Origin of the sequence: Stutzerimonas chloritidismutans AW-1 (genome assembly GCF_000495915.1) — a bacterium.
GTDB lineage: Bacteria > Pseudomonadota > Gammaproteobacteria > Pseudomonadales > Pseudomonadaceae > Stutzerimonas > Stutzerimonas chloritidismutans.
On record NZ_AOFQ01000050.1, the window covers coordinates 1 to 56,763 of the forward strand.

The following is a 56,763-nucleotide window of genomic DNA, read 5'->3' on the forward strand; positions in this document are numbered from 1 at the left end:
ACCCACTCGAACGTCGGATTACGCCTTCGGCTAATCCAACCTACCTCGACTGAACATCGCGGTACGGCGGATCGGCATCCGTATGATGGAATCGCCAAAGGCGCTTCCGTCGGTTACCGCGAACCGACTGTATCCACCGCCCCAACACCGCAACCGCACCCACCCACTCGAACGTCGGATTACGCCTTCGGCTAATCCAACCTACGTTGCCTGGACATCGCGGGGCGGCGAACCGCTTTCCGTAAGATGGAATCGCCGTAGGCGCTTCCTTCGTTTACCGCGACTGGGCCACACCTCCGACGGCTGATCCAACTTACACTTTTGGCTCATTAATACGTCGAGGGGGCAAGGATGCCTAACTATCGTCGCGCCCTGGCCCCAGGGGCGAGCTGGTTTTTTACGGTGAATCTTCTTGAGCGGCGCGGCAATGATTTACTGGTGCAACACATCGATGTTCTGCGTACTGCCGTCCGGCGCGTGCATCGACTCCATCCCTTTACTATCAATGCCTGGGTAGTTTTACCCGAGCATATGCATTGCGTCTGGACACTACCGCCGGGCGATGCGGACTATTCGCTGCGTTGGCGCTTGATCAAAACGTTCTTCAGCCGCGCCTTGCCCCTGGACGAATACCGTTCGGCTGTACGCCTGCATCGCGGCGAGCGGGGTATCTGGCAGCGCCGTTATTGGGAACACCTCATCCGTAACGAAGCCGATTTCCGGCGACATATGGATTATGTGTATGTAAACCCGCTCAAGCATGGCCTGGTTCAGCGCGTTGAGGACTGGCCCTATTCGAGCTTTCACCGCGACGTTCGTGCCGGGCTGTACCCTGCCGACTGGGCGGGCGATCCGGAGCTTGTATTGCCAAGAGCCAAGCGTGCTGCTTGCGGCCTGTTGCATCCCTTTCCGTAAGATGGAATCGCCGAAGGCGCTTCCGTCGTTTACACCGAACCGGCTGCATCCATCGCCCAACGTCGAAACCGCACCCACCCTCACGAACGTCGGATTACGCCTTCGGCTAATTCAACCTACGTAAGGCATTGACGGGCTATCGCTGGCCCTCACGCAGGTGCTGGGCTAGCATCGGTCCCTCTTTGCCTGCGAGGCATATCGCAAGCAGCAAGATATTTAGGAGGAACCATGCCATTTACCGTTTACCTGTCCGGCGAGATCCATACCGATTGGCGCGATGAAATCGAGCGCGGCGCTAAGGCCGCCGGACTCGATGTAGTCTTCACTTCCGCCGTAACGGATCACGAAGCCAGCGATGCCGCCGGCGATTGCCTGGGCGCCGAGCCTAATGGGTTCTGGCGCGACCATAAGTCGTCCAAGGTAAACGCGATCCGCACCAAGACGCTGATCCAACAAGCAGATCTGGTGGTGGTGCGCTTCGGCGACAAGTACAAGCAATGGAACGCCGCCTTCGACGCTGGTTACTGCGCAGCCCTGGGCAAGCCTTATGTGACGCTCCATGGCGACGACCTCGTGCATCCCCTGAAGGAAGTCGACGCAGCCGCCATGGCTTGGGCTACCACCACAGAGCAGGTGGTGGAGATTATTAAGTACGTGGTTCGCGACTGATAGCTGGCGATATCGGCAGGCTGATAGCCTGCGTTCGCCGCGAGGGCGCGCCTCCTACGCAAGCAAAGCAACCGCTATAAACAAAAACGCCCTGCATCTGCAGGGCGTTTTTGTTACCGCGACTGCTTAGATCGCACCACGCTGACGCAACAGATCAATAACCTGCTTGGCACCCTCTTCCACCGTCAGCGACTCGGTGTCGATCACCAGATCGGCATTGCCCGGCACATCGTAGGGGAAGGATTCGCCGGGAATGTTGTCGCCGCCCGCCGCATACAGACCTTGCGGGTCACGTTGCTGGCAGGTTTGCGGTGAGGCCTGGACATAGACGGTAATGGCCCGATCAGCACCAATCAGCGCCTTGGCCTGTTCGCGTCCTTCGGCATCCGGCGCGACGAATGCTGCCAGGGTCAAAAGACCCGCCTCGTTGAACTGGCGCGCCACATGGGCGGCACGGCGCCAGTTTTCGGTGCGGCCGGCGCGATCCTGCGGTAGGCCCTTGTTGAGATCGTGGCGCAGGTTCTGGCCATCGAGCACGTAAACTGCGCGGCCCATATCGAACAGCTTGCGCTCCACCGCATAAGCCAGCGTGCTCTTGCCGGCGCCGGAAAGGCCGGTAAACAGCACGGTCGCCGGTTGTTGGCCGAAGCGAGTGGCGCGCTCTTCGGTAGACACATGAGCCAGCGCGCCGTGATGGCCGCCCGATCCATGGGCAACCGGGTCGGCGATGATCATGCCGGCGCCGACGGTGCCATTGGTAAGGCGATCGATGACGATGAAGGCGCCGGTGGTGCGGTTCTGCGCGTAGCCATCAAGGGCGATCGGCGCGTCCAGGCTGACCTTGACCTTACCGATCTCGTTGAGCTGCAGACTGCTCGCAGCCCCCTCTTCCAGGGTGTTCACATCGACCTTATGGGCGATGCTGGCAATGGAGCCCGGCACGTAGCTGGTGGCACGCTTGATGTCGTATTTCTTGCCCGGCAGCATCGGCTCTTCGCCCATCCAGACGAGCATCGCATCGAAGCTGTCGGCGATACGCGGACGACTGTCCGCATGTACCAGCATGTCGCCGCGCGAAACATCGATCTCGTCTTCCAGCGTCAGGGTGACGGCTTCACCCGGCGTCGCCTGCTCCAGCTCGCCATCGAAGGTGACGATGGATTTGACACGGCTGGTCTTGCCGGACGGCAGCACGGCGATCTCGTCGCCCTTGCGCACGATACCGCTGGCCAGGGTGCCGGCGAAGCCACGGAAGTTCAGATTCGGGCGGTTGACGTACTGCACCGGGAAGCGCAGGTCGTCGAAGTTACGGTCGCCGGCGATCTCGACACTCTCGAGAATCTCCATCAGCGACTGCCCCTCGTACCAAGGCGCGCGCTCGCTGCGATTGACCACGTTGTCGCCCTTCAGCGCCGACATCGGCACGAAGTGTAGAGACGACGGCTTGAGCTCGATGCGATCGGCAAATGCCAGGTAGTCGGCCTTGATCTTCTCGAACACGTCCTGATCGAAGTTCATCAGGTCCATTTTGTTGATGGCGACGACGATATGCTTGATGCCCAACAACGAGGTAATGAAGCTGTGACGCTTGGTCTGGGTCTGCACGCCGTAACGGGCATCGACCAGAATGATCGCCAGGTCGCAGGTCGACGCGCCGGTCGCCATGTTGCGCGTGTACTGCTCATGGCCAGGAGTATCGGCAATGATGAACTTGCGCTTGGCGGTGGAGAAATAGCGGTAGGCCACATCGATGGTGATGCCTTGCTCGCGCTCGGCCTGCAGCCCATCGACCAGCAGCGCCAGATCGACGTCTTCGCCAGTGGTGCCAACCTTCTTGGAGTCGCGAGTGATCGCTTCGAGATGGTCCTCGTAGATCATCTTCGAATCGTGCAGCAGACGGCCGATCAGCGTGCTCTTGCCGTCATCGACGTTGCCGCAGGTCAGGAAGCGCAGGAGTTCCTTGCGCTCGTGTTGCGCCAGGTAGGCGAGGATGTCCTCGCTGATCAATTCGGATTGGTGGCTCATGGTGCGCTTCCTTAGAAATAACCCTGGCGTTTCTTTTCTTCCATCGAGCCGGTGGCGTCATGGTCGATGACGCGCCCCTGACGTTCGGAAGTACGGGTCAGGAGCATCTCCTGGATGATTTCCGGCAGGCTGGTCGCGGTCGACTCGACCGCACCGGTGAGCGGATAGCAACCGAGGGTGCGGAAGCGGACCATGCGTTTTTCGATGCGCCCTTTTTCCTCATCGGTGAGGTGCTCGAGAATGCGCTCATCGTCGATCATGATCAACGTGCCGTTCTTCTCGATGACTTCCCGCTCGGCAGCGAAGTACAGCGGCACGATCGGGATCTGCTCGAGGTAGATGTACTGCCAGATATCCAGCTCGGTCCAGTTGGAGAGCGGGAACACGCGGATCGACTCGCCCTTCTTGACCTTGCCGTTGTAGAGATTCCACAGCTCGGGGCGCTGGTTCTTCGGGTCCCAGCGGTGCTTGCTGTCACGGAAGGAGTAGACACGCTCCTTGGCGCGAGACTTCTCTTCGTCGCGACGGGCACCACCGAAGGCGGCATCGAAACCGTACTTGTCCAGCGCCTGCTTGAGCCCTTCGGTCTTCATCACATCGGTGTGCTTGGCACTTCCGTAGGTGAAGGGGTTCATGTCCTGCGCCACACCGTCGGGGTTGATGTGGGTGATCAGCTCAAGGCCCATCTCCTCGACCATCTTGGTGCGGAAGCTGTACATCTCCTGAAATTTCCAGCGCGTGTCGACATGCAGCACTGGGAACGGCAGCTTGCCAGGGAAGAAGGCCTTGCGCGCCAGGTGCAGCATTACGGCCGAATCTTTGCCGATGGAATACAGCATCACCGGGTTGCCGAACTCTGCAGCGACCTCACGAATGATATGGATGCTTTCCGCTTCCAGCTGTTTCAGATGCGTCAGTTTGTCGACCATGGCTACTCACGATTTGGCAGATGGACGGCCGGCCGGCCGTGGAATGGGCGCAACTCTAACACGACCTTCAATTCTAATCAGGCCGCCTTTTAGACCTAAAAGCTATAGATTTATATCGACTCTCCGCCATGCCACGGAACCGTGAAATGGGGGGGCTGCACGACTCACTGCGCTTGTAGAGCAAGCTTTACGCGGGGTTTGGGCAATCGATGAATTGGTGCTCGATGCCGAAGCGACTTGCCAGGTACTCACCCAACGCACGGATCCCATAGCGCTCTGTCGCATGATGGCCGGCAGCGAAGAAGCTCAGGCCATTTTCACGCGCGATATGTGCCGTGGGCTCGGAGATTTCGCCGGTGATATAGGCGTCCACTCCGGCCGCCACAGCCTGATCGATATAGCCCTGTGCACCACCTGTGCACCAGGCAACGCGCCGAATCGAGCCGTTGCCGGCAACCATCAGTGGCTCCCGTCCGAGCACCTCATGGATTCGATGCATGAAATCGGCAGGCGTCAGCGGCTTCTCGAGCGAACCAACCAACCCCACCGAACGCGGATTGCCCGGCTCCAGCGGACCTTCGATGCTAAGACCGAGCAGGGCGCCCAGTCGGGCGTTGTTGCCGACCTCGGGGTGGACATCGAGTGGCAGGTGGTACGCCAGCAGGCTGATATCGTTGCTTAGCAGTGTTTTCAGGCGGCGCTGCTTCATGCCGACGACGCGGGCATCTTCGTTTTTCCAGAAATACCCATGGTGGACCAGGACCACATCGGCGCCCGCCTCGACTGCCGCATCCAGTAATGCCTGGCTGGCCGTCACACCGCTGACGATCCGCGCCACCTGAGGACGCCCTTCGACCTGCAGACCATTGGGGCAGTAATCGGCAATCCTCGCGGCATCCAGATACCGGTCTGCTTCCTGAACCAGGGCAGTGAGCGCAACAGTCATGGCAACCTCTTGGTAGGTGAGACACGGCTCGATAGATTTCTCGTCGAACCGCCACGGCAAATCATGCACACATGAAGCTGCATTTCAGTTGGAGCTTCGTATAATGCCGCCACCTTAAGGGGCGCTCCCCGCGCCCGCAACTCTGTCCGGACCCCTGCGCGATGTTCAATGCCCTACGTTTTCTCGGCTGGCCGTTGCTGGTCGGCTTGCTCGTAGCACTGCTGATCATCCAGCGTTACCCGCAGCTGGTGGGTGTCAAGGAGCACGACATCGGTCTACAGCAGGCACCGCTGGTCGCCAGCGCACCGCAGCAGGGCCCTTATTCGTACGCCAACGCGGTGGCGGCCGCTGCGCCAGCAGTCGCCAACCTCTACACCACCAAGGTCATCGAGAAGACCGAGCAGCAACCGCTGTCCAAGGACCCGCTGTTTCAACGCTTCTTCAGTGACAACCTGCCGAGGCAACGGCGCATGGAGTCGAGCCTCGGTTCTGCGGTAATCATGAGTTCCGAAGGATACTTGCTGACCAACAACCATGTGACCGCCAACGCCGAGCAGATCGTCGTGGCCCTCAAGGATGGCCGGGAAACGCTGGCCCGGGTGATTGGCAGCGATCCCGAGACCGACCTTGCTGTGCTGAAGATCGACCTGGCCGACCTGCCGGCCATCACGCTCGGCCATTCCGATCGCATACGCGTCGGCGACGTCACCCTGGCGATCGGCAACCCCTTCGGTGTTGGCCAGACGGTCACCATGGGCATCATCAGCGCCACTGGTCGCAACCAGCTGGGCCTGAATACCTATGAGGATTTCATCCAGACAGACGCTGCAATCAACCGCGGCAACTCGGGCGGCGCGCTGGTGGATGCCGGCGGCAACCTGATCGGCATCAATACCGCCATCATTTCCGAGTCTGGCGGTTCCCAGGGCATCGGTTTCGCGATTCCGGTAAAGCTGGCTCTGGAAGTGATGAAGTCGATCATCGAGCACGGCCAGGTGATCCGTGGCTGGCTGGGCGTGGAGGTGCAGTCGCTGACCCAGGAGCTTGCCGAGTCCTTTGGTCAGGAGGGACGACCGGGAATCGTGGTGGCCGGTGTCTACCGCGACGGCCCGGCGGCACGCGCCGGACTTCAGCCAGGCGACCTGATCCTGAGCATCGACGGGGTGCAGTCGGCCGACGGACGCAGCTCGATGAATCAGGTCGCACGCGCGCGCCCAGGCGAGAATATCGACATCGACATCCTGCGCAATGGCAAGCCGCTGACCCTTACCGCCGAAGTTGGCATGCGACCACCGGTGAACGCGGCGCCGAAATAGCGATGACGCTCCTGCCAAAAGAGTGAAATGCAGCAACATGCTGCGCCCCCTCCACCACTTGATCGGCAAGGGCAGGCAGTAAGCCTGCCCGAACCAGACTCAGCGTCAGCCGAGCGCAGCCAACAGCGCCTGATTCTGCTCCGGCGTACCGATGGTGATACGCAGAAACTGCTCGATACGTGGCTGCTTGAAGTGCCGCACGATCACGCCCTGCTCGCGCAGGCTCGCGGCTATCGCGGCCGCATCGCGCTGCGGATGACGTGCGAAAATGAAGTTCGCCGCCGATGGCAGAACCTCGAACCCCAGCCCCTGCATAGCCGTGACTACCGCCTCGCGACTGTCGATGACCTGCTGACAGGTCTGCTGGAAATGGGCGCGATCCTCGAACGCCGCCGCCGCGCCGGCGATGGCGATACGGTCCAGCGGGTAGGAATTGAAGCTGTTCTTGATCCGCTCCAGCGCCTCGATCAGATCCGGATGGCCGACTGCCAGACCCACACGAAGGCCGGCCAGCGAACGCGACTTGGACAGCGTCTGCGTCACCAGCAGATTCGGATAACGGTCCACCAATGCGATGGCAGACTCACCGCCGAAATCCACATAGGCCTCATCGACCAGCACCACGGATTCAGTGTTCGCCTGCAATAGCTGCTCGATCGCCTGAAGTGGAAGCAGGCAGCCAGTCGGCGCATTCGGGTTGGGGAAGATGATGCCGCCGTTCGGCCGGTTGTAATCGGCCACATCGATCTGGAACTGTTCATCGAGCGCGACGGTTTCGTAGGCGATGCCATACAGCCCACAATACACCGGGTAGAAGCTGTAGCTGATATCAGGGAACAGCAGCGGCTGGCCATGCTGGAACAGGCCATGGAACGCATGGGCGAGTACTTCGTCCGAGCCGTTACCAACGAATACCTGTGCCGGCTGCACGCCGTAGTAGGTGGCCACCGCCTGCTTCAGCCGCTCGCCGTTCGGGTCGGGATAAAGCCGCAGATTGTCGTTGAGCTCGGCCTGCATCGCGGCAATCGCGCGCGGCGACGGACCATAGGGGTTCTCGTTGGTGTTGAGCTTGACCAGCTTACTCAGCTTGGGCTGCTCACCCGGCACATAGGGCACCAGGTCCTTGACGAAAGGGCTCCAGAATTTGCTCATCTGCCCTTCTCTCCTCGAAAGTGATCGGTTGGTCGTGAGGCGATAGTTCAAAACGCCTTGCCGAGTGGCGACGGCGAACGGGCATGAGCCAGTCCGTGCCGGCCGCCCAGCGTCAGCTCTTGATGCGGTACTCGGCGCTGCGCGCATGCGCGGTCAGCGATTCGCCGCGCGCCAGCACCGATGCCACCTTGCCCAACGTCGAGGCACCCTCGGCCGAGCAATTGATGATCGACGAGCGCTTCTGGAAGTCATACACACCCAGCGGCGAGGAGAAGCGCGCCGTGCCCGAGGTCGGCAGCACGTGGTTCGGGCCAGCGCAGTAATCGCCCAGCGCCTCGGCGGTGTAACGCCCCATGAAGATCGCGCCGGCATGCCGAATCTGCGGCAGCCATTGCTCCGGCTCGGCGACCGAAAGCTCCAGGTGCTCAGGCGCGATGCGGTTGGCGACATCGATCGCCTGCTGCATGTCGGCCACCTGAATCAGCGCACCACGGCCTTCGATGGAGGTACGGGCGATATCGGCACGCTCCAGCGTCGGCAGCAGGCGGGCGATGCTTTCGGCGACGCGATCAAGGAAGGCGGCATCCGGGCTGACCAGAATCGACTGGGCATCCTCGTCATGCTCGGCCTGGGAGAACAGGTCCATGGCGATCCAATCCGGGTCGGTCTGGCCGTCGCAGACCACCAGGATTTCCGACGGGCCGGCGATCATGTCGATGCCGACCTTGCCGAACACATGGCGTTTGGCGGTAGCCACATAGATGTTTCCGGGGCCGACGATCTTGTCCACTGGAGGCACGCTCTCCGTGCCGTAGGCCAGCGCCGCGACCGCCTGAGCGCCACCGATGGTGAAGACCCGATCGACGCCGGCAATGCAGGCCGCCGCGAGCACCAACTCATTGAGCTCGCCACGCGGGGTAGGCACGACCATGACCACTTCCGGCACACCAGCAACCTTGGCCGGAATGGCGTTCATCAGCACCGACGATGGATAGGATGCCTTGCCGCCCGGCACGTAGAGACCGGCGCGGTCCAGCGGGGTGACTTTCTGCCCCAGCACCGTGCCGTCGGCTTCGGTATAGGTCCAGGAGTCCTGTTTCTGCCGCTCGTGATAGCTGCGCACCCGCTCGGCAGCAATTTCGAGGGCCTCGCGCTGTTCCGGGGTAATCCGCTCGAGGGCCTGCTCCAGACGTGCGCGTGGCAGGATCAGATCAGCCATGGAGGCGACCTGTAGTCCATCGAAGCGCTGGGTCAGCTCGACCAGCGCCGCATCGCCGCGCTCGCGCACAGCCTTGATGATCTCCAGCACTCGCTCGTTTACGCCATCGTCGGAAACGCTTTCCCAGCTCAACAGATGATCCAGATGACGTGCGAAGTCGGCATCGGCAGCGTTGAGTCGACGAATGGCGGAGGGAGCGGTCATAGCGGGCCTCATGGTTGGCTAGGCATCGGAAGCGGCCGGCTTCGTTGCAATGGCACGAAGCACCGGCCGGATTCTCAGGCGCCGCTAGAATATCAAGCCCACCGTGCGGGCACCTGAGAATTTCAGCTATGGCACGGATAGGCAGGCGCGGTGGGGACCGCGAAACGCATCAATGCTGATGCTGCTGAACCGCCGTATGCAGGGTATCGATCAGCGCTTGGATGCGCGCATGCTGCATCTTCATCGAAGCCTTGTTCACCACGAGCCGCGAACTGATGTGTGCGATCAGTTCCTGGGGCTCTAGGCCATTGGCACGCAGGGTGTTGCCGGTGTCGACGACGTCGATGATCTTATCCGCCAGCCCCACCAGCGGCGCCAGCTCCATCGAGCCGTACAGCTTGATGATGTCGACCTGGCGGCCCTGCTCGGCGTAGTAGCGCTTGGCGACATTGACGAACTTGGTCGCCACGCGCAGGCGGCCCTTGGGCTCCGGCGCACCGACCTTGCCGGCGGTCATCAACTTGCAGTTGGCGATGCGCAGATCGAGTGGCTCGTACAGCCCCTGGCCGCCGTACTCCATCAGCACATCCTTGCCGGCGACGCCGAGATCGGCCGCACCATGCTCGACATAGGTGGGCACGTCGGTAGCGCGGACGATCAGCAGACGCACATCATCCTGAGTGGTCGGGATGATCAGCTTGCGGCTCTTGTCCGGGTTCTCGGTGGGCACGATGCCGGCTGCGGCGAGCAGCGGCAGGGTATCGTCGAGGATGCGGCCTTTGGACAGGGCGATGGTAAGCATGGAGCACATTTCCTTTGGAACCTCGGGTGGGCCCTTGATAGTCCAGGGCCCGCTAGCCATCCGTCTCGCGAAAACCTAGCCAGGCACGCGGCGAATCTTCGCGCCCAGCAGCTGCAGCTTCTCTTCGATGCACTCGTAGCCACGATCAATGTGGTAGATGCGATCGATCAGCGTATCGCCCTCGGCAACCAGGCCGGCGATGACCAGGCTTGCCGACGCGCGCAGATCGGTCGCCATGACCGGCGCACCTTTGAGACGCTCGACGCCGGTGACAATGGCGGTATTGCCTTCGACCAGTATCTGCGAGCCCATGCGGTTCATCTCGTAGACGTGCATGAAGCGATTCTCGAAAACGGTCTCGATCACCGTGCCGGTGCCTTCGGCAATGGCGTTCAGCGCAATGAACTGCGCCTGCATGTCGGTCGGAAACGCGGGGTATGGCGCAGTCCGCACGTTGACTGCCTTTGGCCGCTTGCCCTTCATGTCCAACTCGATCCAGTCGCTACCGGTGTCGATATGCGCGCCAGCCTCAACCAGCTTATGCAGCACAGCTTCGAGCAGCGTTGCGTCGGTATCCTTCAAGCGAACACGGCCACCAGTGGCAGCCGCCGCGACCAGATAGGTCCCGGTTTCTATACGGTCGGGCATCACGCTGTAACGACCACCGCCAAGACGTTTAACCCCATCGATGGTGATGGTGTCGGTGCCAGCACCGGAAACCTTAGCACCCATGGAGTTGAGGAAGTTGGCCAGGTCAACCACCTCGGGCTCACGCGCGGCGTTTTCCAGCACGCTGCGGCCGTTGGCCAGCGCGGCGGCCATCATGATGTTTTCGGTACCGGTCACACTTACCGTATCGAAGAAGAAATGCGCACCACGCAATCCACCGGCAGGCGCCTTGGCCTTGATGTAGCCACCTTCGACGTCAATGTGCGCGCCCATGGCTTCGAGACCACGGATGTGCAGATCGACCGGCCGCGAGCCAATGGCGCAACCGCCGGGCAAGGCAACTTCGGCTTCGCCAAAACGCGCGACCATCGGGCCGAGCACCAGGATCGAGGCGCGCATGGTCTTCACCAGCTCATAGGGCGCAACCAGCGTCTTGATGCTGCTGGCGTCCACTTCGACACTGAGCTTTTCGTCGATGACCGGCTGCACGCCCATGCGACCGAACAGCTCGATCATCGTGGTGATGTCGTGCAGGTGCGGCAGGTTGCATACCGTGACAGGGGTGTCGGCCAACAAAGTGGCGGCCAGAATCGGCAGGGCTGAGTTCTTCGCACCGGAAATGCGAATCTCGCCATCGAGGCGAATACCGCCGGTAATGATCAGTTTGTCCATGAGTATTCCCGTAAGCCGCAGGCTGTAAGCACTGCCGAAGGGGGCGGCGCAGTCAATTCGACGCGCTCTGCCTGGAATGAGTGGAGGTGCTGGCCGCCAGCGATCAGGCGCGCCCGGCCCAGTCGACGCGACTGAAGAACTTCATGGTGACGGCGTGAATGCTGCCGTCGGCGATCCAGGGGTTGAGGTGGGCGTAGATCTGCTGCTGGCGTTTGACCGGGCTCAGACCGGCCAGCTCGTCACTGATCACGTTGAGCTGGAAGTTGCAGCCTTCGCCTTCCACTTCTACCTGGGCACCTGGAATCTTCTCTTCCAGGAAATTCTTCACTTCTTGGGCCTGCATGTTCAACCTCGATCGGCGCAGGACGCGCACGGGCCGATCATCATACAAAAAAGCCCGAAGGCTGCGAACCCCGAACCTCGCCGAACCAACGCAGATGTCTCAATCGAGCGTCTCGGCGCCCTGGTCACGGCTACGCGAATGGCGTGGCCGACCGCTATCGCTTTGCACGGCGGGAAAGCGTGAGGAGGCGAAGCGCACCACCAGAATCGCCAACGCCAGAAGCAGGATCGCACCGGATACGTAGACCACGCCCATGTCAGGACGATGGTGGTGGGAAACATCGGAGATCAACAGGCGGGTCAGCGCGGTAATCGCCACGTAGATCAGGAATCGCACCGGCATGTGGTTGGTCTTGAAATAGATCCCGACCATCGCACCCAGCTCCAGGTAGATGAACAGCAGCAGGATGTCATCGACCGTGATATGGCCCTTCTCGACCATGCCGAGAAAGGCCATGACCGCCGCCCAGGCCGTCACCGCGCCGATCGCAAACAGCGCCAGGTAGTGGAACGTCTCGACCAGCAGATTGCCCAGCGATTCGGCCAGCTCATGCACGCTATCGCGCAGCTCTTCCGCCCAGCGCAGTTTCATACGGCTATTCCTTTCAGACCCGGGATGCTTCCAGCGGCAGGATATCCAGCAAGCCGGACACCTTGGCAATCTTTTCCATATCGTCAGGTAACGCAGTGACGCGCAGTTCGACGCCGGCGGCCTTGGCATCGCGAATGAACGCCAGCAGGAGAGAAAGCCCGACACTGCTGGACCGCTCGACCGCCGAGCAATCCAGCATAAGTGCCGAGCGGCTGTCCGCGATCAGCGCTCGCCCGGCCTCGCGCAGCGCGGGTCCGCTGCTGTAGTCGAGCACGCCGATCAGGCGCAGTTCGCCTTCGGCACCACGCTCGATACGCGCCTCACTCATCGCCAGCAGCCTGCTGCCCGGCTTCGGTGTCCTTCGCGCGCGCCACCACCTCGGCCCAACCATCGATGGTCTTATCCAGATCGCCGCCGTTACGCTGCATGGAATCGGCGAACTGATCGCGGAACAGCTTGCCAATGTTAATGCCATTGATGATCACATTGCGCACTCGCCACTCGCCGGCGTTGACCATGGTGTAGGACACCGGATAGATCTCGCCCTGGCGCCCTACCACCTCCATGCCGACGCTGGTGCGCTTGTCATCAGCCTTGCCGCTCGACGGCAGCACGCGGATCTGCTGGTTGTTGTATTCCAGCAGGGCGTTGCCATAGAACTGCATCAGGCTGCGCTTGAAATTCTCCTGGAAGCGCGTCATCTGCTCAGGCGAGGCGTTGCGCGAATATTTGACGGTCATGATGCTGCGCGAGATGCCTTCGGCATCGACGACCGGGCCGAGAATCTCGTTCAGCGAGTCATAGAAAGCCGCCGGATCGTTGCGGTACTGCTCCTTGTTGGCCTTCAGATCGGCCAGCAACTCATCGGTGGTCTGCTGAATGACCTGGTGGGCTGTCAGCGCAGCGTGGGAGAACATGGGCAGAACGGCCAACAGAATCAGCAGGCCGCGGCGCAAGGCAGTCATCATGTGCATCTCCTTCAATCTTTGTTAACCGAGTTGAGCAGGAATTTGCCGATCAGATCCTCGAGCACCAGCGAGGACTGGGTGTCCTGAATGGTGTCGCCATCCGCGAGCAACTCCTCCTCACCGCCGACGCTGATGCCGATGTACTTCTCACCCAGCAGCCCTGCGGTAAGGATCGAAGCCGTCGAGTCGGCCGGCAGGATGTCGACATCCTGCTGGATTTCCAGCGTGACTCGTCCGGTGTAGCTGTCACGATCCAGGTCGATCGCGGTGACCTTGCCGATGGTCACGCCAGCCATGGTCACCTTGGATCGGACAGTCAATCCGGCAATATTGTCGAAATAGGCATACAGCTTGTAAGTGTCGGCATCAGTGACGCTCAGCCCGCTGACACGCAGTGACAGCAGCAGCAAGGCCAGCAGCCCGGCAAGCAGGAACAGCCCGACACCCATTTCCAGTGTGCGGATACGCATCAGAAATCTCCAAACATCAACGCGGTCAAAATGAAATCGAGGCCGAGCACCGCCAGCGAGGCGTAAACCACAGTCCGGGTGGTGGCACGGCTGATACCTTCGGAGGTCGGGTCGCAATCGTAGCCCTGGAACACGGCGATCCAGGTCACTACCAGCGCAAAGACGACGCTCTTGATAACGCCGTTGAGCACATCGGAACTGAAGTCGACACTGTTCTGCATGTTGGCCCAAAACGAGCCTTCGTAGACACCGAGCCACTCCACCGCCACCATCGCTCCGCCCCAGATACCGACCACGTTGAAGATCAGCGTCAGCAGCGGCAGCGAGATGAAACCGGCCCAGAGGCGCGGAGCGATGATGTACTTGAGCGGATCGACTCCGATCATTTCCAGGCTCGAGAGCTGCTCGGTCGACTTCATGTTGCCAATCTCGGCCGCCAGAGCCGAGCCGGCACGCCCGGCGAACAGCAGCGCAGTAACCACCGGACCGAGCTCGCGCAACAGCGTCAGTGCGACCATCTGCCCAACCGCCTGCTCGGAGCCGTAGCTGCTGAGAATGTTGTAGCCCTGCAGCGCCAGCACCATGCCGATGAAGATGCCGGAGACAACTACAATGGCCAGTGACAGCACACCAACCGAATAGAGCTGCTTGACCAGCAGCGAAAAACCGTTACGCAGCCCGCTTCGCCCGAACAGCGCATGCACGAGAAATATCGTCGAGCGCCCCAGGGCTGCCAGCACATCCAGTCCGGCGCGACCGAGCAGGGCAATCCGATCCAACAACGAACGCTTACGCATCGGTGCCTCTCAGTAGATCGTCGGCATAGGCCGGTGCAGGAAAATGGAATGGCACCGGCCCGTCGGCTGCGCCCGTCATGAATTGCCTGATGCGCGGATTGTTCGACTCCATCAGCTCCGCCGGCGTGCCCTTGCCAAGCACCTGGGCATCGCCAACCACGTAGATGTAGTCAGCAATGGACGCGGTTTCGGCCAGATCGTGCGAGACCACGATACTGGTGATGCCCAGCGCGTCGTTGAGCAGGCGAATCAGCCGCACGAGAACGCCCATCGCAATCGGATCCTGCCCGGCGAAGGGTTCGTCATACATCAGAATCTGCGGATCCAGAGCAATCGCCCGCGCCAGCGCGACACGCCGCTTCATACCACCGGACAGCTCGTCGGGCATCAGTTCGATGGCGCCACGTAGCCCTACCGCTTCGAGCTTCATCAGCACGATGTCGCGGATCATCTCGTCTGGGAGCTTGGTATGCACCCGCAGCGGAAACGCAACGTTCTCGAACACGTCGAGATCGGTGAACAGTGCCCCGCTCTGGAACAGCACACCCATCTGCTTGCGCATGTCGAACAGCTCGCTGCGCGAGAGGCTCGGCAGATTATTTCCCGCCACCCAGACTTCACCACGCGACGGCATCAGCTGCGCAGCGATCAGGCGCAGCAGCGTCGTCTTGCCACAACCGGACGGCCCCATGATGGCCGTAACCTTCCCTCGCGGTATGGCGATATCGACATCGTTGAAAATACTGCGCTCGCCTCGCTTGAAGGTCACTCCCTTCAGCTCGACGGCGAAGTCATTGCAGGCGCTCATCTGGTCTCCTTGCATGCAGTCTGCGAAACAGACGGCTCCCGATGACGCTGGGATACTTTCTGCCCTGACCGTTTTCGGCGGCGCACTATAGCATCGCGCCAGAGGCCGCCCAACCGATGAGCGTTTCGGCAGATGACGAGCGACGCCCCGTTCAGCTTCGGTTCAGCTCAGGCTGATCAAATTGATTGTGCCGACCCACAGTGATGTGCCGACATTTTCCATGAGCCCGCAACGGATTCTCGCTATAATCCCCGCCTTTTAATCGGACGACCTCGCCAGCCATGAGCCAGAGCAGCCAATTGATCGAAACCGCGCAACGCACCATCCGCCTGGAAATAGAAGCGGTTGAGCAGTTGAACGCACGTATCGATGCCGATTTCGTGCAGGCTTGCGAGCTGATCCTTGGCTGCAAGGGCCGAGTGGTCGTGGTTGGCATGGGCAAATCCGGGCACGTCGGCCGCAAGATCGCCGCCACATTGGCCAGCACCGGCACCGCTGCCTTCTTCGTGCACCCCGCCGAGGCCAGCCATGGCGACATGGGCATGATCACTCAGGACGACGTGGTCCTCGCCCTTTCCAACTCCGGCACCACCAGCGAGATCGTCACCCTGTTACCGCTGATCAAGCGGCTCGGCATCACCCTGATCAGCATGACCGGCAACCCCAACTCGGTACTGGCCAAGGCCGCTGCGGTGAATCTGGACGCTAGCGTCGCCATCGAAGCCTGCCCGCTGAACCTCGCGCCGACCTCCTCCACCACTGCCAGCCTGGTGCTCGGCGATGCCCTGGCTATCGCGCTGCTCGAGGCTCGTGGGTTCACTGCTGAAGATTTCGCCTTCTCTCACCCGGGCGGCGCGCTGGGCCGCCGCCTGCTGTTGAAAGTCGAGCACGTCATGCATACCGGCGAGCGCTTGCCGAGGGTTCCGCGCGGCACATCGCTGCGCGACGCCCTGCTGGAAATGACGCAGAAGGGCCTGGGCATGACCGTCATCGTCGAAGCGGACGGACGACTCGCCGGCATCTTCACCGACGGCGATCTGCGCCGTGCGCTGGACAAGGGAGTCGACGTGCGCCAGACGCGCATCGACGAGATCATGACCGTACACGGCAAGACCGCCCATGCCGAGATGCTCGCCGCCGAGGCTCTGAAGATCATGGAAGACCACAAGATCAGTTCGCTGGTAGTCGTCGATGACCAGGAGTTGCCGATTGGTGCGCTGAACATGCACGACCTCCTGCGCGCGGGGGTGATGTAATGCACGAACACCTGCTGCAACGCGCCCGCGACATTCGCCTAGCGATCTTCGACGTCGATGGTGTGCTCACCGATGGCCGCCTTTATTTCCTGACCGACGGCAGCGAGTTCAAGACGTTCAACACACTGGACGGCCACGGCATCAAGATGCTGATCAACTCCGGCGTGCGCACCGCGATCATCAGCGGGCGCAAGACGCCCGTGGTAGAGCGTCGAGCGCAGAACCTCGGTATCCAGCACCTTTATCAGGGGCGCGAGGACAAGCTGGTCGTGCTCGACGAACTGCTGACCGAACTTGGCCTGAGCTACTCTGAAGTAGCCTATCTCGGTGACGACCTGCCTGATCTGCCGGTGATACGCCGCGTAGGCCTCGGCATGGCCGTGGCCAGCGCCGACACCTTCGTTCGTGAACATGCCCACGGCGTTACCCTGGCCCGCGGTGGCAAGGGTGCGGCACGCGAGTTCTGCGAACTGATCATGCGCGCGCAGGGCACCCTGGCCGCCGCGCAAAACGCATATCTGTAGGGGTCTGCATGCTTCGCAAAATGCGCTTCGCTGTCCTGCTGACGCTGATCGCCGCCCTGCTGGTGGCGGTCGGCTACTGGAACATCCGGCCGGAAAGCTTCATGCAGGAGCCGTCCGTCGCCAGTGGCGCAACGCCTGATGTCGACTTCTATGTGATCAAATCCCGCACGGTGCAATATCAGCCCGACGGCAAGCGCAACTACGAACTGACCGCAGACAAACTCGAGCACATCAAGGCGAGCGACATCAGCCTGCTGACCAAACCGGATCTGCTGTCCTATCGCGGCACCGAACTGCCGTGGCACGTGCGTAGTGAGCGCGGCGAAGTATCGGCCGAAGGCGACGAGGTGCTGCTGATCGATCAGGTCAAGGTCGAGCGCACCGACGCCAAGGGGCGCCCGACGATCCTGACCACCAGCCGCCTGACGGTGTGGCCGGAGAAGGATTATGCCGAGACAAACCAAGCCGTTAGAATCGAGGCCGCCAATGGCGTGACCACGGCAACCGGCATGAAAGCGTACATGGATGACGGCAGGATGCTCCTGCTGTCCAACGTAAGAGGCCAGCATGAGCTGCGTTAAGACTCTCCCCCTCCTGCTCGGTTTGAGCGCATTCTGGCTTGGCGCCAGCGCCTGGGCGCTTCCCGAGGATCGTGAACAACCAATCCGCGTTCAAGCCGACACCGCCGAACTGGACGACCGACAGGGCGTGGCGGTCTACCGCGGCGACGTGGTCATCACCCAGGGCACGATGAAGATCACCGGCGACACGGTGACCATTACCCAGGATGACAACGGCGACGTCGAAGTCTTCACCTCCATCGGCAAGCCGGCCTACTACGAGCAGAAGCCTGCGGTGGACAAGGAGATCGTCAAAGCCTACGGCCTGACCATCCAGTATTTCGCCGCCAACGAGCGGATCGTGCTCATCGATCAGGCCAAGGTCGTTCAGGAAGGCAACACCTTCGAAGGCGAGAAGATCGTCTATGACACCCGTCGGCAGATCGTCAACGCCGGTCGCGCCACCAATGCCGATGTCACCACGCCGCGCCCGCGCGTGGACATGGTGATCCAGCCGCGTAAAAACGGTCAGGCTGCGGAGCAGCCCGAGTAATGGCCGTTCTCAAAGCCCAGCATCTGGCCAAGAGCTACAAGAGCCGGCAGGTCGTGCGCGATGTCAGCCTGTCCATTGAAAGCGGGCAGATCGTCGGCCTGCTCGGCCCCAACGGCGCCGGCAAGACCACCTGCTTTTACATGATCGTCGGCCTGGTGAATGCCGACCAGGGCCGCGTGCTGATCGATCAGGACGACGTCACCCACCTGCCGATGCACGGGCGCGCACGGGCCGGCATTGGCTACCTGCCACAGGAGGCCTCGATCTTTCGCAAGCTCTCGGTCGCCGACAACATCATGGCCATTCTCGAGACCCGCAAGGATCTGGACCGCAACGGCCGTCAGCAGGCGTTGGAAGGCCTACTGCAGGAATTCCATATAAACCATATCCGCGACAGCCTCGGCATGAGCCTCTCTGGAGGTGAAAGACGCCGCGTGGAGATTGCCCGCGCACTGGCCACCGCACCGAAGTTCATCCTGCTAGATGAACCCTTTGCCGGTGTGGACCCGATTTCAGTGGGCGATATCAAGCAGATCATCCATCACCTCAAGGCCAAGGGCATCGGCGTGCTGATCACCGATCACAACGTCCGCGAGACCCTGGATATCTGCGAGACGGCCTACATCGTCAACGACGGGCAACTGATTGCCGAGGGCGATGCGCAGACCATCCTGAGCAATCAGCTGGTCAAGGAAGTCTATCTGGGCCACGAATTCCGCCTGTAAGGCGGATTTTTTGCTCGGCTCGGCAAATCGGCTCTAGGCAAAGGCTTCATCGGCAGGCATATAATTTGCTTTCTGCCGGCGCCCCGCGCACGGCATGTCGGAATGGGCGCGGTTGCGCCGGCATAAAAGGTTCGAAGTCCTCTGCCATGAAACCATCGCTAGTCCTGAAGATGGGCCAGCAGCTGACGATGACACCGCAGCTGCAACAGGCCATACGGCTCCTCCAGCTATCCACCCTCGATCTGCAACAGGAGATCCAGGAGGCGCTGGACTCCAATCCCATGCTCGAGCGCGAAGAAGACGGAGACGACTTCGACAGCTCCGACCCTATGGCCGAGGCCGCTGAACGGCCAGGCGACACCGTCACCGAGAAGAGCAGCAGCCAGGAAAGCACCTACGAGGAGCCCTCTCATAGCAGTGACAGCCTGGACGACAGCGACGGCGACTGGGGCGAGCGGATTCCCAGCGAGCTTCCGGTCGACACCGCCTGGGAAGACATCTACCAGACCAGCGCCAGCAGCCTGCCCAGCAACGATGACGACGAGTGGGATTTCACCAGCCGGACATCGAGCGGCATAAGCCTGCAGAGCCATCTGCTGTGGCAGCTCAACCTCGCGCCAATGAGCGACACCGACCGGCTGATCGCGACCACCCTCATCGACTGCATCAATGAACAGGGTTATCTCGAAGAGACGCTGCAGGAAATCGTCGACTCGTTCGATCCCGAGCTGGAAATCGAACTCGACGAGGTCGAGGTCGTTCTGCGTCGTATCCAGCAATTCGAACCGGCCGGCATCGGCGCACGTGACCTGCGTGAGTGTCTGCTTTTGCAGCTGCGCCAACTGCCCGACCGCACACCATGGCTGAGCGAAGCGAAGCGTCTGGTCAGCGACTATCTGGACATCCTCGGCAGCCGGGATTACAGCCTGCTGATGCGGCGAATGAAGATCAAGGAAGACGACCTGCGCCAGGTCATCGAACTGATCCAGAGCCTGAACCCGCGCCCGGGGTCGCAGATCGAGGCGAGCGAACCGGAATACGTGGTGCCCGACGTGATCGTGCGCAAGCACAATGATCGCTGGCTGGTCGAGCTGAATCAGGAAGCCATGCCGCGCCTTCGCGTCAACGCGCAATACGCCGGCTTCGTCAAACGCGCCGACTCCAGCGCGGACAACACCTTCATGCGCAACCAGCTGCAGGAAGCGCGCTGGTTCATCAAGAGCCTGCTCAGCCGCAACGAGACCCTGATGAAGGTGGCGACTCAGATCATCGAACACCAGCGCGCCTTCCTCGAGCATGGTGACGAGGCGATGAAGCCTCTGGTACTGCACGACATCGCCGAGGCGGTGGGCATGCATGAGTCGACCATCTCCCGCGTGACCACGCAGAAATACATGCACACGCCACGCGGCATCTACGAACTCAAATACTTCTTCTCCAGCCACGTCAGCACGGCTGAAGGCGGCGAATGTTCGTCCACCGCGATCCGCGCGATCATCAAGAAACTGGTCGCCGCGGAAAACCAGAAAAAGCCGTTGAGCGACAGCAAGATCGCTGGTTTACTGGAAGCGCAGGGCATCCAGGTGGCCCGCCGCACAGTTGCGAAGTACCGCGAGTCGCTTGGTATCGCACCATCCAGCGAGCGCAAGCGTCTACTGTGATCGGCCCCTGGTCGAACTGTCCCGGCGGCAGGCCTACCAACCTGCTCTTCGTACAAGGCAAAGGAGATAGCAGTATGCAAGTCAACATCAGCGGTGTTCATCTGGAAGTAACCGATGCCCTGCGTGACTACATCGAGGAAAAATTCGATCGGCTTGCTCGCCACTTCGACCGCATCATCAGCGTTCAGGTGATCCTCCAGGTCGAGAAACTCAAGCAGAAAGCCGAAGCAACCTTGCACGTCGCAGGCCGCGAAGTCGTGGCCATCGCCGATCACGAAGACATGTACGCTGCCGTCGACCTGTTGGTCGACAAGCTCGATCGCCAGTTGATCAAGCACAAGGAGAAGCAGCTCGACCACACACAGGGCGCTGTCACCCGCTGACTCCAATATGATCCGACTCGAAAACATCCTCACCCCCGGGCGTTCCTTGGTGAACGTCCCGGGCGGTAGCAAGAAGCGCGTCCTGGAACAGATCGCCAAGGTGATCGCCCAGGACCTTATCGATCTCGACTCCCAGACCATCTTCGAAAGCCTGATCGCGCGCGAGAAGCTCGGCTCGACCGGCTTCGGCAACGGCATCGCCATCCCGCACTGCCGCATGGTTGGCTGCAATGCGCCGCTGAGCGCCGTTCTGCGCCTGCAGACGCCAGTGGATTTCGACGCCATCGACGGCGCGCCGGTGGACCTGCTGTTCGTCCTGCTGGTACCGGAGGCCGCCACCGACGAGCATCTCGAACTGCTGCGCCAGATCGCCAGCATGCTCGACCGCGAAGACGTACGCCAACGACTGCGCCAGGCGCCGAGCAACGAAAGCCTCTACCAGGTAGTGGTCGACGTGCAGAACGGGGCATAGATGCGGCTAATCATCGTCAGTGGACGCTCGGGTTCGGGCAAGAGCACTGCACTGAACGTGCTCGAGGACAACGGTTTCTATTGCATCGACAACCTGCCTGCCGGACTGTTGCCTGAGCTTGCCGAGCGCGCCCTGCTGCACACTGAGCTGCTGCATCCGCAGGTCGCTGTGTCGATCGACGCGCGCAACCTGCCCAGCCAGCTCAAGCGCTTCCCCGAGCTACTCGAAGAAGTCCGCGCCAGGCACATCCAGTGCGATGTGCTCTATCTGGATGCCGACGATGAGACCCTGCTCAAGCGCTTCTCTGAAACCCGCCGCCGCCATCCGTTGACCAACGAGAACCGCTCTCTGGCCGAAGCGATCCATGATGAGGAGTTGCTGCTCGCAGCGATCATCGATCACGCCGACCTGAAGATTGACACCACCCATCTCAATCTCTATCAGCTGCGCGACGTGCTCAAGTTGCGCTTGCTCAACAAGCCTGAGCCGGGCACCGCTTTTCTGGTCGAGTCATTCGGTTTCAAGCGCGGGATGCCGGTCGATGCCGATCTCGTGTTCGACGTACGTTGCCTGCCCAACCCTTACTGGAAAGCCGAGCTTCGCGACTTTTCCGGGCTAGACCAGCCGGTGATCGACTACCTCAGCGCCCAGGCCGACGTGGAAGAAATGTTCCAGGATATCCACGGCTATCTGAGCAAATGGCTACCGCGCTTTGCAGCCAGCAACCGCGCATATGTCACCATCGCCATCGGCTGCACCGGCGGCCATCATCGCTCGGTCTACCTGGCCGAGCGGCTAGGCCAGGCGTTGAGAGAACCGCTGAAGAACCTGCAGGTCCGTCATCGGGACCTCGCCTAGGAATACCTGCACCATGCCCGCCCGCGAAGTCACCATCATCAACAAACTCGGCCTGCACGCGCGCGCTGCCGCCAAGTTCGTCGCCGTTGCCAATCGCTACCCCTGCAAGATTCGCGTTGGCCGCTGTCCGGCCACGCTGGTCGACGGAAAGAGCATCATGGCGGTCATGATGCTCGCCGCCAGCAAAGGCACCACCGTGCACCTGGACACCGAAGGTGAACAGGAAGAGGACGCACTGAACGCGCTGACCGCGCTGATCGACGACTATTTCGAAGAAGGCGAGTAGACCACCTTGCCACAGCGGCGCGAATCGTTGCCGACCGCGCCGCGCCTACCTTACTTGCCAGCGACCATCATTCGCTCGACCAGCACCGAGCCGGTCCGCACGTTGCCGCGCGTTTCCACATCGCAACCGACCGCCACGATCTGGCGGAACATGTCGCGCAGATTTCCGGCAATCGTTACTTCCTGTACCGGGAACTGGATCTCGCCATTCTCGACCCAGTAGCCGCCGGCGCCACGAGAATAGTCGCCGGTCACCAGATTCAGGCCCTGTCCCATCAGCTCCGTTACCAGCAGGCCTCGGCCCATGCGCCGGATCAACGCCGCCTGATCCTCTTCCCCATGGCTGACGAACAGGTTGTGCACACCCCCGGCGTTGGCCGTACTGGGCATACCGAGCTTGCGTCCGGAATAGGTCGAAAGCACATAGGAGAGCAAGCGACCGTTTTCCACGAACGGCTTGGCATAGGTTGCCAGGCCATCGCCATCGTAGCTGGCACTACCGAGGGCACGGGGAATGTGCGGACGCTCATCGAGGCTCAGCCACTCGGGAAACAGCGTCTGCCCCAGGGCATCCTCGAGATAGGACGCCTTGCGGTAGAGATTTCCGCCGGAAATCGCTGCAATGAAGTGGCCAAACAGACCGGTCGCCAGCTCGGGGGCGAAAAGTACCGGCACTTCGCAGGTAGGAACCGGGCGCGCGCCCAGACGTCGCACGGCACGCTCGGCTGCACGCCGGCCGATGGTCTGCGGGTCGAGCAGCGCCTCGCCGATGCGATTGACGTCGTAGAAATAGTCACGCTGCATCTGCCCTTCGCTCTCGGCGATCATCACGCAACTCAGGCTGTGACGGCTGCTGCAATAGCCCCCGATGAAGCCGTTGCTGTTGCCATAGGCGCGGCAGCCCTGATGGGTATTTAGCGTAGTGCCGTCTGCGTTGCGGATACGCTGATCGAAGGCGAACGCGGCGTCTTCACAGCTGAGCGCCTGCTCGATGGCCTGTTCGGGGGTGACCGCCCACGGATGGTAAAGATCGAGATCGGGAAGCTCGCGAGCCATCAGCGTAGCGTCAGCGAGGCCAGCAAATTCGTCCTCCGAGGCATGCCTGGCGATGGCCAGCGCGGCGGCTACGGTTTCACGGATGGCGTCGTCACCACTGCCGGTGGTGCTCGCAGTGCCTTTGCTCTGGCCGACATAGAGCGTGATGCCGAAGCCCTGGTCGCGATTGAACTCGACCGTCTCCACCTCGCGCTGACGCACTGTGGTCGACAGCCCCTGCTCCATGGAGACCGAAACCTCGCTGGCGCTGGCGCCCTGCCGGCGCGCTTCCTCGATGATGCGCTCGACCTTCTCGCGCAAACCGGGCAGCGCGTGCGGGCCGATGCCCTCTACTTCACTCATAAGCACTCCCAAACCACTGCAATCGAATCAAGTTGCAACCTGGCGCCGCTCCTCTGAAGCCTGCTGCCAGGGCTGCTGTTATCATGGCGGCATTTCCTAGTGGACCATCCCCATGTCTGAACACTCCGACGCCGACGATTTCGACGAAAAAAGCAAGTCCCAGGTCAAACGCGAGCTGCTTGCCCTGCAGGAGCTAGGCGAGCGGCTAACTACCCTCAAGCCTGACCTCATCGCTCGCCTGCCGCTGAGCGACGCGTTGCAGAAGGCGCTGGTCGACGCGCCGAAACACAAGGCGCATATCGCGCGCAAACGGCACATCCAGTACATCGGTAAGCTGATGCGCGACCAGGATGTCGATGCCATTCTCGCGCTGGTCGATCAACTGGACGCCTCGACGCGCCAATACAACGAGCGCTTCCATGCGCTGGAGCGCTGGCGCGACCGTCTGATCGGCGGTGACGACGCCACCCTGGAAGCGTTCGTAACCGAATACCCCGAGACCGACCGCCAGCATCTGCGCGGGCTGATCCGCCACGCCCAGCACGAGGCGGCGCGCGACAAGCCGCCGGCCGCCAGCCGCAAGATATTCAAGTACATCCGCGAACTGGACGAAGCCAAACGCGGCTTGCGTTGACGGCAATCTCAACCCGTACCTCAACCCCTAGCCTTGAAGCTCGCGGCTGGCACTCGCCGCGGCTTCACGCACCCGTTCCGCCTACGGTTATCTCGTCGATCTTCAGGGTCGGCTGGCCGACGCCCACCGGCACCGACTGCCCATCCTTGCCACAGGTGCCGACACCGCTGTCGAGCGCCAGGTCGTTACCGACCATCGACACCCGGTTCATCACCTCGGGGCCATTGCCTATCAGCGTCGCGCCCTTCACCGGCGCGGTGATCCTGCCGTCCTCGATCAGATAGGCCTCACTGGTGGAGAAGACGAACTTGCCGCTGGTGATGTCGACCTGACCGCCGCCGAGGCTGGCGCAGTAGATGCCCTTCTTCACCGAGCGAATGATTTCCTGCGGATCGCTTTCGCCGGCCAGCATGTAGGTGTTGGTCATGCGCGGCATCGGTAGATGCGCGTAAGACTCGCGGCGGCCGTTACCGGTCGGCGCCACGCCCATAAGGCGGGCGTTTAACTTGTCCTGGATATAACCCTTGAGAATGCCGTTCTCGATCAGCGTGGTGCATTGGGTCGGCGTACCTTCGTCATCGACGCTGAGCGAACCTCGGCGATCCGCCAGGGTACCGTCATCGACGATGGTGCACAGGCTGGACGCCACCTTCTGCCCGATCCGGCCACTGTAGGCCGAGCTGCCCTTGCGATTGAAATCACCCTCCAGGCCATGGCCGACGGCCTCGTGCAACAGCACGCCGGACCAGCCAGGCCCAAGAACGACCGGCAAGGAACCGGCCGGTGCCGACACCGCTTCGAGGTTGACCAGCGCCTGACGCAATGCCTCGCGGGCGTAGCCCATGGCGCGATCCTCGGTGAGGAAGTACTGGTAGCCGGTACGCCCGCCGCCACCCTGGCCACCGCGCTCGCGGCGGCCGTTCTGCTCGACGATCACGCTGACGTTGAAACGCACCAGAGGGCGGATATCGGCTGCCATACCACCGTCCATTCCGGCCACCAGGATATGCTCCCAGACGCCCGCCAGGCTTACGGTCACCTGCTTGATGCGAGGGTCCAGCGCCCTTGTCGCGACGTCGATGCGCTTGAGCAGCTCGACCTTCTCGGCACGGCCGAGCCCGTCGAGCGGATTGTCCTGCGCGTACAACGGCGCGAATGCCGCCCTGGTCAGAACCTTGACCTGGCCTTGCTGGCCGCTGCGCGCGATGGAGCGTGCAGCCTGAGCCGCCTGACGCAATGCATCGGCAGTGATCGCGTTGCTGTAGGCGAAACCGGTTTTCTCGCCGGACAGTGCGCGCACGCCGACCCCCTGCTCCAGATGGAAGCCGCCCTCCTTGACGATGCCATCCTCGAGTACCCAAGACTCGGAAACCTGATCCTGAAAGTACAGGTCCGCCGCATCCACGCCGGGCCCGGCGAGTTCACCGAGCAAGCCTGGCAGGTCATCGATACCCAGGCCGCCAGGTGTCAGCAGTCGCTCGGTGACAGGTAACAGCAGTTCACTCATATTCACTCCAAACGGTCCGTGGCCAGGCACGGTACGGAAAATCGGCGGTGGCGCTGCAGCGGCATTCGCTGGCGGATGGCAGCCTGTTCGGACGCATCCCGAGCGGCAACCAAAGCCGCCTCGCCAGCCGCCTGCTCGCACAGCAGACGGCCCCATGGGTCCACGATAGACGAATGCCCATGGGTGAGGCGACCACCAGGATGCTCTCCACCCTGTGCGGCAGCCAGGATATAGCACTGAGTCTCGATGGCACGGGCACGAATCAACGTCGCCCAGTGCGCTTCACCGGTCACCGTGGTGAACGCCGACGGCACGCTGATCAACTCGGCACCTGCCGCCCTCAGCGCACCATACAGCTCGGCGAAACGCAGGTCATAACACACGCTCAGCCCCAAGCGTCCAACCGGTGTGTCGGCAATCACCAGCCTTTGCCCCGCCGCATAGTCGTCCGATTCACGGTAGTGGCCACGGTTATCTGCAACCTCCGCATCGAACAGATGCAGCTTGTCGTAGCGCGCCACCCGCTGCCCCTGATCATCGAACAGCAGCGAGCAGGCATTCGGCTTGCCCTGCGGGTCGTCGTCGGGCGGTAACGGCAAGGTGCCAGCCACGATCCACAACCTGAGGTCACGGGCGACCTGTTTCAACCAGGGCAGGATCGGCCCGTCGCCAGCGGCTTCGGCGCGACCCAGCCGCGGTAGATCGCTGCGGCCCATTGCGGCGAAGTTCTCCGGTAGCACCGCCAGCCGCGCGCCCGCTTCGGCCGCCTGCTCGAGCAACTCGCGCGCGCGGGCCAGATTGAGCATTACATCCGCCTGGCTGGCCATCTGAATCACGGCTAAGGACATGCTTTCCCCGATGCTGAAAGACCCGGCCCGATGCGGATCAGTTGGGCTTTTCGAATGGTTTGTCGAAGCTGATCTTAGGCGCCTGCCAAGGCCCCTTGACGTCGTACTGTACGCTGGCGAAACGCGCAACGCGGTCGCCGAGCAGCTTGTCCACCACGAACAGCGCCCCGCCGATCGCCGGTGCGCCGACAATCAGCGCCGCCAGCGGCAGGTTGTTGCTGATCGGCAAGGTGACCAGCAACTTGGCGTCGATCTCGTCACGCGCCATATCCAGCCTGCCATCCAGCTCGAGGTTGGTCGACGGACCACTGACGGTGATGGGCTCGCGGGTGTTAAACACACCCTCCTTGGCCAGCAACCGCCCATCCAGCCGGTCGTAACTGAGCCCCTTGCTGAACAGATCGGAGAAATCCAGCCGCAGGCGGCGCCCTATCGAATTGAAGTTGAGCACGCCGAACACGCGCAGCGCCTGGGCGCTGCCGTCGATCTCGACAAACTGCCCCTTGCGCAGCCGAGGTCGCATGCTCCCGGAATAGCGCGCCATGGCGAACCAAGCCGGCGAACCAGGCCACTGCCCATCCACATCCAGGCGAAAACTGTCACTGGTCACCGAAGGCGCAAAGCCCCACGCAAGCGATACGTCAGCGAGATTGCGCCCTTCGAGGCGGCCCTTGTACCAGGTCTGCGCACTGCCCCAGCCGCCGTTCCCGGTAATCTTCAGGCCCTTGAGGTCGAGAGCGATATCGCGGAACTCGGTCCCGCCGCTGACCGGGCGCAGCTTCAACGCCCAGGCGCCGAGCACATCGTCGCCCAGGGAAACCCGTTCGATCGCGACATCCATTGCCGGCAGGCTTTGCGGGTCGACATCATCCAGCGGATCGGGTCGCTCCTTGACCGCCTCGTCGGATTGCGCGGCAGCCGGCAGACGCAGGCGCTGGAGATCGGCAACGATGATGCCGCCCTCGGCATCTGGCAGGCGAACCGAGCCGCTGATGATCGAACTGCGAAGGCCAAGGCCCCAGGCTTCGCTCATTCGCCGCAGGTCCAGCCCAAGATTGTCGATTCGGGTGCCAAAACCTTCGAAACGATCGATATCGACCTGCGCCCGGCGCAGCAGCGAGCCGGTCGTCTGCTGCGCTTGTGCCTTGCCGTGCTGTTCGAGCACCGCCTGCCAGGCTTTCAAGTCGAGCTGCGGCAGGCGTCCCCTGACATAAAGCCCGGCACTGGCCGGAAGATTGGCCGCCCCAGGCCCGAGACGCAGCTCGCCGCGCCCCTGCGCCCAGGCGCCCGGCGGCGCAGCGAACGCCAGCGCGGCGAGCACCCCATGCTGGACGCCGTAGTGACGCTCGGCCCCTTGCAGAGACATCCGCAACGAGGTGTCGCGGCGCTCGCCGGAAGACTTGCCGAACGGCGCTGGCAGATCGATGCGCAGCCCCTGTAGCGACGAGTCGATTTGCAGCTGACTATCCTCACCCGCCAGATCCAGACGCAACTGATAGGGCAGTTCACCGCTGGCGGGCAGCGATTGCCCGATAGCGAGCCACTCAACCAGACGCTGCAACCCCACGGTGCCCTGCGCCTCCAGGCGAGAGGCTGGCTTGCCGGGCGCGCCTGTCGCTACCGCCTTGCCCTTGACCGAAGAGCCGAACAGGCGCGCCTGGATGGCCTCTGCACTCAAGCCTCGCGCGGTGTCGTAGCGGAATTTTCCACTGAGCTGCTCGAAGGCGAGCGCCGGCTCGGGGATCCTCAGCCTCGCATCGTCACTGGCGAAATCCACGATGACTCGCGGAGTGCCCTTGCCCAGCGGGATCTGCAGGTCAAGCGTGCCGCTGAGCGCACCCTGCCCCTGCCAGCCGGCGAACAGCTCGGCAGTACCGATCGGCGCCTCCTGCAGCAACTTCAAGGCGTCCGCCAGACTGCTGCTGACCTGTCCTTTCACCGCCAGTTGCGGCACGTTTCCGGCCCCGGCGCGAGGTATCTCCGCTGTCGCATCCCGCACCTGGCTGTCGAGGATCCGCCCTTCCGCGAGCCGGACACGCACCCCACTGTCTTCGATCAGCACCTCGCCGCGGCCCTGCTGCAGCAGGGGCCAGCCGGACTGAAACGCCAGCTCCGCATCACGCACCTTGAAGTACAGGCTCAGGGCGCGCGCGCTATCGGAAGCGCCCTTGTTCAATGCCCCCTGGTACTGGAAATAACCTTGCTCGACCGTACCGCTGCGGATCGCCTCCCTGAGCCAGTTGACCAGCGCCGGGCTCAACGCCGGCGAGCGTGTCGGCAGGTATTTTTCGGTGAAGCGCGCATCGCCTTCGCTCAAGCCGACCCGCAGGTCCATGTAATCCTCGGCAGCGGGGTCCCGAGCCAGTCGGATAAGGAAGTCTCCGGCGATCTTGCCTTCCTCGCCGTCGATGCGCAGATAGGGCGCAGCCAGCGTGAAGGCCTGCTCATCCAGCGCCCAGGTCAGGCGCCCGCCGACGTGTCGGTAGTGCCACGGCTCGGGATAAAGTGGCGCAAGCTGCAGGCTGAAGTCGTCGCTGTCCACGCGCAACTCGCCGCCGCCCAGGTCACCACGAATGCTGCCACTCGCGTTCCCCACCGCCGGTATCCAGTTCTGCGCAGCAATGCTGATGCGGTCCAGATTGGCAGCGAACTGCAGGCGCTGCGGCGACTCCATCTGCGGGTAGTAGTCGAGCTGCAGGTTGCGCAATGTTCCGTTGGGTTGCAGCGCCGTCAGCGTCTCGGCGGCAGTCGGCGGCAACGGCGCCAGTGCACGAACGAGCGTGGCGATCGGCGCGATAGCCAGCCGATCCGCCTGCAGGCGCCAGTACTGCTGGGCCTGATCCTGCTGAAGCTGGATTCGCGCATCGCCCCAGCGCTCGCCGTCGAGATCGAATGCCAGCCGGTCCAGCAGCAGCCGGTAGCCCTGCTCGTTACGATCGATATACGCCTCGCCCCCCAGGTCCTCGAGCTGAACGGGCTCACGATCGGCAAAGGACATGCTCAGCTGCGACGCGTTCAGCCGTAGAGCCGCACGCTCCAGCGCCTGTTCGCGCCAGCTCACCCACAGCTCGCCACCCATCTTCAGCGTCTGCAGATGCCAATCGGCAGTCAGCCGGCGTGGCAACCAGGCGGCCCAGTCGCTTTGTGGCAGGCTGAGGTAAACCTGCGCCTCGGCTTGCTGCCAGCGTTGCGGCTGCACCCGCCCCTGAATGTTCAAGGCCAGCGGCTGACCATCTGGCAGGATACTGCGCCCGTCCAAGCGGAGCCGCTCGCCGTCGACGCGCAGGCTCAGATCGGTGTAGCTCAAGGTCAGCGGCGACTCACCGAATGGTTCCAGCGTGATCTGGCTGTTGCGCACCACCAACCCACGTACCCGCTGCAACGACTCGAGAATCTTCTGCGGTTCGGGCGGTTTCTGCTCGGTACGGGCCGGCAAGCCCTCCACTCGCCACTTGCCCTCGGCATCTTCAGCGACAGACAGCTGCACGCCGCTAAACTCCAACCGGCTCAACCGCCACGCTCGCGCCCAGAGGCTGGCCGCCAGATCTGGGACGATGGCAATACGGTCCAGGCGCATCGCGCTGTCACCCTCGCCGAGCAATACATCATGCGCCAGCAAACGGGGAGCGAAACCCTCCCAGCGGCCTTCGAGCCTGCCCAGCGCGATTGGCATGCCCAGCGCCGCCTGCGCCTTCTCCTGCACCTCGGCCCGGTACTCGGCGATTACAGGCACCAGCTGCCGCCCCAGACTCACGTAGAGCGCGGCCAGAATCAGCCCGAACGCGATTACCCAGAACAGCTGGCGCGACAGTGTCACGAGGAAGGCGGCGAGGCGGTTCATCTGGATGCGCTCCGGTCATCCTGGCCCTTGCGGCCCGGTCTACCATTGTTCAGAGCAACACCACGTCGTACTGTTCCTGGGAGTACATGCTTTCCACCTGGAACTTGATCGAGCGACCGATAAAGGCCTCCAGGTCGGCGACATTGCCCGACTCCTCGTCGAGCAGACGATCGATCACCTTCTGATTGGCCAGCACCCGGTAGCCTTCCGCCTGGTAGGCCCGCGCCTCACGCAGGATCTCGCGGAATATCTCGTAGCACACGGTCTCCGGCGTCTTCAGCTTGCCGCGCCCCTGACAGCACATGCAGGGTTCGCACAGCACCTGTTCGAGGCTTTCGCGGGTGCGCTTGCGGGTCATCTGCACCAGGCCGAGTTCGGTGATGCCGATGATGTTGGTCTTGGCGTGATCGCGCTCGAGCTGCTTCTCCAGCGTGCGCAGGACCTGGCGACGATGCTCCTCGTCCTCCATGTCGATGAAGTCGATGATGATGATGCCGCCCAGATTGCGCAGCCTGAGCTGGCGGGCAATGGCAGTGGCCGACTCGAGATTGGTCTTGAAAATGGTTTCTTCCAGCGTGCGATGACCGACGAAGGCACCGGTGTTGACGTCGATCGTGGTCATCGCCTCGGCCGGATCGATGATCAGGTAACCGCCGGACTTGAGCATGACCTTGCGCTCCAGCGCCTTCTGGATCTCGTCCTCGACGCCATAGAGATCGAAGATCGGCCGCTCGCCCGGATAGTGTTCGAGGCGGTCGCCCAGTTCGGGCATCAGCTCGCCGACGAACTGGGTGACCTTCTGGAAATTCTCCCGCGAATCGATACGGATCTTCTCGATCCGCGGATTGACCAGATCACGCAGGGTGCGCATGGCCAGAGAGAGGTCTTCGTAGATCACCGTGGGCGCTTCAACGGTCTTGATCTGACTGGCGATCTGCTCCCACAGACGGCGCAGATAGCGGATATCCATGAGTATCTCGTCGCTGCCGGCCCCTTCAGCCGCGGTACGCAGGATGAAGCCACCGGCTTCCTGGATGCCCTCTGCCTCAACGCATTCGGCAACGACCTGCTTGAGCCGCTCGCGCTCGGCTTCATCTTCGATACGCAGGGAAATGCCGACATGGCTGGTACGCGGCATGTACACCAGGTAGCGCGATGGGATCGACAGCTGCGTGGTCAGGCGCGCGCCCTTGGTGCCAATGGGGTCCTTGGTGACCTGCACCACCAGACTCTGGCCTTCGTGAACCAGGGCGTTGATCGGCTCGACCGCATTACCCTCGCGGGCGGAAATCTCGGAAGCATGGATGAACGCGGCGCGATCCAGCCCTATGTCGACGAACGCCGCTTGCATACCCGGCAGGACGCGCACCACCTTGCCCTTGTAGATGTTGCCGACGATGCCGCGGCGCTGGGTGCGCTCGACATGCACCTCCTGCAGGACACCGTTCTCCACCACCGCCACCCGCGACTCCATGGGGGTGATGTTCATCAGGATTTCTTCGCTCATTGTTGTTCTCGGCGGTGGCTTGATGTGCAGCGCTAGCTGGTGGTTGAGTCGATTCTAACCGGCCTGCGCGCCGAAGCCACAGGCTCTAGCTTGAGCCTTTGGTCCAACGTGGAAGTCCGAAGGCGTCGATCAGCTGCGCCGTTTCACATAACGGCAGGCCAACCACCGCCGAATAGCTGCCGTGCAACTGGCTGACGAACACCGCACCCCAGCCCTGGATGGCGTAACCGCCCGCCTTGTCCGCCGGCTCCCCGCAATCCCAATAGCGTTCGGCTTCGGCTTCGTCGATGGTACGGAAGGTCACCTCGCTGATGACCACACGCACCTCGCAGGCACTTCGACTGGCCAGCGCGACGGCGGTCATGACCCGGTGCGTACGCCCGGATAACGCCGCCAGCATGGCGAGCCCGTCGGCACGGTCGGCAGGCTTGCCGAGAATATGCTGATCGAGCACCACGCTGGTGTCGGCACCCAGCACGCAGCCGTCGCGATCCCCCAGACTGACGAGCCCGGCGAGCGCCTTGTCGCGCGCAACGCGCTCGACATACGCCTCGGGCGACTCGGTTGGCGAGGGCGTTTCATCGACGGACACGCTGATGAGAGAAAACGGCACGCCAATCTGCGCGAGCAATTCGCGGCGGCGGGGTGATGCCGAGGCAAGAAACAGAGCGCCCATGGCAGTTCCTCAGACGGTAAAGCGACAGCGTCGCATATCCGGGGTACGTCGAGGAAGGCGCAGAGGACCGGCGTAAGGACTACGACGGGCATGGATCAGAACTTGAAGTTGACCACCTGATCACCCTTGAGCGACAGCGTGCGCTTCTGGGTAATGCCACCGGAGGTGACCTGAATGTCATAGACACCGCTGTCGAGCACCAGCGAAACCGGCGTGGCGCCATGCTCCTGGTCGTTGATGCGGACCCTATCGTCGTACTTGTTGCTACGCACGATCAGCGAGTGGGTCTTGCTGTCGCATTGCTCGTAGGGCACATCGAGAATCGCGCACGGCATCATCTTCTTCGCCGTGATGGTCGCCTCGACGTTCATCTGCGCGTTGACGGTGCCGTCCAGGCTCATGCTTGCCTGGGCGAAATCGGTACGTGTGCGGTAGCGGTACCAGGCGGTATCCAGGTCGACATCGACAATCTGCTCGCGGATATCCTCGGCCAGCACACGCTGGTAGTTTTCCAGCACCCATTGCGACATCTGACCATCGTTGCGGTGCTCGGCCAGGCAGGCCGCGAGACTCTTGCTGGCGGAACAGCGGAACGAAACCGACTGCTCGAAGCGAATGGTCTTGTCCAGCTTGCGGGCAATGGCCTGAATCTTCTTGCTGTTGCGCTCGCGAACCTCGGCCGCCAGCTGGGTCTTGAGACGATCGACGTCACGCGCGGCAAGCGAGAACTTCAGGTGCTGGCTGCCGAGATCCTTCTCCAGAGCTTCGACGCGTTCGCCAATGGCTTTCTCGGCTTCGGCACTACGTTTGTGCTCGTCCAGCAGCTCATCGAGACGCTTGCGCTCGGCGCTCTGACCGAGGAAGTCGTCGACCTCCAGGCGAATCAGCTTCTTGCTGTTGGCCAGCTGCAATTGCACGGCAGCGAGCTCGCTCTTCTCGGCTCGCAGCGCATCTTCAAGCTTCTGCTTTTCAAGGAGAATGGCGTCGAGCTCTGCAATCTTGCCGGCCAGCTGCTCGGCGCGAGGCGAATCGGCAGCGGACTCAGAGGGAGCGGTAACGGTGGAGAGCGTACCTGGGGCCGACAGCTTGGCCAACTGAGGGGCCTGCGGGGCGCTATCGGCCTGAGAGTAACCAGTGCTCATGACCAGCGTCATCAGCAGCGACCCTACCGCGCCGGCAGCCAGCACCGCACGGGCGCCACGAGAGCCTTGCGGCCTGGAAAAAATCGAACTGCCAGCTTCCATACTCATCGCCCGTGCTGTTGTGCTTATCGTCTTCTGAAGCAGAAACCAGTAATGGCGGAACGCCATAGCGGCAGCATGATTTCAGAATTGCTTTGGAGCAGCAAGGCGTAAGCCGTGCCCGGCGGCACAAACCCACACAAAAGATCAGATTTTTTCAGCGCAGAGTACGACGGACGAAATTGACCGGGCGTTGGTCAATACACCGCAAATCGCTGACGCAGCCCCTGCAACGCGACATAAACCCAAGGCCAGAGCAACGCGCTGACCGGCACAGGCACGAGGAACAGCAGCGTCGGCGGCCTATTACCGGTCAGCGTGTTCAGCCAGAGCTGCACCAACTGGGCGAGGCCGAGCACAACCAGCAGCACCATGCTCTGTTGCCACAGCGGAAACATGCGCAGGCGTTGTTGCAGGCTCAGCACCAGAAAAGCGATCAGGATCAGCGGCAAGGCGCTCTGGCCGAACAGCGTGCCGGCCAGCACGTCCTGCGCGAGCCCAAAACAGAACGCGGCGCCCAGCCCACCGCGATGCGGCAGAACCAACGACCAGAAGGCGATGACCAACCCCAGCCATAGCGGCCGTGCGATCTCCGCGCTGCCGGGCATGGGCGCGACGCTGAGCAGCAGCGCGATCGTCAGGCTGAACCAGATGACCCATCCATTATTCGGCCGCCCGCTGATCATTGCGCCTCCTCCGATACCGTTGTCGACGACGAGGCGGCGGGCGCCTGCTCGGAATCGCTCGTTTCAGCCCCTGCCTCAGCAGCAGGTGCAGGTGCGGCTGCCTCCGCGCCTTCGGCAGCGGCTTTCTGATCGGCATCGGCCTGGGCCTCGGCAGCGTCGGCGGCCCGCTCTTCCGGCGTCCGCGAATCGCTGAAGACCAGCATCAGATAGCGGCTGCGATTGAGCATGGCGGTCGGCACCGCACGTACGATGGCGAACGGCTGGCCGGAGCCGTGCACCACCTCGGTCACCTGCGCCACCGGATAGCCGCTAGGGAATCGCTGACCGAGCCCGGAACTGACCAGCAAATCTCCTGCTTTGACATCAGCCGTTTCGGCCACATGGCGCAGCTCTAGATAGTCTGGATTGCCGGTGCCCACGGCGATCGCACGCAGTCCGTTGCGGTTGACCTGCACCGGAATGCTATGGGTGACATCGGTCAGCAGCAGCACGCGCGCGGCATACGGCAGCACCTCGACGACCTGCCCCATCAGGCCGCTGGCATCGAGCACCGGCTGCCCCATGAAGACGCCGTCCTTCTCGCCCTTGTCGATCAGGATGCGATGGGTGAACGGGTTCGGATCGAGCCCGATCAGCTCGGCGACGATGACCTTGTCATCCACCAGCGCCGCCGAGTTGAGCAACTCGCGCAGGCGCACGTTCTGCTCGGTGAGCATCGCCAGCTTCTGCAGGCGCCGCTGCATCAGCAGCGCCTCGGCCTTGAGCTTCTCGTTCTCGGCCATCAGGCTGCTGCTACTGGCGATCTGCTCGGTCGCACCTCTCCAGATCCGCACCGGCATGTCGGCGACCCAGTAGAACGGCGTCAGTACCAGCCCCATCTGGCTGCGTACCGCCTTCAGCGCGTCGAAGCGTGCATCCACCACCATCAGCACGACACAAAGCACGACGAACACCAGCAGGCGCACACCGAGCAAAGGTCCCTTGGCAAATAGCGGCTTGATTGCAACTACCTCACGAGTAAAAGCTTGAGACTAAACGCGACAAGCCGAAAGCCGGTGCGACCGGATCTTTCGGCTTGTCATGAGCACAGCGGCGCAGGCTCACTCCGTGGACAGCAGGTCCATGGCGTGACGATCCATCATCTCCAGCGCGCGACCACCGCCACGGGCGACGCAGGTCAGCGGCTCCTCGGCGACGATCACCGGCAGACCGGTTTCCTGGGCGAGCAGCTTGTCCAGATCACGCAGCAGCGCGCCGCCGCCTGTCAACACCAGGCCGCGCTCGGCGATGTCGGAGGCCAGCTCCGGCGGAGATTGCTCCAGCGCGCTCTTGACCGCTTGAACGATGGTCGCCAGCGATTCCTGCAGGGCTTCGAGCACTTCGTTGGAATTCAGGGTGAAGCTGCGCGGCACGCCTTCGGCCAGGTTGCGGCCACGGACGTCCACTTCGCGGACCTCGCCGCCCGGGAAGGCGGTACCGATTTCCTGCTTGATGCGCTCGGCAGTGGATTCGCCGATCAGGCTGCCGTAGTTGCGACGCACGTAGGTCACGATGGATTCGTCGAAACGATCACCGCCGACTCGCACGGATTCGGCGTAGACCACGCCGTTGAGGGAGATCAGCGCGATCTCGGTGGTACCTCCACCGATGTCTACGACCATGGAGCCGCGGGCCTCGTCCACCGGCAGACCGGCACCGATCGCAGCGGCCATCGGTTCCTCGATCAGGAACACTTCGCGAGCACCGGCGCCGAGTGCGGACTCACGAATTGCACGACGCTCGACCTGGGTCGACTTGCAGGGCACGCAGATCAGCACGCGCGGGCTGGGCTGCAGGAAGCTGTTCTCGTGCACCTTGTTGATGAAGTACTGCAGCATCTTCTCGCAGACGCTGAAGTCGGCGATCACACCGTCCTTCATCGGACGGATCGCGTTGATGTTGCCCGGGGTACGGCCCAGCATGCGCTTGGCCTCGGTGCCGACGGCGACAACGCTCTTCTGGTTGCCGTGGCTACGAATGGCGACTACAGAGGGTTCGTCGAGAACAATGCCGCGATCGCGCACATAAATAAGGGTATTGGCAGTGCCCAGGTCGATCGACAGATCACTGGAAAACATGCCACGCAGTTTCTTGAACATGGGAAAAGGGCCCTGGGGCAAACGCGTGGGGAAAAAAGTGCCGCAAACTCTAACAATGGTGCGAAGTTAGGGCAAGGCGAGAGTCCGCCCGCGTGGCGCCAGAAATGAGGCATTGCGTGCCAGGTCGCATGACGGTGGTCGCCACTCATCCTAAGGCCGCGCACCGCGTCCACGCTACCGATAACCGCCTCGGGCATGTAAGATTGACGGCTTTTCCGGGCCAGAAAGCCCATTGCCGCGGCTCGTCCCGTGCTGCCATGCACCCCGTCCAGTCGACGGAAGGTGCAGTCCCGATTCGCTTTCCGCTGGAGATACCCGATGGCGCTTGAACGCACCGAGGTGGAGAAGATCGCTCATCTGGCCCGCCTGGGCCTGTCTGAAGCCGACCTGCCCCGCACCACCGAGACCCTCAACAATATCCTCGGCCTGATCGACCGCATGCAGGCGGTCGACACCACTGGTATCGAGCCGCTGGCCCACCCGCTGGAAACCACCCAGCGCCTGCGTGCCGATGCAGTCACCGAGAGCAACCAGCGTGATGCCTACCAGGCCATCGCACCCGCCGTGGAAGAAGGCCTCTATCTGGTTCCGCGAGTGATCGAGTGATGATGAAGGATTCCGACATGCACAACCTGACGCTTGCCGAGATCGCCCGCAACCTCGCCGAGAAGCACTTCTCCGCCGAGGAGCTGACGCGCACCCTGCTGGCCCGCATCGAGCAGCTCGACCCGCAGCTCAACGCGTTTATCAGCGTGACCGACGAGCTTGCCCTCGCACAGGCCAAGGCCGCCGACGCGCGTCGCGCCGCCGGCGAGAACGGCGCCCTGCTCGGCACACCGATCGGCCACAAGGACCTGTTCTGCACCCAGGGCATCCGCACCAGCTGCGGCTCGAAGATTCTCGACAACTTCAATGCGCCCTACGATGCCACCGTGGTGGAACGACTCGCAGCTGCCGGCACAGTTACCCTCGGCAAGCTGAACATGGACGAATTCGCCATGGGCTCGGCCAACGAGTCGAGCTATTACGGCGCGGTGAAGAACCCCTGGGACCTGACCCGGGTACCGGGCGGCTCCTCCGGCGGTTCCGCCGCGGCCATCGCCGCACGACTGTTGCCCGCTGCGACCGGCACCGACACCGGCGGTTCGATCCGCCAGCCGGCTGCGCTGACCAACCTCACCGGCCTCAAGCCGACCTACGGCCGGGTATCGCGCTGGGGCATGGTCGCCTATGCATCGAGTCTCGATCAGGGCGGCCCGATGGCACGCACGGCCGAAGACTGCGCGCTGCTGTTGTCGGCAATGGCCGGCTTCGACGCCAAGGACTCCACCAGCGTCGACCAGCCGCTGGACGATTACCTCGCCGCGCTGAGCCAGCCGCTCGCCGGTCTGCGCATCGGCCTGCCGAAGGAGTACTTCGGCGCCGGCCTCGATCCGAAGATCGCTGACGCCGTCATGGCATCCGTCGAGGAACTGAAGAAGCTCGGCGCCACGGTCAAGGAAATCAGCCTGCCGAACATGCAGCATGCGATTCCTTCCTACTACGTGATCGCGCCAGCCGAGGCCTCTTCCAACCTCTCGCGTTTCGATGGCGTACGCTTCGGCTATCGCTGCGAAAACCCGGTCGACCTGACCGACCTCTACAAGCGCTCGCGCGCCGAAGGCTTCGGTGACGAGGTCAAGCGGCGCATCATGGTCGGCACCTACGCGCTGTCCGCCGGTTACTACGATGCCTACTACCTCAAGGCGCAGAAAATCCGCCGTCTGATCAAGCAGGACTTCGTCGCTGCCTTCGAGCAGGTCGACGTGATCCTCGGCCCGACCACGCCGAACCTGGCCTGGAAGCTGGGCGAGAAGAACGCCGATCCGGTTTCGGCCTATCTGGAAGACATCTACACCATCACCGCCAACCTGGCGGGCATTCCGGGCCTGTCGATGCCGGCCGGCTTCATTGATGGCCTGCCGGTGGGTGTGCAACTGCTGGCGCCGTACTTCCAGGAAGCGCGCCTGCTCAATGTGGCGCACCAGTATCAACAAGTCACCGATTGGCACATGCGCGCCCCGGCCGGATTCTGAGGAGATTGAAGATGCAATGGGAAACCGTGATCGGGCTGGAGATCCACGCACAGCTCGCGACCCAGTCGAAGATCTTTTCCGGCAGCGCCACCACCTTCGGCGCCGAGCCCAACACCCAGGCCAGCCTGGTCGACCTCGGCATGCCCGGCACCCTGCCGGTGCTCAATGCCGAAGCCGTGCGCATGGCCTGCAAGTTCGGCCTGGCGATCGATGCCGAGATCGCGCCGAAGAACGTCTTCGCGCGCAAGAACTACTTCTACCCCGACCTGCCCAAGGGCTACCAGACCAGCCAGATGGACCATCCCATCGTCGGCAAGGGCTATCTGGACATTACCCTGGAAGACGGCAGCACGCGGCGCATCGGCATCACCCGCGCGCACCTGGAAGAGGACGCCGGCAAGAGCCTGCACGAAGACTTCCACGGCATGAGCGGCATCGACCTCAACCGCGCCGGCACCCCGCTGCTGGAGATCGTCTCCGAGCCGGACATCCGTTCGGCCAAGGAAGCGGTCGCCTACGTCAAGGCGATGCATTCGCTGGTGCGCTACCTGGGCATCTGCGACGGCAATATGGCCGAAGGCTCGCTGCGCTGCGACTGCAACGTCTCGGTGCGGCCGAAAGGCCAGACCGAGTTCGGCACCCGCGCCGAAATCAAGAACGTCAACTCGTTCCGCTTTATCGAAAAAGCCATCAACCACGAAGTGCAGCGGCAGATCGAGCTGATCGAGGACGGCGGCAAGGTGGTGCAGGAAACCCGCCTGTACGACCCGAACAAGGACGAGACGCGCTCCATGCGCAGCAAGGAAGAAGCCAACGACTACCGCTACTTCCCCTGCCCCGACCTGCTACCGGTGGTGATCGAGCAGAGCTTCCTCGACGAAGTCCGCGCCAGCCTGCCGGAACTGCCGGTGCAGAAGCGCGAGCGCTTCGAGCGCGAGTTCGGCCTGTCCGCCTACGACGCCAGCGTACTCTCTGCCAGCCGCGAACTGGCCGACTACTTCGAACAAGTCAACAGCACCTGCGGCGACGCCAAGCTGGCCGCCAACTGGGTGATGGGCGAGCTTTCCAGCCTGCTCAACAAGGAAGCCCTGGAGATCGAGCAGTCACCGGTTAGCGCCGAGCAGCTGGGCGGCATGATCCTGCGCATCAAGGACGACACCATCAGCGGCAAGATCGCCAAGATGGTCTTCGAGGCCATGGCCGCCGGCGAAGGCTCGGCTGACGAGATCATCGAGAAGAAGGGCCTCAAGCAGGTCACTGATTCCGGCGCCATCGAGTCGATGCTGGACGAAGTGCTGGCAGCGAATGCCGAGCAGGTCGAACAGTACCGCGCCAGCGACGAAGCCAAGCGCGGCAAGATGCTCGGCTTCTTCGTCGGCCAGGCGATGAAGGCTTCCAAGGGCAAGGCCAACCCTGGCCAGGTGAACCAACTGCTGAAGAAAAAACTCGAAGGCTAAGCTGAGCGATGGCCCTCCGCGGTTGCCCCTGCTGCAACCGCGGACATCGCTGCATCACCGCTCCCGGCATCGCCACAACGTCACGAAACCTGCCGCGGGCCATCGCCGACTCAGCGATCGACCCAACGGAAGGATTGTTCATGCGCCTGACACGCTTCACCGCCCTATTGTTGCTGGCCTTGCTGGTCAGCGGCTGCGCAGATCGCCAGCCGGCCCAACCCGCCAAGGCACCACCAACCACGCAAGAGCGCTTCAGCCAGAGCGGCAAGGCCTCCTATTACGCGAGGATGCATCACGGCCAGCGTACCGCCAACGGCGAAACCCATGATCAGAACGCGCTGGTGGCCGCTCATCGCAGCCTGCCTTTCGGCACGCGGGTGCGGGTCACCAACGAGCAGAACGGCAAGCAGGTGGTGGTACGTATCAACGACCGCGGACCATTTCGCCGCGGCCGCATCATCGACCTTTCCCGCGCCGCGGCGGCACAACTGGACATGCTCAAGACCGGCGTGATCCGCGTGCGTATCGAAACCCTCCCATGAAGGAACAGGCACCTGCAGTGATGTCACCGAGCACAGACTGCGCTACCCCAGCCAAGGGAGCGCCCGCATGTCGCTGATTACCTTTGGCTACCTCATCAGCGGCCTGGTACTGCTCGTCGTCGGTGCCGAAGCGCTGGTACGCGGCGCGGCCAAACTGGCCAGCCGCTTCGGCATTCCGCCCCTGATCATCGGATTGACGGTGGTGGCCTTCGGCACCAGCGCCCCGGAAACAGCCGTCAGCGTGCAGGCGTCGCTGAATGGCAGCGGTGACATCGCAGTAGGCAACGTGATCGGCAGCAACATCGCGAACATCCTACTGATTCTCGGCATTTCCGCACTGATCGCACCGCTGGTGGTATCCCGGCAACTGATCCGCCTCGATGTGCCAGTGATGATCGGCGCCGGCCTGCTCTGCTATGGACTGGCCTGGAACGGCAGCATCAGCCGACTGGACGGTACCCTGCTGCTCGTTGCCCTGATTGGTTACACGCTGTTTCTGGTCCTCGCCAGCAAGCGGGACAAGCCGGGACCAGGCGTCGATGAATTCGACACCGAGTTCGGCCCGGACGCTGGCGACAAGCCTTATGCCTGGGTGCTCCAGCTGCTGCTGATCCTGCTCGGCCTGGGGCTGCTGGTGGGAGGCTCGAATCTGCTGATCGAAGGTGCCGTTGGCCTTGCGCGCGCGCTCGGTCTTTCCGAGCTGGTCATCGGCCTGACGGTGGTTGCGGTCGGCACCTCGATGCCGGAGCTGGCGACCTCGGTGCTGGCGGTCATCAAGGGGGAGCGCGACATTGCTGTCGGCAATGTGGTGGGCAGCTGCATCTTCAACCTGCTGCTGGTACTCGGCGCCGGCGCCGCGGTGGCCGCGGAAGGCCTGTCCATTTCCCCCAATGCGCAGTCCTTCGACTTCCCGGTAATGCTGGCCGTGTTCGTCGCCTGCCTGCCGATTTTCTTTTCCGGGTATTGCATCCGGCGCTGGGAAGGGCTGATGTTTTTCGCCTATTACCTGGCCTACACCCTGTATCTGGTGATGTTCGCCACCGGCCTGGGTGCGATCGAGCTGCTGCGCGACGCGATGCTCTGGTTCGCGTTCCCCTTGACGGCCGTCACGCTTTTGGTGATCTTCCTGCGCGCCTGGCAACACCAGCGCTGAAACACCCACTTTCTGGATTTTTTGCGGAGCGCCCCATCGTGACCCTGATGACCTTTGTCTACCTCATAGCCGGCCTGGTGCTGCTCGTCGCCGGCGCGGAGGTCCTGGTGCGAGGTGCAGCCAAACTCGCCGCCCAGTTCGGCATCTCCCCACTGGTCATTGGCCTCACCGTGGTCGCCTTCGGCACCAGCGCGCCGGAGACGGCCGTCAGCGTGCAGGCCGCACTCAATGGCAGCGGTGACATCGCGATCGGTAACGTCGTGGGCAGCAACATCGCCAACGTGCTGCTGATTCTCGGCATGACCGCACTGGTCGCACCACTGGTGGTATCGCGTCAGCTGATCCGCCTGGACGTGCCGATCATGATCGGCGCCAGCCTGGTGACCTTCGGCCTGGCGTGGGACGGAGAACTCAGCCGTATCGACGGTGCACTGCTGTTCACCGCGGTAGTGGTCTACACGCTGTTCCTGATCATAAGCAGTCGCCGCGAAAAAGCTGCGGAAGTCGACGACGAGTTTGCCAAGGAGTTCGGGCTGGATGAGCCGGCCAAGCCGCATGCTGGGCTGATCAACGCTGGCCTGGTGATCGCAGGCCTGGTGTTGCTGGTGGTGGGCTCCAATTTCCTCGTCGAGGGCGCCGTGGCCCTGGCCCGGGCGCTCGGCCTATCGGAGTTGGTCATTGGCCTGACCGTGATCGCCATCGGCACCTCACTGCCAGAACTGGCCACCTCGATCATGGCGGCCTTTCGCGGCGAGCGCGATATCGCCGTCGGCAACATCGTTGGCAGCAACATCTTCAATCTGCTCTGCGTACTCGGCCTGGCCTCGCTGGTGTCGCCGCAGGCGATCGGCGTGTCTTCGAACGCGCTAGCCTTTGATTTCCCGGTGATGATCGCGGTAGCGGTAGCCTGCCTGCCGATCTTCTTCGCCGGCTACTGCATCAAGCGCTGGGAAGGCGCCCTGTTCGTCGCTTATTACGTGGCTTACACCCTGTACCTGGTGCTGACCAGTACCGGCCGCCCGTTCGCGGAAACCTTTGGCGACGCCATGCTGGGCTATGCACTGCCGCTGACCGCGATCACGCTGCTGGTCATCGCCGGCCGCGCCTGGAAAACCCAGCGCTGACAACAGGACAAACCACCGGCGGGCCTGGCTGGCCCGCCTTCACTCAGCCCTCACGCACCTGAGGCCGCGGCAACTCGAACACCTGGGCACTCTCCTCTTCGTCACCCATGCGGTTGAGGGTCCCGTCGACTACCGCGCCGTTCTCCATGCTCAACTGGCGATAGCGGATGTTCCCGCGCACGCGCGCGTTGGAATGTAGTTCGAGCAGATGCTCGACCACCAGATCGCCGACGATGGTGCCGTCGATCAACGCATCGTAACTGCTCACGTTGCCCTCAATTCTTCCCTCGGCGCTCAGGGCCAGCAGGCTGTGTGTGCCCGGCTTGTGGCAGACATCGCCGCGCACTTCACCGCTAACCTTCAATCCTTCCTCGAAGGTCACATCCCCGATCAGGGACAGGTTGTCGGAGATCAGGCTGGAAAATTGATCGATGGTGACGCGGGGTACCGGCTTCTTCTTGTTGAACATCATCTACTCCAAAAAAGTTAACGGGCCTTCTTCTGCTGACGGAAGAACGCCAGATCGGTCTGCAGCCGCTCGACCTGCGCTGAGAGAGTGGCTATACGCCTTAGCAATTGCTCTTCGGTGGCCTGGATTTCCTGGCGCTTCAACCGGCTCTGCCCAAGCGCGGCCCTGAGTGCCTGGCTGTCCTGCGTCAGCGCCTCAACCTGCCGTGCATGAGCCACCTGCTCGTGGTTGCGCAGGTACAGCAGCGCGCCGATCACACAGAGCAGTCCAAAGATCAGCCAACGTCCGCTGCGCGCGCTGCGCGCGGCTTGCAGTCGGTGCTCGGCGCGTAGCAACTCGCGCGTGGAAGGGCGTTTAGTCCTCAGCCAGGCCATCGCTGTCACGCTCCAGATCACCCAGGGCCAGGAACCGCTGCGGGTCGACGAAGCGCCCCTTGTGCAGCACCTCGAAATGCAGATGAGAACCAGTGGATCGGCCTGTCGAACCCACCGCACCGATACGCTGTGCCGGCGTGACGACCTCACCCTGGCGAACATCCAGTCGCGACAGGTGGGCATAGCGCGTGACCAGGCGATTGCCATGGTCGATCTCCACCAGTTTGCCGTAGGCACCTCGGTAGCCGGCGAAGCGCACCCGGCCTCCCGCCGCAGCGACCACGTCGGAGCCGCTGCGCAACGCGAAGTCCACCCCGGAATGGAACGCCAGTTTCTTGCGGAAGGGGTCGACGCGATTGCCGAAAGCCGAGCCCAGCCGTGCCTCGCCTACCGGTCGCCGTGACGGAATCGCCATGAGCGCCGCGTTGCGCTCGGCCACTTGTTGCATCAGCCCGTCCAGCATCACCCGCATGCAGCGAGCAGAGGTCTCGCTGTGCTGCAGGTCGGCAAGGCTCAGCCGCTCGGCATCGACCAGCAGCTCCCCCGAACAACCCCGAGGCGGCAACAGCGCGCCGCCCTGCCCTGCGCCGGCCGTGCGTGCCGGCACCAGCACGGGCAGCAGCGTCGGGTCCAGCGCCGACAGCTGGCCATGCAGAACACGCTGTTGATCCATCATCTGCTGCAGGGCGAGCAGATCGGATTCGAGAGTTTTCAACCGGCCGACCACCTCGCCGACGCGGGCGATGGCAAAGCGGTCCTCATCCTCGACGGGTACATCACCCTGATGCATGGCCAGGTTCGGCGTGCGCAGATCGCTGCCAAGCCAGACACCGCCGGCAAAGCTTCCCAGACTCAGCACCAGCAACAGCGCAAAACCCGGAACCGCAAGGCGCCGCAGGTTCACCACGCGTATGTCGTCACGCGTCAGCGAGCGGCTCGAAGGTGTGAAAAATGCCATGAGAGATTCCCTAGAACACGGAGCGGCCGCCTCGCCAGGCAAGCCGTTGAACGTCCAGGGCAATTTGACGCAAACGCACTTTTTTTTCTGAGGCCTGATGACCGATTACGACCATCGCGCCGCGATTCTTAAGCTGAGAGCCGCATTGGCGACGAACGGCGCGGCGAATCGCAGCCAAGGTCTCGACTAGATCCAGCCCAGCCAGCCCAGCAGAAACAGCCCGGCGTTGATGCTCAGCGCTGCCATCAGCGTCGTGATGACAATGATGGTCGCGGCCAGCTGATGATTGGAATTGACCGCGCGCGCCATGACGAAACTCGCCGCCGCAGTTGGGCTGGCAAAGTAGAGAAACAGGATACCCAGCTCCGCATCGCGAAAGCCGTAGGCCCAAGCACCCAGGGTCGCGAGTGCCGGCAGCCAGACCATCTTCATCAGGCTCGAACTGAGCGCACTGCCGCTGCTCTTGCGCAACGCATCCAATGACAGCGTGGCGCCGATGCAGATGAGCGCCAGTGGCAAGGTCATCTGCGCAAAGTACTGGCCCGAGGTCATCAGCCAGCCCGGCAAGTCAATCTGCCAATAGGCGAAGGGCACGGCCGCGACCACACCAATGATCAGCGGATTACGCAGGATGCTGAGCAAAATTTCCTTCGGACCGACCTGCCCATCGGGGCTGTAGATGGCTAGCACCATCGCCGAGAGGCTGTTGTAGACCAGAATCACCACCCCGGCGAGCACACCGCCAACGGACAGGCCGTAGTCACCGTAGAGGCTGCTGGCCAGCGCCAGACCGACGATGCCGTTGTTGCCACGAAAAGCGCCCTGCACGTACACGCCGCGATCGGATGCCGGGCAACGCCACAAGGCCCAGACCCAGGCCACGATGAATGTCGCAATTGTGGCGAGCACGAAATAAAGCAGCAGTGCCGGCTGCAGCGCCGCTGTCAGATCGGCCTTGATGATGGAGATGAACAGCAGCGTCGGCATGGTGCCCCTGAACACCAGCGCCGAAGCCGTATACACGAACGCAGCGTCGATCCAGCCGAGGCGCTTGAGCGCGACACCGAGAAACAACATGGCAAACACCGGCGCAGTGACGCTCAGGGTTTGCAGTACGAGGGGGAGCATGGAAGACGCCTGCAACTACAAAGCTCGCAAGCATAAAGCATGCGTTACGCGAGGGCTCGGGCGTCGTGTGATGACAACGCCGCCCCCCGCGAGACGATGACGCCGGTTAGCGTCGCACCGGACGTTTCTGTAGCTTGCGCTGCAAGGTCCGTCGATGCATGCCCAAGGCACGGGCGGTAGCGGAGATATTGCCGTCGTGCTCACTGAGCACCCGCTGGATATGCTCCCACTGCAGGCGATCGACCGACATGGGATTTTCCGGCACCAGGCTGTCGAGATCGGCATGCTGCGACAACAATGCCGCCAGCACGTCGTCGGCATCGGCAGGCTTGCACAGGTAATTGCAGGCGCCGCGCTTGATCGCTTCCACCGCTGTGGCGATGCTCGAGTAACCGGTCAGGATCAACACCCGCATCTCGGGGTCCAGCTCGAGCAACTTGGGCAGCAGCACCAGGCCCGAATCGCCTTCCATCTTAAGGTCGAGCACTGCGTAGTCAGGAATATCCTGCTTGGCCAGGGCCAGGCCCTCCTCGGCAGAACCAGCAATGCTGACCTGCAGGCCCCGGCGACTCATGGCGCGCGCCATTACCCGGGTGAACGTCGGATCGTCATCCACCAACAGCAGGTGAGGTTGTTCTTCACCCTCTTGCTGCAACTCGTCGGTCATCTGTGCATTCCTCGCATTGGTCACGATCAGGATCAGGCGCGCACCGAACCATGCGGCAGGCGCAGTTCGGTCAGTGTGCCACCTTCTTCGTGATTGTAGAGCTTCACTGTGCCACCAGCGCGCGTGACGCTAGCCTGACTGAGAAACAGACCAAGGCCGAAACCCTTGCCCTTGGTCGTGATGAAGGGTCTGCCGATCTGCTCGGCGATAGCCAGCGGAACACCGGCACCATGGTCGCGGATGGTCAGTTTGATCCACTGCGGATCCCAGTCCAGACGTATTTCCAGATCCTCGGGACTGGCATCGGTAGCGTTGTTCAACAGGTTGAGCAACGACTGACTGAGGTCCGCCGGCGGCATCAGCTTCGGCGCGCTGCCAAGGCCAACGCACTGGAAGCGGAATGACGCCTCCGGACGCATCAGGTGCCAGCGCTGCAGAACTGAGTCGACCCATTCGCGTGCGGTCTGCTCGACGACCGCCTGGCGCCGGTCCGCCTCGGCAGCGCGGACCAGCTGGCGCAGGCTCTCCTTGCAGAGCTGGACCTGCGACTGCAGCAGGCCGAGATCCTCGCTCAGCTGCGGATCCTTGTATTCCTGGCGCAATTCCTTGAGCAGCACGCTCATGGTCGCCAGCGGCGTGCCCAGTTCGTGAGCGGCGCCAGCGGCCTGGGTGGCCACCGCGAGCAGTTGCTGGTCACGCATGCTCTCCTCGCGACGCTGGGCCTGCTGCTGCTCCTGCCGGCGCAGCTGTTCGGCCATGCGCGCGACGAAGAAGGTAATCAGCGCGGCCGCCAGCGCAAAACTCAGCCACATGCCGTAAACCTGCAGCGTCGCGCGTTCGAAGGGTGGCAGAGTGAGCGGGTCGTACCAAACCAGCATCAGCGTGTAGCCCAGCAGCGCCAGGCCAGAAAGCACGATGGAATAAAGCCACGGCAGGGTTGCCGCAGCGATGGTCAGCGGCACCAGGTAGTAGGACACGAACGGATTGGTCGAGCCGCCGGAGTAGTACAGCAGCGCGCTGTGGATCATCAGGTCGCAGCCCAGATGCACGGCGTATTCCAGCTCGGTGACGGGCCACGGGCCGCGCAAACGCAGTGCCGTACCCAGACAGAGCACCGCCGACACGGCCAGCGTGATGCCCAGCGCCAGCCAAGGCAGCGTCAGCATCTGCGTCGCGTAAGCCACGCCCACGGCGCCGGACTGTGCAGCCAGCACCACGATGCGAATAAGGGTCAGAAGCCGAAGGTTCTGCCGGCTGGCAGATAGCAGCGGGACGGATGTGTACATGGAGTCTCCAAGAATTCGGCGGAGTATAACCAAGCCGTCTGGCGGCCAAACCGAAATGCGGCAACTCGACGCACGGGCAGCTGCATACATTCACCGGCGCAGGTAGAGTCTTGCGCTATCGCACCGGCCGGTGCACATGCCAAGGATCCGTTATGCAGCCAACTCTCTTCCGCAGCGCAGCCCTCATGGCGCTGATCACCAGCCTCGTCAGCCTGCCCGCCATGGCCGAGGAACCACGCTACAACCAAGTCGCCCTGCGCGCCGAGGTCAGCAGCGAAGTGGCCCATGACCGCATGCACGTCACGCTCTACAGCGAAGCACAACACAACGACCCCGCCCAGCTCGCGGCAGAGACCACCCGCGCGCTGAACCAGGCGCTGCAGACCGCTCGGCAGAGCAAGGATGTGATCGTCAGCCAGGGCAGCCGCAACAGCTATCCAGTCTATGACGACAAGGGCCAGCAGATCTCCGGCTGGCGGGAGCGTGCCGAACTGCGCCTGGAGAGCGGCAACTTTGCCAGCCTGTCGAAGCTGACCGCCGAGCTGATGAAGAGCCTGAAGATGAGCAGCATGCATTTCAGTGTCTCCGACCCGATCCGCAAGCAGAACGAGGATGCCCTGCTCAAGGAGGCGGTCGCCGCGTTCCAGGCGCGCGCCCAACTCGCGACCGAGGCGCTCGGCGGCAGCGGTTACAAGCTGGTGAGCCTCAACCTCAACGGCGGCGGATTTCAACCTGTCATGCGCAGCAGCGCGATGAAGATGGACATGATGGAGTCGGCACCCATCCCTGAAATCGAAGCGGGCACTCGCCAGGTCACGATCAACGCCGACGGCGTCATCGAAGTTCAGATGCCGTGACCGAAACTGACCGTTCGGACCACTTCTAAATATTCGCTTACAAATAGCCAGCCCGCGCTGTGCAAGGGCTGGCAACCGATTTGACGACCCAGATGAGAAAGCAATGCAGTAAAGTCTAAATTCTCGTTTACGAATGATTATCATGCTGGCGCCAACGAGACGGCTACAAGGAGCCCGCATGTCTATCCCCTTCGCACGTACCGCCCTGTCCTGCGCCATGATCGGCTGCAGCTGGACGGCTCTCGCCCAGAACGCGCCTGTCACGCTCAACGACACGGTCGTCAGCGCCTCCGGCTTCGAACAGAAGATCACCGAAGCACCGGCCAGCATCAGCGTCATCAGCCGTGAAGACCTGCAGCAGAAGCGCTACAACAACCTGGCGCAGGCCCTGGGTGACGTGGAAGGCATCGACATCGGCCAGGGCACCGGCAAGACCGGCGGGCTCAACATCAGCATTCGCGGCATGCCCAGCCAGTACACCCTGATCCTCATCGACGGCCGTCGACAGAACGCCGCAGGCAATGTCACGCCAAACGGCTTCAACGAAACTTCCACCAGCTTCATGCCGCCGCTGTCGGCCATCGAGCGCATCGAAGTGATCCGTGGCCCGATGTCGACGCTCTACGGCTCCGACGCCATGGGCGGGGTAATCAACATCATCACCCGCAAGGTCGGCAAGGAGTGGACCGGCTCGCTGACACAGGATTACACCTACCAACAAGATCGCGACTTCGGCGACACCCGCAACACCAGTGTCTACGCCAGTGGTCCGCTGGTCGACGGCCTGCTCGGTCTGCAGGTCCGCGGCAGCCTGTTTGATCGCCAGGAGTCGGACCTTAGCTACGGCAATGGCATCGACGTCAGCAAGCGCGGCCCCTCGCCCGTCGATGGTCGCAACCAGAACATCGGCGCCCGCCTGGCTCTGACCCCGCATCAGGACCATGACTTCGCGCTGGATATCGAGCGTGGGCGACAGGCATACAACAACGACGAATGCCAGCTCGGCACCCTCGACGGCTTGAACAGGGCTTGTACCGCACCGGATACCGCAGCGAACGGCTATGACGACGAGCTTCGCTTCGAGCGCGAACAGATCGCCTTGACCCACACCGGCCGCCTCGGCTTCGGCACGCTGGATTCCAGCCTGATGCACAACACCACCGAAACCTTTGGCCGGACCATTCCCGGCGCCATCGGTGCGCCGACCGCCGTACCCGGGGCAATCGGCGGGGACGATCGCGAGCTGGAAACCACCAACCTGGTCTTCGACACCAAACTCGTTGCCCCCATCGGCGACTCACACATCGCCACCGTAGGCGGCCAATGGTGGAAGGCCGAGATGACCGATGGCATCGCCCAGACGGAGTTTGAGCAGAAGACCTGGGCACTCTTTGCCGAAGACGAATGGCGCCTGCGCGATGACCTGGCCCTGACCCTGGGCGCCCGCTATGACGACCACGAGTCCTTTGGTGGACATGTCAGCCCGCGGGCTTACCTGGTCTGGAACACCACCGATAGCTGGACGCTCAAGGGCGGCATCAGCAAGGGCTACAAAACGCCGGACCTGAACGACCTGCACGGCGGCATCAACGGCGTAACCGGCCAAGGCAAAATCATCACCATCGGCAACCCGGACCTGGACCCCGAAACCACCACCAGCACCGAGCTCGGTGCCTATTTCGACAGCCTGACCGGCTTCAGCGCCAACGCCACGCTGTTCCACAACAAGTTCAAGGACAAGATCGCCAGCGGCGACCCGATCACCGATCCACTGTGCGCAGGCAACGACAACGGCACCTGCTCGCAGCAGATCAACGTTGACGAAGCGGTGACCCGTGGCCTGGAGCTGGCTGGCAGCTGGCAGTTCGCACCAGCCTGGAAACTGAGCGCCAACTACACCTACACCGACAGCGAGCAGAAGAGTGGCGATAACCAGGGAGAGCCGCTGACCAACACGCCCGAACACCTAGCCAACGCCAAACTAGACTGGCAGACCACCGACCGCCTGAGCCTGTGGCTGAAGAGCGAGTACCGCGGTGAGCGCGCGCGCTTCACGTCCAGCTATGCCAACCTCGCGAACGCCGATGGCAGCTACTCAACCAGCCAGTCGATCTACGACACGCTGGGCAAGAACGCCAAGGCATACACACTGTTCCACCTGGGCGGGTCGTATCGGGCTACGGAGAACCTGACGCTCAACGCGACGATCTACAACCTCTTCGACAAGGACTTCGTCGACGGCAAGGCCTATACCACCTATTCATCTCCTCGCTATAACAACACAGGCGTTCTCATCACTCCCGGCGGCGCGCCTGGTGATCCCGCCTACGGCACCGACTACAGCCACTCCGGCGCCGCCACCACCGGTATCGTGGAAGAAGGCCGCCGCCTGTGGCTGTCAGCCAACCTGACCTTCTGACCTGAAGGCGACACAACAGAGCCGGGATCATCCCGGCTCTGTTGTTTCTCGCCCATACGGATCATGAAAAACGCGAATGTATGCTGTTTGTAAATCTTTAGCATCGCCGCGTCAGTCGCCATAGAATTCGCCCACCCTCCCATACGCCAAGGACCACCATGCATATCTGGCTCGGCACTCTGCGCCAATGGCACTGGATCAGCTCCGCGCTGTGCCTGGTCGGCATGCTGCTGTTTGCGGTCACCGGCATCACGCTGAACCACGCCGGGCAGATCGAGAGCAAACCGCTGGTGGAAACCCGCGAAGGGCAGCTGCCCGAGCGGCTGCTCAACAGTCTGCAGGCCGACACTCCGGAGGACGGTCTGCCAGCTGACCTGCAGCGATGGCTGGAACAGACCCTGGGCGTGCAGCTGGCCGGTCGCGAAGCCGAGTGGAGCGATGGCGAACTCTACGTCGCCCTGCCCCGTCCTGGCGGCGATGCCTGGCTGAGTCTGAGCCTGGAAAGCGGCGAGCTGGAATACGAGTCGACCGATCGCGGCTGGATCGCCTACTTCAACGACCTGCACAAGGGCCGTCACAGCGGCGAAGCCTGGAGCTGGTTCATCGATCTGTTCGCCGTTGCCTGTGTGGTGTTCAGCCTCACCGGCCTGCTGCTCCTGCAACGCCATGCCGGCAATCGCCCCGGCACCTGGCCACTGGTTGGCCTGGGGCTGGTGATTCCGCTGCTACTGGCGCTGCTCTTCATTCATTAAGGACTGCTCATGCGTAAACGCCTGTTGTTCCCCCTCGCCCTGCTTAGCGCCCCGCTATACGCGGCGGACCTGCAGCTGGACGTGGAAATCCCCCGCCTGGATGTCGCCGAGTACCACCGTCCCTATGTCGCCATCTGGCTCGAGCGCCCGGACCAGAGCCACGTTGCCAATCTGGCGGTGTGGTACGACACCAAGCTCAAGGACAAGGAAGGTGAAAAGTGGCTCAAGGACCTGCGCCAGTGGTGGCGCCGTAGCGGCCGCAGCCTGGAAATGCCGGTTGATGGCGTCAGCGGCGCCACCCGTGCCGTGGGCAGCCACAGCCTGAAGTTTTCTGACAAGCAGGCGCCGTTCAAAACGCTGGAGGCCGGCGAGTACCGCGTGGTGGTCGAAGCCGCCCGTGAGGTCGGTGGCCGCGAGCTGCTGCGCGTCCCATTCAGCTGGCCGCCCCAGCAGAACGCCGAACATCAAGCCCAGGGCAAGAGTGAGCTGGGCGCCATCAATCTCACGCTGACCCCATGAACAGGAAGCACGCCATGAAACCCGTCATCAAATGGACCGCCCTGGCCCTCGCCGTCTGCCTGCCGCTTTCGGCCCAGGCCCACCGCGCCTGGATGCTGCCTTCGGCCACCGTGCTCTCGGGTGAAGAGCCTTGGATCACCGTCGACGCCGCGGTTTCCAACGACCTGTTCTATTTCGAACACGTGCCGATGCGCCTCAAGGGTATCGGCGAGGCAGCCCAGGCGCCGGCAGGTGGCCCGCCCGGCATGCGCGGGCGGCCGGTTCCGGAGCTGCAGGTCATCGCCCCGGATGGCTCCAAGGTTGCGGTACAGAACGGCGCCATCGGCCGCTACCGCAGCACCTTCGATGTGCAGCTGAGCCAGAAGGGCACCTACAAGCTGGCGGTCGCCAACAACGGCCTGTTCGCCAGCTGGAAGGAAAACGGCCAGATGCGCCGCTGGATGGGCACCCCGGAAAGCTTCGCCAAGGACGTCCCGGCCAAGGCCGAAGGTCTCAAGGTCAGCCAGACCAGCAACCGCATGGAAGTGTTCGTGACCTCCGGTGCGCCCAGCACTGACGTACTCGCGCCCAGCGGCCAGGGCCTGGAACTCAAGCCCGTCACCCACCCCAACGACCTGTTCGCCGGCGAAGCGGCGGAGCTCGTCTTTCTGCTCGATGGCAAGCCGGCCGCGGATGTCGAGATCAGCGTGATCCCGGGCGGCAATCGCTACCGCGATGACCTTGGCGAGATCAAGGCGAAGACCGCTGCCGACGGCAAGGTCCGCATCACCTGGCCTGAAGCCGGCATGTACTGGCTGGAAGCCGAACTCGTCACCGACCAGGGCGTGAACAAGCCGGCCATTGAACGCCGCGCTAGCTACAGCGCCACCCTGGAAGTGCTGGCGCAGTGACCGCTGGGTCTCGCTGAAACGAACCGGCAGGCACCCCAGCGGGACGCCATGTCGGTTCTTCGCTTGGCCTGAGCCTTGCTGACTTCACGCTTTCGCGGGAGCCCTGAATTGCCAACACCTCTGGCCACGCACTTGCGCCATTACCCGTTTCCGCTCGCCTGCGTGCTGCTCGCCGCGGCGCTGCTGCACTGGCAGCCACCCCGCGAGGTGTCGGCGGCCGTGGTTGTGCTCGGCTATCTCGCGCTCTGCCTACTGGTTTGGCGACCAGGTCGCGCTAAATCTGTCGAGGCGACCAAGTCATCCGACCTACTGATCGCCTTTGCCAGCCAGGGCGGCCAAGCCCGGGAACTGGCCGAGCGCAGCGCCCGGCAACTGGCCGATGCCGGCGTCAGCAGCACTACCCGCACACTCAACGAACTGGACCCGGCGACGCTGACCGACGCGAGACGGCTGTTGTTTGTCGTCAGCACCTACGGCGAAGGGGAAGCGCCGGACAACGCGGCGCGTTTCGAAAGGCGCCTGCTGGCATCGCGCGCCGACCTGAGCGGTCTGCAGTACGCCATGCTGGCGCTGGGCGACAGCCAGTATCCGAACTATTGCGGTTTTGGCCGGCGGCTGGACGAAGCGCTGCGCAGCCGCGGCGCCGAGCCCCTGTTCGATCGACTGGACGTAGACCGGCTGGACGCCAGCACCCTGCGCCACTGGCAACAGCAGCTCGGCCAACTGAGCGGCCACAACGAGTTCAGCGGCTGGCAGCCGGTCCCTTACGGTAACTGGCGACTCGCCGGGCGAACCGTGCTCAACCCCGGCAGCAGCGGCGCGCCGGTCTGTCATATCAGGCTCGAACCGCTGGAAGAGGCACCCCACTGGCGCGCCGGCGATATCGCCGAGATCGGCCCACGACACCCACGCGGCCCCATCGAAGAGTTGCTACGCCGGCTCGGCCACGATCCGCAGCAGCGGATCGCCGGCGAAAGCCTGCTCGACATCCTCTGTACGCGGCGCGTGCCTGCCGAAGAAGCCCTGCGAGAGCTGGATATCGATGCGCTGCTCGCCCTGCCCCAACTGGCGCACCGCGAATACTCCATCGCCTCGGTTCCGGCCGACGACGCACTCGAACTGCTGGTGCGCGAGGCCCGGCAAGCGGACGGCAGCCTCGGGCTCGGCTCCGGCTGGCTGTGTCGCCACGCACCAGCTGGTGCGCCGATCGCCCTGCGCATTCGCAGCAACCCGGGCTTTCATGGCCCGGCCGTCGCGACGCCACTGGTGCTGATCGGCAACGGCACAGGCATGGCCGGGCTGCGCGCTCATCTTCGTGAACGCGCCGCGACGCCGGGTTCGCGCAACTGGTTGCTGTTCGGTGAGCGCAACGCTGCGCACGACCTGTTCCTTGCCGAAGAGCTGCAGCAATGGCTTGCCTGCGGCCATCTGCAACGCCTGGATCTGGCCTTCTCGCGGGACCAGACCGACAAGCGCTACGTGCAGCACGCGCTGCGCGATGCAGGCGAGGAGCTGTGCAAGTGGGTCGCCGAGGGCGCAGCGATTCATGTCTGCGGCAGCCTGAGCGGAATGGGCCAGGCGGTGCAGCAGATCCTGGTCGGGCTGCTGGGCGAGGCGCGGTTGAACGAGATGTCAGCGCAGGGGCGCTATCGGCGGGATCTGTATTAGCGGCGCGCTTCCAGGCGAGCACCGGGCTGCGCTTGGCAATGTCCACCTACCAGCAGCAGCGCTGCAGGGTGAGCTTCAACCCATCCGCACCGCTCGGTCACACAAATGATGGGAGGAAGCCCATCTGGAGCCTGGCGAGTTAAGCTCACAAGCCAGGGGCCAACCGACGGCTTGGCGCCGAAACGGGCGGCAAGGACCAAGACCTCGTAGCCACCGCCGTTCGCGGTCAAGACCGCTCCTACAAGAGCGCTTCGCCAATCCTTGTGGATGGCGCTGGCACGCGCGGCGCAACAGGCACCACCACCCCCTCGCTCCGTCTCCAACGCAACCATCGCTAGCCGCAATTGCGAGCTGAAAAAAAACGAACCCCGCCAAAGGACGGGGTTCACTGTTGCCGCTCGGATGACGCGGCTTGGGCCGCGTCGCCAAGGCTTGGTCAGAACGACATGTTGGCGCTGACACCGAATGCGCGAGGCGAGCCCGGCATGATATTGCTGTTGCTGTGAGCGGAGGCGTAGTAGTCCTCGTCCAGCAGGTTTTCCACGTTCAGCTGCAGGCGCAGGTCCGGGTTGACGGTGTAGTAGACCGCCGCGTCCACGCGGGTGAAGCTGGGCAGCTCGACTGCGTTGTCTGTGCTGGCATACACCGCATTCTGGTAGACCGCACCGAGGCCTACACCCCACTGGGAGTTGAAGGTGTACTTGTTCCACAGCGAGACGGAGTTGCGCGGCACCTGGGCGATATGGTTTCCATTGTCCGCGCCCGGCTTCGTAATCTCACTATCCTGGTAGGCGTAACCACCAGTGATCTGCCAGGCATCGGTCAGATTGCCGGTCATGCTGAGCTCAACACCGTCTACACGCTGACCATCGACCAATTCCATCCGCGCCGGGTCTTGTAGTGTGGGGGCCTTCACAGCGACGTTCGTACGATCCAAACGATACACAGCAGCAGTAGCCGCCAAGCGTTCGTTGATATCCCACTTTACGCCTACCTCACGGTTCTTGAACTCTTCCGGATCAAGAGACTTAAGGCTGGCAGTGAGGCCATCCAACTGCTCTCCAGCACGCGGTACATAAGCCTTGCTGTAGCTGGCGTAGAAGGACAGGTTATCCAGCGGCTTGTAGATCAGGCCGGCACGCGGAGACACCAGATCGTCCGAACTTGCCACCTGTTC

The 56,763-nt window shown here is 62.8% G+C and carries 57 protein-coding genes (1 of these 57 only partly in view); 26 read left to right on the top strand and 31 right to left on the bottom strand.

Annotated features, from left to right (window positions below; all coding sequences use genetic code 11):
• The first annotated feature begins 351 nt into the window (after nt 1-351).
• On the top strand, nt 352-915 hold the full coding sequence (locus F753_RS0125100) for an REP-associated tyrosine transposase (RefSeq protein ID WP_031297970.1): 564 nt from the start codon (nt 352-354) through the stop codon (nt 913-915).
• 228 nt (nt 916-1,143) lie between these two features.
• On the top strand, nt 1,144-1,584 hold the full coding sequence (locus tag F753_RS40010; protein WP_023445902.1) for a YtoQ family protein: 441 nt from the start codon (nt 1,144-1,146) through the stop codon (nt 1,582-1,584).
• Between the two features lie 126 nt (nt 1,585-1,710).
• On the opposite strand, the gene cysN is transcribed toward F753_RS40010, so the two are convergent.
• The 3 genes from cysN to F753_RS40025 all read right to left on the bottom strand — a co-directional run bounded on the left by cysN (nt 1,711) and on the right by F753_RS40025 (nt 5,484).
• Nucleotides 1,711-3,609, bottom strand: a complete 1,899-nt coding sequence (gene cysN, locus F753_RS40015) for a sulfate adenylyltransferase subunit CysN (RefSeq protein ID WP_023445903.1) — start codon at nt 3,607-3,609, stop codon at nt 1,711-1,713.
• 11 nt (nt 3,610-3,620) lie between these two features.
• On the bottom strand, nt 3,621-4,538 hold the full coding sequence (gene cysD / locus F753_RS40020; RefSeq protein ID WP_023445904.1) for a sulfate adenylyltransferase subunit CysD: 918 nt from the start codon (nt 4,536-4,538) through the stop codon (nt 3,621-3,623).
• Between the two features lie 187 nt (nt 4,539-4,725).
• Nucleotides 4,726-5,484 carry a Nif3-like dinuclear metal center hexameric protein gene (locus F753_RS40025; protein ID WP_023445905.1) on the bottom strand — a complete coding sequence of 253 codons (759 nt, stop codon included), beginning with the start codon at nt 5,482-5,484 and terminating at the stop codon, nt 4,726-4,728.
• Between the two features lie 161 nt (nt 5,485-5,645).
• Here F753_RS40025 and algW point away from each other — a divergent pair, with 161 nt between their 5' ends.
• Complete coding sequence (gene algW / locus F753_RS40030) at nt 5,646-6,800, top strand: Do family serine endopeptidase AlgW (RefSeq protein ID WP_023445906.1); 1,155 nt, start codon at nt 5,646-5,648, stop codon at nt 6,798-6,800.
• A 105-nt stretch (nt 6,801-6,905) separates the two neighbouring features.
• On the opposite strand, the gene hisC is transcribed toward algW, so the two are convergent.
• The 11 genes from hisC to F753_RS40085 form a co-directional block, all read right to left on the bottom strand.
• Nucleotides 6,906-7,952: a histidinol-phosphate transaminase gene (hisC, locus tag F753_RS40035; protein WP_023445907.1), complete on the bottom strand. Its 1,047-nt coding sequence runs from the start codon at nt 7,950-7,952 to the stop codon at nt 6,906-6,908.
• A gap of 112 nt (nt 7,953-8,064) precedes the next feature.
• The gene (gene hisD / locus F753_RS40040) at nt 8,065-9,375 is read right to left on the bottom strand and encodes a histidinol dehydrogenase (RefSeq protein ID WP_023445908.1); all 1,311 of its coding nucleotides are present in this window, start codon (nt 9,373-9,375) and stop codon (nt 8,065-8,067) included.
• 169 nt (nt 9,376-9,544) lie between these two features.
• A complete protein-coding gene (gene hisG, locus F753_RS40045; protein WP_003302822.1) occupies nt 9,545-10,177 on the bottom strand; it encodes an ATP phosphoribosyltransferase in 633 nt (210 codons plus the stop codon).
• A 75-nt stretch (nt 10,178-10,252) separates the two neighbouring features.
• A complete protein-coding gene (gene murA / locus F753_RS40050) occupies nt 10,253-11,518 on the bottom strand; it encodes a UDP-N-acetylglucosamine 1-carboxyvinyltransferase (protein ID WP_023445909.1) in 1,266 nt (421 codons plus the stop codon).
• Nucleotides 11,519-11,621: 103 nt separating this feature from the next.
• The gene (locus F753_RS40055; RefSeq protein ID WP_003302826.1) at nt 11,622-11,861 is read right to left on the bottom strand and encodes a BolA family protein; all 240 of its coding nucleotides are present in this window, start codon (nt 11,859-11,861) and stop codon (nt 11,622-11,624) included.
• A gap of 99 nt (nt 11,862-11,960) precedes the next feature.
• Complete coding sequence (locus tag F753_RS40060) at nt 11,961-12,452, bottom strand: phosphate-starvation-inducible protein PsiE (protein WP_003302828.1); 492 nt, start codon at nt 12,450-12,452, stop codon at nt 11,961-11,963.
• A gap of 13 nt (nt 12,453-12,465) precedes the next feature.
• Nucleotides 12,466-12,780: an STAS domain-containing protein gene (locus tag F753_RS40065; RefSeq protein WP_023445910.1), complete on the bottom strand. Its 315-nt coding sequence runs from the start codon at nt 12,778-12,780 to the stop codon at nt 12,466-12,468.
• Nucleotides 12,773-13,420 carry an MlaC/ttg2D family ABC transporter substrate-binding protein gene (locus F753_RS40070; RefSeq protein ID WP_023445911.1) on the bottom strand — a complete coding sequence of 216 codons (648 nt, stop codon included), beginning with the start codon at nt 13,418-13,420 and terminating at the stop codon, nt 12,773-12,775. The genes F753_RS40065 and F753_RS40070 overlap by 8 nt, the downstream gene beginning before the upstream one ends.
• 11 nt (nt 13,421-13,431) lie before the next feature.
• Complete coding sequence (gene mlaD / locus F753_RS40075) at nt 13,432-13,890, bottom strand: outer membrane lipid asymmetry maintenance protein MlaD (RefSeq protein ID WP_014821378.1); 459 nt, start codon at nt 13,888-13,890, stop codon at nt 13,432-13,434.
• Nucleotides 13,890-14,687 (bottom strand): lipid asymmetry maintenance ABC transporter permease subunit MlaE, encoded by a 798-nt coding sequence (gene mlaE / locus F753_RS40080; protein ID WP_003302833.1) that lies wholly within the window; start codon nt 14,685-14,687, stop codon nt 13,890-13,892. Before mlaE ends, mlaD begins: the two co-directional genes overlap by 1 nt.
• Entirely contained in the window at nt 14,680-15,495 is an 816-nt protein-coding gene (locus tag F753_RS40085; protein WP_023445912.1) for an ATP-binding cassette domain-containing protein, read from the bottom strand. The genes mlaE and F753_RS40085 overlap by 8 nt, the downstream gene beginning before the upstream one ends.
• 281 nt (nt 15,496-15,776) lie before the next feature.
• On the opposite strand from F753_RS40085, the gene F753_RS40090 reads away from it, so the two are divergent.
• From F753_RS40090 to F753_RS40135, 10 genes are all read left to right on the top strand, one after another.
• Nucleotides 15,777-16,751 (top strand): KpsF/GutQ family sugar-phosphate isomerase, encoded by a 975-nt coding sequence (locus F753_RS40090; RefSeq protein ID WP_023445913.1) that lies wholly within the window; start codon nt 15,777-15,779, stop codon nt 16,749-16,751.
• Complete coding sequence (locus F753_RS40095; RefSeq protein WP_023445914.1) at nt 16,751-17,275, top strand: KdsC family phosphatase; 525 nt, start codon at nt 16,751-16,753, stop codon at nt 17,273-17,275. Before F753_RS40090 ends, F753_RS40095 begins: the two co-directional genes overlap by 1 nt.
• Before the next feature lie 8 nt (nt 17,276-17,283).
• The gene (lptC, locus tag F753_RS40100; protein ID WP_031297976.1) at nt 17,284-17,856 is read left to right on the top strand and encodes an LPS export ABC transporter periplasmic protein LptC; all 573 of its coding nucleotides are present in this window, start codon (nt 17,284-17,286) and stop codon (nt 17,854-17,856) included.
• A complete protein-coding gene (gene lptA, locus F753_RS40105) occupies nt 17,843-18,388 on the top strand; it encodes a lipopolysaccharide transport periplasmic protein LptA (RefSeq protein ID WP_003302840.1) in 546 nt (181 codons plus the stop codon). The genes lptC and lptA overlap by 14 nt, the downstream gene beginning before the upstream one ends.
• The gene (gene lptB / locus F753_RS40110; protein WP_003302842.1) at nt 18,388-19,113 is read left to right on the top strand and encodes an LPS export ABC transporter ATP-binding protein; all 726 of its coding nucleotides are present in this window, start codon (nt 18,388-18,390) and stop codon (nt 19,111-19,113) included. Before lptA ends, lptB begins: the two co-directional genes overlap by 1 nt.
• A gap of 146 nt (nt 19,114-19,259) precedes the next feature.
• Nucleotides 19,260-20,774: an RNA polymerase factor sigma-54 gene (locus tag F753_RS40115; protein ID WP_031297981.1), complete on the top strand. Its 1,515-nt coding sequence runs from the start codon at nt 19,260-19,262 to the stop codon at nt 20,772-20,774.
• 74 nt (nt 20,775-20,848) lie between these two features.
• A complete protein-coding gene (gene hpf, locus F753_RS40120; protein ID WP_003302844.1) occupies nt 20,849-21,157 on the top strand; it encodes a ribosome hibernation-promoting factor, HPF/YfiA family in 309 nt (102 codons plus the stop codon).
• A gap of 7 nt (nt 21,158-21,164) precedes the next feature.
• Nucleotides 21,165-21,629 carry a PTS IIA-like nitrogen regulatory protein PtsN gene (gene ptsN / locus F753_RS40125; RefSeq protein WP_014821385.1) on the top strand — a complete coding sequence of 155 codons (465 nt, stop codon included), beginning with the start codon at nt 21,165-21,167 and terminating at the stop codon, nt 21,627-21,629.
• A complete protein-coding gene (gene rapZ, locus F753_RS40130) occupies nt 21,630-22,487 on the top strand; it encodes an RNase adapter RapZ (RefSeq protein ID WP_014821386.1) in 858 nt (285 codons plus the stop codon).
• 13 nt (nt 22,488-22,500) lie between these two features.
• Nucleotides 22,501-22,773: an HPr family phosphocarrier protein gene (locus F753_RS40135; protein ID WP_014821387.1), complete on the top strand. Its 273-nt coding sequence runs from the start codon at nt 22,501-22,503 to the stop codon at nt 22,771-22,773.
• A gap of 50 nt (nt 22,774-22,823) precedes the next feature.
• On the opposite strand, the gene pmbA is transcribed toward F753_RS40135, so the two are convergent.
• Nucleotides 22,824-24,170 (bottom strand): metalloprotease PmbA, encoded by a 1,347-nt coding sequence (gene pmbA, locus F753_RS40140; RefSeq protein ID WP_023445918.1) that lies wholly within the window; start codon nt 24,168-24,170, stop codon nt 22,824-22,826.
• Nucleotides 24,171-24,282: 112 nt separating this feature from the next.
• On the opposite strand from pmbA, the gene yjgA reads away from it, so the two are divergent.
• Nucleotides 24,283-24,804 carry a ribosome biogenesis factor YjgA gene (gene yjgA, locus F753_RS40145; RefSeq protein WP_023445919.1) on the top strand — a complete coding sequence of 174 codons (522 nt, stop codon included), beginning with the start codon at nt 24,283-24,285 and terminating at the stop codon, nt 24,802-24,804.
• Between the two features lie 64 nt (nt 24,805-24,868).
• On the opposite strand, the gene tldD is transcribed toward yjgA, so the two are convergent.
• From tldD to mreB, 9 genes are all read right to left on the bottom strand, one after another.
• Complete coding sequence (tldD, locus tag F753_RS40150; RefSeq protein ID WP_023445920.1) at nt 24,869-26,311, bottom strand: metalloprotease TldD; 1,443 nt, start codon at nt 26,309-26,311, stop codon at nt 24,869-24,871.
• Between the two features lie 2 nt (nt 26,312-26,313).
• Nucleotides 26,314-27,159: a carbon-nitrogen hydrolase family protein gene (locus F753_RS40155; RefSeq protein WP_031297982.1), complete on the bottom strand. Its 846-nt coding sequence runs from the start codon at nt 27,157-27,159 to the stop codon at nt 26,314-26,316.
• A 37-nt stretch (nt 27,160-27,196) separates the two neighbouring features.
• Nucleotides 27,197-31,000 carry a YhdP family protein gene (locus F753_RS40160; RefSeq protein WP_023445922.1) on the bottom strand — a complete coding sequence of 1,268 codons (3,804 nt, stop codon included), beginning with the start codon at nt 30,998-31,000 and terminating at the stop codon, nt 27,197-27,199.
• 49 nt (nt 31,001-31,049) lie between these two features.
• Nucleotides 31,050-32,507 (bottom strand): ribonuclease G, encoded by a 1,458-nt coding sequence (gene rng / locus F753_RS40165; RefSeq protein ID WP_003302857.1) that lies wholly within the window; start codon nt 32,505-32,507, stop codon nt 31,050-31,052.
• 85 nt (nt 32,508-32,592) lie between these two features.
• On the bottom strand, nt 32,593-33,183 hold the full coding sequence (locus tag F753_RS40170) for a Maf family protein (protein ID WP_023445923.1): 591 nt from the start codon (nt 33,181-33,183) through the stop codon (nt 32,593-32,595).
• A 95-nt stretch (nt 33,184-33,278) separates the two neighbouring features.
• Nucleotides 33,279-34,427, bottom strand: a complete 1,149-nt coding sequence (locus tag F753_RS40175; RefSeq protein WP_023445924.1) for a PEGA domain-containing protein — start codon at nt 34,425-34,427, stop codon at nt 33,279-33,281.
• 194 nt (nt 34,428-34,621) lie between these two features.
• Complete coding sequence (gene mreD, locus F753_RS40180) at nt 34,622-35,110, bottom strand: rod shape-determining protein MreD (RefSeq protein ID WP_014821395.1); 489 nt, start codon at nt 35,108-35,110, stop codon at nt 34,622-34,624.
• A complete protein-coding gene (mreC, locus tag F753_RS40185) occupies nt 35,107-36,084 on the bottom strand; it encodes a rod shape-determining protein MreC (protein WP_023445925.1) in 978 nt (325 codons plus the stop codon). The genes mreD and mreC overlap by 4 nt, the downstream gene beginning before the upstream one ends.
• Nucleotides 36,085-36,210: 126 nt before the next feature.
• A complete protein-coding gene (gene mreB / locus F753_RS40190; protein WP_003302863.1) occupies nt 36,211-37,248 on the bottom strand; it encodes a rod shape-determining protein MreB in 1,038 nt (345 codons plus the stop codon).
• A 318-nt stretch (nt 37,249-37,566) separates the two neighbouring features.
• Here mreB and gatC point away from each other — a divergent pair, with 318 nt between their 5' ends.
• The 6 genes from gatC to F753_RS40220 all read left to right on the top strand — a co-directional run bounded on the left by gatC (nt 37,567) and on the right by F753_RS40220 (nt 43,599).
• Nucleotides 37,567-37,854, top strand: a complete 288-nt coding sequence (gatC, locus tag F753_RS40195; RefSeq protein ID WP_014821398.1) for an Asp-tRNA(Asn)/Glu-tRNA(Gln) amidotransferase subunit GatC — start codon at nt 37,567-37,569, stop codon at nt 37,852-37,854.
• A 17-nt stretch (nt 37,855-37,871) separates the two neighbouring features.
• On the top strand, nt 37,872-39,323 hold the full coding sequence (gatA, locus tag F753_RS40200; RefSeq protein ID WP_031297983.1) for an Asp-tRNA(Asn)/Glu-tRNA(Gln) amidotransferase subunit GatA: 1,452 nt from the start codon (nt 37,872-37,874) through the stop codon (nt 39,321-39,323).
• 11 nt (nt 39,324-39,334) lie between these two features.
• Nucleotides 39,335-40,780: an Asp-tRNA(Asn)/Glu-tRNA(Gln) amidotransferase subunit GatB gene (gene gatB, locus F753_RS40205; RefSeq protein WP_023445927.1), complete on the top strand. Its 1,446-nt coding sequence runs from the start codon at nt 39,335-39,337 to the stop codon at nt 40,778-40,780.
• Nucleotides 40,781-40,920: 140 nt separating this feature from the next.
• Nucleotides 40,921-41,322 (top strand): septal ring lytic transglycosylase RlpA family protein, encoded by a 402-nt coding sequence (locus F753_RS40210; protein ID WP_014821401.1) that lies wholly within the window; start codon nt 40,921-40,923, stop codon nt 41,320-41,322.
• A 67-nt stretch (nt 41,323-41,389) separates the two neighbouring features.
• Nucleotides 41,390-42,475 carry a calcium/sodium antiporter gene (locus tag F753_RS40215; protein WP_023445928.1) on the top strand — a complete coding sequence of 362 codons (1,086 nt, stop codon included), beginning with the start codon at nt 41,390-41,392 and terminating at the stop codon, nt 42,473-42,475.
• 38 nt (nt 42,476-42,513) lie between these two features.
• Nucleotides 42,514-43,599 (top strand): calcium/sodium antiporter, encoded by a 1,086-nt coding sequence (locus F753_RS40220; protein ID WP_014821403.1) that lies wholly within the window; start codon nt 42,514-42,516, stop codon nt 43,597-43,599.
• Between the two features lie 43 nt (nt 43,600-43,642).
• Here the strand turns inward: F753_RS40220 and F753_RS40225 are convergent, their stop codons facing one another.
• The 6 genes from F753_RS40225 to F753_RS40250 form a co-directional block, all read right to left on the bottom strand.
• Nucleotides 43,643-44,068, bottom strand: a complete 426-nt coding sequence (locus F753_RS40225; protein ID WP_023445929.1) for a bactofilin family protein — start codon at nt 44,066-44,068, stop codon at nt 43,643-43,645.
• Between the two features lie 17 nt (nt 44,069-44,085).
• Nucleotides 44,086-44,442, bottom strand: coding sequence for a hypothetical protein (locus F753_RS40230; protein WP_014821405.1), 357 nt, complete (start codon nt 44,440-44,442; stop codon nt 44,086-44,088).
• The gene (locus tag F753_RS40235) at nt 44,423-45,400 is read right to left on the bottom strand and encodes a M23 family metallopeptidase (RefSeq protein ID WP_023445930.1); all 978 of its coding nucleotides are present in this window, start codon (nt 45,398-45,400) and stop codon (nt 44,423-44,425) included. Before F753_RS40235 ends, F753_RS40230 begins: the two co-directional genes overlap by 20 nt.
• A 186-nt stretch (nt 45,401-45,586) precedes the next feature.
• Nucleotides 45,587-46,528 (bottom strand): AEC family transporter, encoded by a 942-nt coding sequence (locus F753_RS40240; protein WP_023445931.1) that lies wholly within the window; start codon nt 46,526-46,528, stop codon nt 45,587-45,589.
• Nucleotides 46,529-46,634: 106 nt separating this feature from the next.
• Complete coding sequence (locus F753_RS40245; protein WP_014821408.1) at nt 46,635-47,195, bottom strand: response regulator transcription factor; 561 nt, start codon at nt 47,193-47,195, stop codon at nt 46,635-46,637.
• Nucleotides 47,196-47,227: 32 nt separating this feature from the next.
• On the bottom strand, nt 47,228-48,481 hold the full coding sequence (locus F753_RS40250) for an ATP-binding protein (RefSeq protein ID WP_023445932.1): 1,254 nt from the start codon (nt 48,479-48,481) through the stop codon (nt 47,228-47,230).
• 152 nt (nt 48,482-48,633) lie between these two features.
• Between F753_RS40250 and F753_RS40255 the strand changes: the two genes are divergently transcribed.
• The 6 genes from F753_RS40255 (at nt 48,634) to F753_RS40280 (ending at nt 55,586) form a co-directional block, all read left to right on the top strand.
• On the top strand, nt 48,634-49,338 hold the full coding sequence (locus F753_RS40255) for an SIMPL domain-containing protein (protein WP_023445933.1): 705 nt from the start codon (nt 48,634-48,636) through the stop codon (nt 49,336-49,338).
• Between the two features lie 178 nt (nt 49,339-49,516).
• The gene (locus F753_RS40260; protein WP_023445934.1) at nt 49,517-51,757 is read left to right on the top strand and encodes a TonB-dependent receptor domain-containing protein; all 2,241 of its coding nucleotides are present in this window, start codon (nt 49,517-49,519) and stop codon (nt 51,755-51,757) included.
• A 158-nt stretch (nt 51,758-51,915) separates the two neighbouring features.
• On the top strand, nt 51,916-52,509 hold the full coding sequence (locus F753_RS40265; protein ID WP_023445935.1) for a PepSY-associated TM helix domain-containing protein: 594 nt from the start codon (nt 51,916-51,918) through the stop codon (nt 52,507-52,509).
• A 9-nt stretch (nt 52,510-52,518) separates the two neighbouring features.
• Nucleotides 52,519-53,028 carry a DUF2271 domain-containing protein gene (locus F753_RS40270; RefSeq protein WP_023445936.1) on the top strand — a complete coding sequence of 170 codons (510 nt, stop codon included), beginning with the start codon at nt 52,519-52,521 and terminating at the stop codon, nt 53,026-53,028.
• Nucleotides 53,029-53,042: 14 nt separating this feature from the next.
• A complete protein-coding gene (locus tag F753_RS40275; RefSeq protein ID WP_023445937.1) occupies nt 53,043-53,918 on the top strand; it encodes a DUF4198 domain-containing protein in 876 nt (291 codons plus the stop codon).
• A gap of 108 nt (nt 53,919-54,026) precedes the next feature.
• Nucleotides 54,027-55,586: a sulfite reductase subunit alpha gene (locus tag F753_RS40280; RefSeq protein WP_031297985.1), complete on the top strand. Its 1,560-nt coding sequence runs from the start codon at nt 54,027-54,029 to the stop codon at nt 55,584-55,586.
• A 436-nt stretch (nt 55,587-56,022) separates the two neighbouring features.
• Here F753_RS40280 and F753_RS40285 read toward each other — a convergent pair whose 3' ends face one another.
• Nucleotides 56,023-56,763: the end of a TonB-dependent receptor gene (locus F753_RS40285; protein WP_023445939.1), read on the bottom strand. It continues 1,392 nt past the right edge of the window; 741 of the gene's 2,133 nt are visible here — the last part of the coding sequence; its start codon lies beyond the right edge, outside the window; the stop codon is at nt 56,023-56,025.

Coding starts and splice junctions, on each gene's coding strand:
- F753_RS40245 (WP_014821408.1), bottom strand. CDS start 47,195: ATGACCGACGAGTTGCAGCAAGAGGGTGAAGAACAACCTCACCTGCTG.
- F753_RS40160 (WP_023445922.1), bottom strand. CDS start 31,000: ATGAACCGCCTCGCCGCCTTCCTCGTGACACTGTCGCGCCAGCTGTTC.
- gatA (WP_031297983.1), top strand. CDS start 37,872: ATGCACAACCTGACGCTTGCCGAGATCGCCCGCAACCTCGCCGAGAAG.
- hisG (WP_003302822.1), bottom strand. CDS start 10,177: ATGCTTACCATCGCCCTGTCCAAAGGCCGCATCCTCGACGATACCCTG.
- F753_RS40085 (WP_023445912.1), bottom strand. CDS start 15,495: ATGAGCGCCTGCAATGACTTCGCCGTCGAGCTGAAGGGAGTGACCTTC.
- F753_RS40270 (WP_023445936.1), top strand. CDS start 52,519: ATGCGTAAACGCCTGTTGTTCCCCCTCGCCCTGCTTAGCGCCCCGCTA.
- algW (WP_023445906.1), top strand. CDS start 5,646: ATGTTCAATGCCCTACGTTTTCTCGGCTGGCCGTTGCTGGTCGGCTTG.
- F753_RS40095 (WP_023445914.1), top strand. CDS start 16,751: ATGCACGAACACCTGCTGCAACGCGCCCGCGACATTCGCCTAGCGATC.
- F753_RS40275 (WP_023445937.1), top strand. CDS start 53,043: ATGAAACCCGTCATCAAATGGACCGCCCTGGCCCTCGCCGTCTGCCTG.
- yjgA (WP_023445919.1), top strand. CDS start 24,283: ATGTCTGAACACTCCGACGCCGACGATTTCGACGAAAAAAGCAAGTCC.
- mlaD (WP_014821378.1), bottom strand. CDS start 13,890: ATGCGTATCCGCACACTGGAAATGGGTGTCGGGCTGTTCCTGCTTGCC.
- rng (WP_003302857.1), bottom strand. CDS start 32,507: ATGAGCGAAGAAATCCTGATGAACATCACCCCCATGGAGTCGCGGGTG.
- cysN (WP_023445903.1), bottom strand. CDS start 3,609: ATGAGCCACCAATCCGAATTGATCAGCGAGGACATCCTCGCCTACCTG.
- F753_RS40065 (WP_023445910.1), bottom strand. CDS start 12,780: ATGAGTGAGGCGCGTATCGAGCGTGGTGCCGAAGGCGAACTGCGCCTG.
- F753_RS40240 (WP_023445931.1), bottom strand. CDS start 46,528: ATGCTCCCCCTCGTACTGCAAACCCTGAGCGTCACTGCGCCGGTGTTT.
- tldD (WP_023445920.1), bottom strand. CDS start 26,311: ATGAGTGAACTGCTGTTACCTGTCACCGAGCGACTGCTGACACCTGGC.
- F753_RS40170 (WP_023445923.1), bottom strand. CDS start 33,183: ATGGGCGCTCTGTTTCTTGCCTCGGCATCACCCCGCCGCCGCGAATTG.
- F753_RS40115 (WP_031297981.1), top strand. CDS start 19,260: ATGAAACCATCGCTAGTCCTGAAGATGGGCCAGCAGCTGACGATGACA.
- lptB (WP_003302842.1), top strand. CDS start 18,388: ATGGCCGTTCTCAAAGCCCAGCATCTGGCCAAGAGCTACAAGAGCCGG.
- F753_RS40250 (WP_023445932.1), bottom strand. CDS start 48,481: ATGTACACATCCGTCCCGCTGCTATCTGCCAGCCGGCAGAACCTTCGG.
- F753_RS40215 (WP_023445928.1), top strand. CDS start 41,390: ATGTCGCTGATTACCTTTGGCTACCTCATCAGCGGCCTGGTACTGCTC.
- rapZ (WP_014821386.1), top strand. CDS start 21,630: ATGCGGCTAATCATCGTCAGTGGACGCTCGGGTTCGGGCAAGAGCACT.
- F753_RS40055 (WP_003302826.1), bottom strand. CDS start 11,861: ATGCAGGCCCAAGAAGTGAAGAATTTCCTGGAAGAGAAGATTCCAGGT.
- F753_RS40070 (WP_023445911.1), bottom strand. CDS start 13,420: ATGATGACTGCCTTGCGCCGCGGCCTGCTGATTCTGTTGGCCGTTCTG.
- hisC (WP_023445907.1), bottom strand. CDS start 7,952: ATGAGCAAATTCTGGAGCCCTTTCGTCAAGGACCTGGTGCCCTATGTG.
- lptA (WP_003302840.1), top strand. CDS start 17,843: ATGAGCTGCGTTAAGACTCTCCCCCTCCTGCTCGGTTTGAGCGCATTC.
- pmbA (WP_023445918.1), bottom strand. CDS start 24,170: ATGAGTGAAGTAGAGGGCATCGGCCCGCACGCGCTGCCCGGTTTGCGC.
- F753_RS40060 (WP_003302828.1), bottom strand. CDS start 12,452: ATGAAACTGCGCTGGGCGGAAGAGCTGCGCGATAGCGTGCATGAGCTG.
- F753_RS40230 (WP_014821405.1), bottom strand. CDS start 44,442: ATGGCCTGGCTGAGGACTAAACGCCCTTCCACGCGCGAGTTGCTACGC.
- cysD (WP_023445904.1), bottom strand. CDS start 4,538: ATGGTCGACAAACTGACGCATCTGAAACAGCTGGAAGCGGAAAGCATC.
- F753_RS0125100 (WP_031297970.1), top strand. CDS start 352: ATGCCTAACTATCGTCGCGCCCTGGCCCCAGGGGCGAGCTGGTTTTTT.
- gatC (WP_014821398.1), top strand. CDS start 37,567: ATGGCGCTTGAACGCACCGAGGTGGAGAAGATCGCTCATCTGGCCCGC.
- F753_RS40255 (WP_023445933.1), top strand. CDS start 48,634: ATGCAGCCAACTCTCTTCCGCAGCGCAGCCCTCATGGCGCTGATCACC.
- murA (WP_023445909.1), bottom strand. CDS start 11,518: ATGGACAAACTGATCATTACCGGCGGTATTCGCCTCGATGGCGAGATT.
- ptsN (WP_014821385.1), top strand. CDS start 21,165: ATGATCCGACTCGAAAACATCCTCACCCCCGGGCGTTCCTTGGTGAAC.
- F753_RS40175 (WP_023445924.1), bottom strand. CDS start 34,427: ATGGAAGCTGGCAGTTCGATTTTTTCCAGGCCGCAAGGCTCTCGTGGC.
- F753_RS40155 (WP_031297982.1), bottom strand. CDS start 27,159: ATGTCCTTAGCCGTGATTCAGATGGCCAGCCAGGCGGATGTAATGCTC.
- mlaE (WP_003302833.1), bottom strand. CDS start 14,687: ATGCGTAAGCGTTCGTTGTTGGATCGGATTGCCCTGCTCGGTCGCGCC.
- mreB (WP_003302863.1), bottom strand. CDS start 37,248: ATGTTCAAGAAACTGCGTGGCATGTTTTCCAGTGATCTGTCGATCGAC.
- F753_RS40210 (WP_014821401.1), top strand. CDS start 40,921: ATGCGCCTGACACGCTTCACCGCCCTATTGTTGCTGGCCTTGCTGGTC.
- F753_RS40260 (WP_023445934.1), top strand. CDS start 49,517: ATGTCTATCCCCTTCGCACGTACCGCCCTGTCCTGCGCCATGATCGGC.
- lptC (WP_031297976.1), top strand. CDS start 17,284: ATGCTTCGCAAAATGCGCTTCGCTGTCCTGCTGACGCTGATCGCCGCC.
- mreD (WP_014821395.1), bottom strand. CDS start 35,110: ATGATCAGCGGGCGGCCGAATAATGGATGGGTCATCTGGTTCAGCCTG.
- F753_RS40090 (WP_023445913.1), top strand. CDS start 15,777: ATGAGCCAGAGCAGCCAATTGATCGAAACCGCGCAACGCACCATCCGC.
- hpf (WP_003302844.1), top strand. CDS start 20,849: ATGCAAGTCAACATCAGCGGTGTTCATCTGGAAGTAACCGATGCCCTG.
- hisD (WP_023445908.1), bottom strand. CDS start 9,375: ATGACCGCTCCCTCCGCCATTCGTCGACTCAACGCTGCCGATGCCGAC.
- F753_RS40010 (WP_023445902.1), top strand. CDS start 1,144: ATGCCATTTACCGTTTACCTGTCCGGCGAGATCCATACCGATTGGCGC.
- F753_RS40025 (WP_023445905.1), bottom strand. CDS start 5,484: ATGACTGTTGCGCTCACTGCCCTGGTTCAGGAAGCAGACCGGTATCTG.
- gatB (WP_023445927.1), top strand. CDS start 39,335: ATGCAATGGGAAACCGTGATCGGGCTGGAGATCCACGCACAGCTCGCG.
- F753_RS40135 (WP_014821387.1), top strand. CDS start 22,501: ATGCCCGCCCGCGAAGTCACCATCATCAACAAACTCGGCCTGCACGCG.
- F753_RS40265 (WP_023445935.1), top strand. CDS start 51,916: ATGCATATCTGGCTCGGCACTCTGCGCCAATGGCACTGGATCAGCTCC.
- F753_RS40235 (WP_023445930.1), bottom strand. CDS start 45,400: ATGGCATTTTTCACACCTTCGAGCCGCTCGCTGACGCGTGACGACATA.
- F753_RS40225 (WP_023445929.1), bottom strand. CDS start 44,068: ATGTTCAACAAGAAGAAGCCGGTACCCCGCGTCACCATCGATCAATTT.